This window comes from Massilia sp. BAP21 (assembly GCF_057801335.1).
In genome coordinates, this window is record NZ_CM173596.1 from 5,720,202 (window position 1) to 5,777,745 (window position 57,544).

Genomic DNA, 57,544 nt, shown 5'->3' on the forward strand with positions numbered 1-57,544 from the left:
ATGCTGCCGCCCACCGCGATGCGCGTGAAGTTGCCGGTGATGCCCTCGAACTTGTGGGCCTCCGAGACCTGCGCGATCACGTGCTTGACCTGGCCGCGCTCCATGCGGTCCTGCAAATCGGCGGTCGAGACCAGCATGGTGGTCGGCACCAGCACGGCGCCGAGCTTGATCCCGGCCAGCATGATTTCCCACAGCTCGACGCGGTTCGGCAGCATCAAGAGCACGCGGTCGCCACGCTTGACGCCGCAGTCTTCCAGGTATTGCGCCACCTGGCTCGAGCGCGCGGCCATGTCGGCGTAGGAGATCTTCTGCTCGCTGCCGTCTTCTTCCACCACCCACAGCGCGGGGGTCTGGTTATCTTTCGCTTCCTGGTCGAAGAAGTCGAGCGCCCAGTTGAAGTTGTCGAATTGGGGCACCTGGTAGCCGGCGTAGGCGGTGTCGTAGTCGGTACGGTGCTGTTGCAGGAAATCGCGCGCCTGCGCGAAACGCTGGTAAGGGGTCATCTTGTCTCCTGTACGCTGATGTCGATAAACGGGACGTGGCCCGGCGATGCGTTTTTATTGTCTGTTTGCGTACATTGTGCCACGGTTGCGCAGCCACCGCGCCGGGCTTATTGCGGGCCGCCGAAGGCTGCCATGCAGGTAAAGGAATACCGGGTCGCGCCCGGCGCCACCTTGCCGGTCATCGGGTCCATCCGGCCTTCCGTCACCAGGTACTGCATCTCCTTGCCCACCTTGCCCAGCACCACCCCCGGTATGCCGGCGTCGGGGTCCTTGTCGAGCGCGATGCCGGCGCCGGCCAGGGCCGCAGTGAAGTCGTCCAGCCGCTTGTTGCAGATGTCGCCCCCGATCATGGCGACCCCGAAGCCGCCTGCCACGGTGACATTGCGCAGGCATGCCTTGCCCAGCGTGACGGGGCCTGCGATGCGCTGGCCTTCGTCGCGCGCGAGCATTTCCGCAGTCCGGTTGAACCAGTCGACCGCCTCCTTGTACGCCTCTGGCGCCGGGTTTGGCATGTCGCAGGACAGGAAGCGCAGCCTGGCGTCATCTGGGGAAGCGGCTGCGATGCTGCAGGGTCCGGCCAGCAAGCAGGCCAGCAGCGAGCGGGAAAACCAGGCGCGTGCCAGCTTGGGATTTGTTTTCGTCATCGTGGCCGGACTCCTCCGTTTATTGGCTGGCGCAGGCATCGGCCGGCAGCGGGAGGCTGGCATCGACCAGGTTCAGTGCGCCCTTGCCGTCGCCGAGCGGAACCGGCATGAAGCGCTGGACCTCGAGCGACTCGTCGCCCGGGTCGGTAGCCCCGTACATGTTGTCGCCCATGGTGCAGACGAAGCCGTCAGGCCGCAGGGCCAGGATGCTGGAGTAGGAAGACAGGGAGGCGATGTTGGCAAGGCTGGGCTGCCGGCGCTCGCCGGGCGTGGGAAACAGCGCGCGGAACCAGGTCACGGCCAGGCCCTGCCGGGTCAGCGCGGACGGCGCGCGGCCGCCGCCCAGCGTCGTCGCCCCGGCCAGCGTGGCGATCCGGCGCGCGACGAAGGCATCCGGTTTGTTGTCGGGATTGTCGTCTTTCGGCGTCGTTGGGTCGCGGCTCCAGCTGCTGCCCCAGGCCCACACGCTGCCGTCGGCGCGCAAGGCATATGTGCTGTCGGCGAAGGCCGCGATGGCGATGGCGCCGCTGAAGAATGGCGTCGGTCCCGGGTTGTCGCAGAGCTGCGCCGAGCGCTCGGGCCGGTACGAAATCGCACCGCCGGACGCGCCACCCCAGCCAATGACGACGCCGTCATCGCGCAAGGCCACGCCGTGGAACTGGCCAAGCGCGATCGCCTTGATGCGCTCCAGGCCGGCAATTTTCGTCGGGAAGGCGCCCGGGCCCCAGCAGTACACGTCCCCGTCGCGGGTGACGATCGCGCTATGGGAATCGGTTGCCGCAACCGCTACCGCCGGCGGCAAGCCGGGAATGCGCATCGGACGCTCGACGAACATGCGTTCCTTGCGTGCGGCCTCGGCTTCGGCGCAGGGATTTTTTCCGTGCCCGCCGCTGAGGATGGCAGCGGCCACGCACGGCCCCAGTGTGGGCTGCAGCAGGTAGACCTGGCGCACGCGGTAGGGGCTGAAGCCCCACTCGTAGACGCTGCCGTCGCGCGTGATGGCGCTGCTGTGTTCCCAGCCCGCCGCTACCGCCACGGCGGGTGGCAGGCCTTCCACCTGGCGCGGGAAGACGGGCGACCCGCGCTTCGCGTGGCCGAACTCGGTACCCCACCAGAACACGCGGCCGTCGCTTGTCAGGCCGAGGTTGTGGTAGCGGCCGGCGGCGACGGCGGGCTGGGCGGCGGCAGGCAAGGCGTGGGAAACCAACGCCATGCAGGTGATGGCGCCCGCCAGCCGGCGCAGATGGGGAATCATGGTCACGCCTTTGCCTCCGTGCACTTGGCCGTGGTGGTAGCCTTGTCGTTATTTGTTGTCGATTATGCACATTGTGCCACGGCGCGGCAGCGGTGTGGTGTGCCGTGTGAAGACCGCAAAATCGAATAAGGCCAGGCAATCGACCGTCGGTGGGGTCATGGATGCCGGGGGCATCCATGACGTGCCCACGCGGAAGCGAGCGTGGTGTTGGCAAAATTCGGAGCCCCGCGTGCCGATCATCGTTGGCGTTTCGAATGATCATTCGAAAAGCTTCGACCCTCTCGCACTAGCTCATCGAACAGTGTCAACGCTAAGCGGCGTTCCGCGTGGGCACGGGGTGCCCACCGTACGGTCGCAGCTCCCGGATCCATTTGGCCACGTGGGACCTCACCGTCGGCGCGACGCTCTCAATTCGGCAGCACCGGCGTACGCCGCATCTGCACCGCGAACTCGCCTTCCGGCTGCATCATGTCGATCACGCGGCAGTCGCCGCACATCTTCAGGCGATCCAGCTTGCCGGCAAAGGCGCTGTGCTGCGACAGGCGCGACAGCATGTTCTCGACCATGTGCAGGGTGCCGAAAGGCTTGCTGCAGCGGATGCAGTGGAAAGGCTGGGATTCGTTCAGGACGACGGTCTTGCGGCGCGTCTCGCCGAAAGTCATGCGCGGCACCAGCGCGATCGCATCTTCGGGGCAGGTATTCGCGCACAGGCCGCACTGCACGCAGTTCTGCTCGACGAAGCGCAGCTGCGGGAAGTCGGGCTTGTCCATCACGGCCGACGCCGGGCAGACGCCGACACAGGCCATGCACAGGCTGCATTTTTTCGTATCGACCGCGATCGCCCCGAACGGCGCGCCGGTCGGCAGCGCCACATCGACCGGCTGGCGCGGCGCGTGGCGGTGCAAATGATCGAGCGCGTAGTCGAGCGTATTACGCTTGTCGGCAGCCAGGTTGAAGGTGGCGCGCCCGGCCGGGGCTTCGCCGCGCGGCGCATGGCCGAGGGCGAGGCCGAGTTCGCCGGGCGTGCTCACGCGCAGCAGCTGGAAGTGCGGGCCGGCATAGCCCAGGCCGTCGAGCACCGTGTGCGCGATGCCCATCTGGTGGTCGAGGGCGGCGGCGTACTGCGGTGCTTCTTCGCCGGTCATGAGCACCGTGAGGCCGGCCGCGCCATAGGCCAGCGCCGAGAACCAGACGTCGATGCCGGTCGATGCCGTGTGGTGCAGCGCCAGCGGAATCACGCGCCCGGGCAGGCTGCCCTCGGCCTGCACCGCTTCCAGCAGCGGCTGGCCGGCGTCGCTGTGCAGCAGCAGCACCGGGTCCTGGCCGCCGGCCTCGAAGTAGGCGTTCAGGGCGGCCTTGATGCGGCTGCCCGTGTGGGCGGCGCTCGGGAAGGCGTAGCTGATGGCGCCGGTCGGGCAGACCGTGGTGCAGGCGCCGCAGCCGGCGCACAAGTAGGGGTTGACGCGGATCTTGTCGCCGGCGCTGGCAATCGCCTGGGCCGAGCAGATCGTGACGCAGGCGTTGCAGCCCTGCTGGCCGTTGCGGCTGTGGGCGCAGATGCGCTCCTTGTAGCTGAAGTATTTCGGCTTGTCGAATTCGCCGGTCATCTCCATGATCTCGGCGGCGGCCGTGCGGCGCGCGGCCTCGTCCGGGCCCGGCGCATAGTAACCGTGCGGGTGCTGGTGGGTCGCGATCAGCGGGCTGGGGCAGAGGTCGAACACGAGGTCGAACTTGGCCGCCTGCTGCGGCTGGCCGGCCGCCTGCCAGCGCGCCTCGAAGGCGCCAAGCCAGCCGCCGACGCCCACGGCGCGCGCCGCGAACACCGGGTAGCCGCGCTCGACAGGCGTATCGTCGCCATCGAGCAGCAGCACCGTCACCGACAGGGCGCTGGCCAGGTGGTCGGCCCAGGGCAAGGCCTGGGCGGCGCTGCCGACGACCAGGGTACGGCCGCCCGAACGGTAGCTGACCGAGGAGATGGCCTCGACCGGGCCGATGGCATCCGCCGCCAGGATGGCAGCGGTTTTGGCGAGGGCATTGCGGCGTTCCTGCATCGGATCGCCGGCCTGCCCTTCTAGGAATCGGATGTTCATGCTTGTCCTTGCAGGGATTGCTGGTGTGCGGCTGGGGGTGTCGGCGCCGCTGCTATTGTTGTCGGGCCGACGCCTTGCACTTCGGTATCAGGCACATTATCCGCGCCGGCGGACGCAACGCCCACACGCTTGGCATCGGCACCGGCATCGCCGTCGGTGCCGATCACCGCATCGGGAGCGGCGCTGTCCTGCAGCGCGTGTTCGACGGCGGCCATCTCCGTTTCGGCAGCCGGCTTCTCCGCATCCGGATAGCGCAGCGCACTGCGCGCATGGTCGAGTGCGGCCAGCATCGCGGCCGACACCGGACTCGGCTTGTTGTAGTCGTCCATGTACATGTCGAGGCCATCCATCACGTGGAAGTGCGGATCGGCGAACAGCTTTTTCAGGGCCAGGCGCTGGACCGACTTGTCGACGTCCTTCGCCACGAAGCTGGAAAAGTCGGCGTCGGGAGTAAGGCGCGCCGCGTCCTCGAGCGTCGGCAAGGGCTTGTCCGGGGCCGGCGCGTCGGCATGGGCCGGAACGGGATGAGCTGCGGGGGACTGTGCTGGTGCGGGCGGCACGGGCGCGGCCGGCGCAGGACGTACCGGCGCTTCCGTTTCGCCGCCGGTCGCCTTCAGGCGCGACCAGCGCTTCAGGAATCCTTCTTCGGGCATCGGGTGTCCTGTCCCTGCGCTAGCCGTGCTGGCGCCCGCGGCGCGGCTTCGGCTGGTAGTTGTCGCGCAGGTAGCTGGCCAGCCAGGCGTAGATCTCGGCCGGCATGGTCACGCCGTCGGCCGATTCCCCGGAATCGAACATGCGCGTGCCTTCGACGTAGCTGACCGAGGCGCGCACCGGCATGGCCCGCCCCTCTTCCATGCGCCACAGCACGAACACCTTGGATTCCGGGGCCATCGCGTTTTCGTAATAACCCTCGTGCTCGTCGGTGTAGAGCTCGAGCTCGAGCCCCGACACCAGGTAGTAGTCGCGTTCCGGGCTTTCGCTCAGCACCTGCAGCGGCGGCAAATTGCCGCGGTCGGGCACGACCCCGACGGCTGCCCAGGCCTCGTCGGCCCAGATGTGCTGGACGGCGCGGCGCTGCATGATCACCGCAATCGGCATGCCGGCTTTTTTCATCGGTTCTTCACCGCGTCGGAATTGCCCCGGTCCACCGCCGGCGAGGCGCCCTGCGGCACCGACTGCGTCGGGCGCGTCTTGACGTCCTTGCTCGGCGCCGCCGTGCCCAGTTTTTCGCTCTTCACCGGCACGTTCGCCGATTGCAGGGCTTGCGGGCTGAGCGGTGCCGCACCATGGCCGGGCGCTGCCGCCGAGGTACCGGGCGCCGCGCCGGCCGGTGCCGGCGCCGCCACGCCGGCCTGCGGCGGCGTTACGCCGGACGAGGCCACGCCGGGCGCCCCGCCTGGCGCCGGCAGCGTTTGCGGCGGCTGGATGCCTGGCGCCGGCAGCGTTTGCGGCGGCTGGATGCCCGGCGCCGGCGCTTGCGCAATGGCGGTCGGGGGATTGATCTTCCAGCCCTTGGCCGGAGCCTGGGCGCGCCAGCGCGCGCTCACCGCGTCCATCGATGCGGCCAATTGTTCCTTCTCCTTGGCCGCCTTGGCGTCGGCCTCGGCCTTCTTGGCTGCGGCGGCCTGTTCCTGCTGCGGCGTCAGCTGCGGTTTCGGCAGCGCCGCCCAGGCGCCCTGGGCCAGCATTGCCGAGACCAGCAGCGCCAGCGGCGCGGTCTTCATGATCGTGCGTTTCATTGCTTGCCCTCCAGATGCTTGGGCGCCGGCCCCTGCGGCGCGGCATTGCTGGCCTCGCCCTTGTTCAGGTCCTGGGCCGACGGTCCGCCGGCCGGCGCATTGTCGCCGGTGGCGGTCTGGGTCGCGCCCATCTTGCCCGAGGGATCGGTCACGCCGGAAGTCGGGCCTTGCCCTGTTTCGCGCGTGGTGCCGCCGGTTTCGGCGCCCGAGGTATTCCCGCCCGCGCCGCCGGCAATGCCCGGCGTACCGCCGGCATAGGTGGCGTCGGTCACGGGTTTCGCCGTGCGCGCGATCACTTCGCCGCTGGTGCCGCCGCCGGACGTTACCTGGCCCGGGAATTTGGTCTGGATCACGCCGTTGCTGGCCGGCGCCGTGTGCTTGCTGCAGCCGGCGGCCAGCAGCAGGCTTGCCGCCAGCACGATGGGAGTCAGGTAAATCGTGTGCTTCATTGCATTCCTCGTTGTGCGCTCAATGTGCCGGGCCTGGCCGTGGCGACGGCGGCGCCGGTGCATGCGGAGCCGGCGGCGATGGCGGCGTCGGCGGCGGCGCGCCGCCCGGTGCGATGCCCTGCTTGGCCTGTTCGTACCAGAGCGAGTGGTGGGCCTTGGCCCAGGCTTCGTCGACGGTGCCGTGGCGCATGGCCTCGTAGGCGCCCGGCGTGCCCCAGGTGCCGATGTAGATGTGGCCCATCGCCGCGATGATGTAGAAGGTGGCGCCGATGATGTGCAGGTAGTTCGCCACCTGCAGGACGTAGCGGGTCTGGCCGAAGTTCACGAAGTTCAGCACCAGGCCGCTGATCGACATGACCAGGCCGAGCAGGGTCACGCCCAGCCAGAACCAGGCCTTTTCGCCGGCGTTGAAGTAGCCGGCCGGCGGGTGCTTGTGCGATACCAGCCCGCCGCCCTCCTTCACCCATTGCCAGTCGATGCGCTGCAGGAAGTTACGGCGCAGGAAGGTGAAGAACATCACGACCGAGCACAGCACGAACAGCGGCCCGATGAAGTTGTGCACGTACTTCAGGATGTAGGCCACCCAGGAATAGGCATCGTGTCCCATCCAGGGCAGCATGATCTTCTTGCCGAAGGTAAGGACCAGGCCGGAGATGGCGAGCGCGATGAAGCTGATGGCGGTGGCCCAGTGCACCTGCATGTCCCAGCGCGAGAAGCGCTGCAGCTTGCGCCCGGAACGCGGCTCTTCACGGGCTGGTCCTACCGTGTTGTAGAACAGGACGATCAAGAGCGGCACCACGATCAGCAGGGTGCCGGCGATCGCCGCCATCGGCCCGTTGCGCAAGTAGCGCCAGGTGTTGCCGCCGCGCTGGACAATGACGTTGCCCTCGCTGTCGCCGTACTGGCCCAGGTAATGGCGGTCCATGTGCACGTGGCCCGACTGCGACGACATCAAGCCGGGCGCGCCGCGCTGGGTGTCGGCCTCGACCTGGAGCATGGTCTGCTCTTCGGCATAGGCCGGCTGGGCCCGGTTGTTGGGCACCGCGGCAAAGGCCGACGGCAGCATCAGCGCGACCACCAAGGCCAGCATGGCGCGCAGGACAGACAGGTTCGCTCGCATGGTGCTTCCTTATGGGTTGGCGCGGTTGTACTCGTTCTGCTTCTGGTTGCGGTTCTGGATCGCCGCCGACCAGGCCAGGCGGTCGTTATGGAAATGGGTCTGCGGGTGGCGGTTGTCGGTCTTGCCCGCGTATTCACCACGAATCCATTCCGGGTGCTGGTCGACTTCCAGGCAACCGGTGAGCAACAGAGGCAGGGCCAGGATCAGGTAGATGGGCTTTTTCATTGCGGGAACCTTTCGCCGCCGTTCTGGGTATCGCCGATGTCCTGGTTCACGCGCGGCAAATCGCCCTTGGCCTGGATTTCGCCGCCGCGCTTCGGGCGGCCGTAGGCGATCTTCCAGCCCCACAGCTCCGGGCCGTAGCCGCGCGTTTCCACACGCTGGCGGTAGATGTCGGCAATCAGGTTGGCTTCGCCGCCGAGCAGCGCCTTGGTGCCGCACATTTCGGCGCAGGCCGGAAGCTTGCCTTCGGCGATGCGGTTGCGGCCGTACTTCTTGAATTCGGCTTCCGAGGTGTCCGGTTCCGGGCCGCCGGCGCAGAAGGTGCACTTGTCCATCTTGCCGCGGTGGTTGAACAAACCGGTGCCGGCGAACTGCGGCGCGCCGAAGGGGCAGGCGTAATAGCAGTAGCCGCAGCCGATGCACTGGTCCTTGCTGTGCAGGACGATGCCGTCCTCGGTGTGGTAGATGCAGTTGGTCGGGCACACGGCCAGGCAAGGCGCGTCGGTGCAGTGCATGCAGGCGATCGACACCGAGCGCTCGCCCGGCACGCCGTCGTTGATGGTCACCACGCGGCGCCGGTTCACGCCCCAGGGCGTTTCGTGTTCGTTCTTGCAGGCGGTAACGCAGCCGTTGCAGTCGATGCAACGCTCGGTATCGCAAATAAATTTCATCCTCGCGGCCATGTCAGCTCCTCTTTCTTATGCCCGTACCACGCGGCACATCGATACCTTGGTTTCCTGCATCATCGTCACGGCGTCGTAGCCGTAGGTCCAGCCGGTGTTCACGGCTTCGCCACGCACCGTCGGCGCGCCGTCTTCGGGGTAGTGTTTTTCCAGGTCTTCGCCCATCCACCAGCCGCCGAAGTGGAAAGGCATCCAGACCAGGCCGATCGGCACCCGTTCGGTGACCATCGCCATCATCTTCAGGCGGGCGCCGGTCGGGGTCTCGACCCAGACGAATTCGCCGATGCGCGCGCCGATCTGCACCGCATCCTTCGGGTTGATCTCGACGAACATGTTCTGCTGCAGCTCGGCCAGCCACGGGTTCGAGCGGGTTTCCTCGCCGCCGCCCTCGTACTCGACCAGGCGGCCCGAGGTCATGATCAGCGGGAAGTCCTTGCTGAAGTCCATCTGCTGCACCGACTTGTACAGCGTCGGCAGGCGCAGGAAATTGGCCTTGTCGTCGTAGGTCGGGTACTTGGCCACCAGATCGCGGCGCGGCGACAGCAGCGGCTCGCGGTGGGTCGGGATCGGGTCCGGGAAGTTCCACACGTTCGCGCGGGCGCGGGCATTGCCGAACGGTGCGCAGCCGTGGGAAATGACCACGCGGATGATGCCGCCCGAGAGGTCGGTCTTCCAGTTCTTGCCCTCGGCCATGGCCTGCTCGGCCGGCGTCAGTTCGTTCCACCAGCCCAGCTTTTTCAGGAACACATGGTCGAATTCCGGGTAGCCGGTGTCGAGCTGGCTGTCCTTGTTGGTCGAACCGTCGGCCGCGAGCAGGCTTTCGCCATTGTGCTCGACGCCCCAGTTGGCGCGGAACGGCAAACCGCCTTCGGCCACGCTCTTGTTCAGGTCATACAGGATGGGCGTGCCCGGGTGCTTCATTTCCGGCGTGCCCCAGCACGGCCACGGCAAGCCGTAGTAGTCGCCCTTGCAGGGCCCGTGGTCGGCGCGCAGCGTGGTCGGGTTGAAGGTGTGCTTGTTCTCCATGTGGAGCTTCAGGCGCTCGGGCGAGCAGCCGGTGTAGCCGATGGTCCAGCACGAGCGGTTGATCTCGCGCAGGATGTCTTCGACCACCGGTTCGTTGTGCACGACCTTGATGTTCTTGCAGAGTTCGTTGTGGAAGCCGAGCTTCTTGGCGAACAAATACATGATCTCGTGATCGGTCTTGCACTCGAACAGCGGCATGATCACGCGTTCGCGCCACTGGATGGAACGGTTCGAGGCCGTGCACGAGCCTTGCGTCTCGAACTGCGAGGCGGCCGGCAGCAGGTAGACGCCGTCGGTGCGGCCGTGCATCGAGGCCGTCATGCTCGGGTAAGGGTCGACCACCACCAGCATGTCGAGCTTTTGCATGGCCGCCTTCATGTCGGGCAGGCGGGTCTGGCTGTTCGGCGCGTGGCCCCAGTAGAACACGGCGCGCAAATTGCTCGGCTGGTCGATGTACTGATTCTGCTCGTTCACCGCGTCGAACCAGCGCGAGACGGTGATGCCGGGCTTCTCCATCAGTTCCTTGGAACCGAAGCGCGACTTGATCCACTCGTAATCCACGCCCCAGACATTCGCGAAGTGCTTCCAGGCGCCTTCGGCCAGGCCGTAGTAGCCGGGCAGCGAGTCGCCGTTCGGGCCGACGTCGGTGGCGCCCTGCACGTTGTCGTGGCCGCGGTAGATGTTGGCGCCGCCGCCGGGCTTGCCGATGTTGCCCAGCGCCAGCTGCAGGATGGACAATGCGCGCACGTTGGCGGTGCCGACGTGGTGCTGGGTGATGCCCATGCACCAGACCACCGACGAGGGCCGGTTCTTGGCCAGCATCTCGGCCGCCATGCGCACCGAGGCTTCGGGCACGCCGGTGATGTCCGAGACCTTGTCCGGCGTCCATTTCGCCACTTCCTTGCGCACGTCGTCCATGCCGTAGGTGCGGGCGGCGATGAATTCCTTGTCTTCCCAGCCGTTGTTGAAGATGTGCCAGAGGATGCCCCAGACCAGCGGAATGTCGGTGCCCGGACGCACGCGCACGTAGTGGTGGGCGAAGCGCGCGGTGCGGGTGAAGCGCGGGTCGATGACGATCATCTTCGCGCCCAGTTCCTTGGCGTGCAGGAAGTGCAGCATCGAGATCGGGTGGGCCTCGGCCGGGTTCGAGCCGATGAACAGCACCGCTTTACTATAGTGTAGGTCGTTGAACGAATTCGTCATCGCCCCGTAGCCGAAGGTCTGGGCCACGCCGGCGACCGTGGTCGAGTGGCAGATGCGGGCCTGGTGGTCGCAGTTGTTCGAGCCCCAGAAGGACATGAACTTGCGCAGCAAATAGGCCTGCTCGTTGTTGTGCTTCGAGCTGCCGATCAGCATCAGGGCGTCGGGGCCGGCCTTTTGCCGCAGTTCGAGCATCTTGTCGCCGATTTCGTTGATCGCCTGGTCCCAGGAGATGCGGGTGTACTTGCCGTTCACCAGCTTCATGGGGTAGCGCAGGCGGTGTTCGCCGAAGCCGTGCTCGCGCACCGAGGCGCCCTTGGCGCAGTGGGCGCCCATGTTGATCGGCGAATCGAAGGCGGCTTCCTGGCGCACCCAGACGCCGTTGGCCACCACGGCGTCGACCGAGCAGCCCACCGAGCAGTGGCTGCACACGGTGTGCTTGATTTCGGTCTTGACCGGGGCGTCGGCCACCGGATCGGCGGCCGAGGCCGGCTCGATCACGTTCAGGGGCAACTGGCGCGCCAGGGCGCCGGCGCCGGCCGCAACGCCTGCGCCGACCAGGAATTTGCGGCGCTTCAGGCCCTTGACTGCGGTACTCTTTGTTAACGACATGACTGGTCTCCGGGGCCGCTCACCAGTAGGCGGCGGTCTGGTAGTAACGGCGGATGTGCTCGGTTTCGTGATAGCCGCGTTTTACTTCCGGCTTGGCTGCTTCGGCGGGTTTGATCTCCGGCTTGGCTTCGGCGCCGCCGGCCACGGCCGCCAGCGCGCCCAGCGGCGCGGCTTTCAGGAAGCTGCGGCGTGCAGGATCGGGGGTAGCGGCGCCTTCCGCCGCTGCGGATACGGGTTCGCGGTCCATCGTGACATCCTTTCGATCAGTCATCGAAGCCCTCTTCCACCACAAAGGCGTCGGCTTCGATTTCCAGCAGCGCGCCGACAAAAGCGGCCACCAGGCAGTAATAGTTTGCGTCTTCAGCTTCGGCGATATCGTCCAGGCAGCGTTCGTACCAGGGCGCGATGCGCGCTTCGAAGAAGGCCTGCTGTTCGGCGTGGGAACGGCGCGCAATCATGTGGCCACCCGCGGCGCCGCCCGCGATCAGGACGCGCATGGTTTCGCACAGCGCGCCCAGGTGGTCCTCGAACTCGCCGACGCCGCGCATGCGCTTGATGCCGAAGCGCGCCAGGTCGCCGCGCAGCTCGGCCAGCGGGCTGTCGTTCATGAAGCCCGAGATGTACAGCGAGCCATAGGGATTGAGCTTGGGCGTGCCGTCGCTGACGAACAGGGCGTCGAATTCGGCGGCCACCGCATCGGCGTCCATCACGCTCGACGCCTGGACCAGCTTTTCCCAGGCCCGCTCCAGGGCCGGGTCGCCGCCTTCGGCCAGGATCGGGTCGGCCGCGCCCAGCTGGGCCAGCAATGCCGCGCCCGGAGGCGCCAGCAGCAGGCGCGCGGCCAGCGCATACAGGTCGGCCCGGGCCTGGTCTTCGCTCGACAGGGGAAGCGCCACGCCAACGGAGGAGGCGGCGCGGGCAGCGTCATTTACCTGATGGGATAGGTTTTCAGAGAATGCTGGCTGCATGGGCTGATGGTCTCCGTTATTAAATGTTCATCTAAAGTGTATTCCCTCAGCCCGCAAAGGTGCGCACGCTTGGAAATGCTTTGCATATGTCTGGACGCGCGCCACCTGCCAGGACATGCGTGTTCAGCGCATGCCGGCGGCATGCATGATGGCCCGGATCAGGGAAGCGACCAGGAACAGCGCCGCCACCCCGCCCGCCCACAGGGCCAGCATCCAGCCCAGGCGGCGCAGCCAGAGCGGCGCCGGTCGACCATGCAGGAATCGCAGGAAAGACAGGCCGCGCATCAGTGGTACCCCGCGTCGGCCTTGACCTTGCCGCGAAATACCCAGTACGACCAGACCGTGTACATCAGGATGATGGGCAGGATCAGCAGCGTGCCGACCAGCGCGAAGCCCTGGCTGGCCGGCGGCGAGGCGGCTTCCCAGATCGTGATGGTGGGCGGCACGATATGCGGCCAGATGCTGATTGCCATGCCGGTGTAGCCGAGGAAGACCAGGGCCAGCGCCGCGACGAAAGGCCAGCGGTGCGGCTTGCCCTTGAGCGAGCCGAGCAGCAGCGCGATCGACAGCAGCACCAGGATCGGCACCGGCGCCAGGAACAGGGTGTTCGGGAAGGTGAACCAGCGGTCCGCCACCGCCGGGTCGCGCAGCGGGGTCCAGATACTGACCACCACGATGGCCGCGAGCAGCATCAGGGCGAAGGGCCTGGCCACCTGCACCATGCGCGCATGCAGCTCGCCCTCGGTCTTCATGATCAGCCAGGTGCTGCCCAGCAGGGTATAGGCGATGATGACGCCGAAGCCGGCCAGGATGGGGAAAGGCGCGATCCAGTCGAGCACGCCGCCGGCATAGCTGCGGCCCGATACGGCGATGCCGTCGAGGAAGGCGCCGAGCGACACGCCCTGGAAGAAGGCGGCCGTGAACGAGCCGCCGATGAAGGCCTTGTCCCACAAGTGGCGGCGATTGTCCCTGGCCTTGAAGCGGAACTCGAAGGCCACGCCGCGGAACACCAGCCCGACCAGCATGAAGATCAGGGGCAGGTAAAGGCCCGAGAGGATGATCGAGTAGGCCACCGGGAAGGCCGCCAGCAAGCCCTCCCCGCCCAGCACCAGCCAGGTTTCGTTGCCGTCCCAGACCGGGGCCACGGTATTCATCATGGTGTCGCGCTCGCGCTTTCCCTTCACGAACGGGAACAGGATACCGATGCCGAGATCGAAACCGTCGAGCAGCACATACATGAAGACGGCGAAATAAATGATGACGGCCCAGATGACCGAGGTATCGATACCCATCCTTCAGCTCCTCTTTCCGTCGCCGCCCAGGTCCAGGCCGGCGCCGTCGCCGTCGCCGGTGCCGTCATCGTCGTTGCCGACGTCCGCCGCCGACATCGGCCGCATCGGCGTGCGGCCTTCGCCCGGCCCGCCCTCGGGCGTGCGCTGCAGCTCGAAGTGCTGCGGTCCCTTGCGCATCATGCGCAGCACGTAGATGGTGCCGGCGCCGAACACGAAGAAGTACGCCACCACGAAGATCCCCAGCGTCAGCGCCAACGCCGGCGCGCCGTGCGGCGACACCGCGTCGGCCGTGCGCAGCACGCCGTAGACCACCCAGGGCTGGCGTCCGACCTCGGTGGTGACCCAGCCGGCCAGGATGGCGACCAGGCCCGCCGGCCCCATGCACAAGGCGGCGCGCAGGAACAGCCGTTTCGTGAAGATTTGCCCTTCCCGCCGCAGCCACAGGCTCCAGGCGCCGAGCGCGATCATCAAGAGGCCCAGGCCCACCATTACGCGGAAGCTCCAGAACACGATCAGGGAGTTCGGCCGCTCGTCCTTCGGGAAATCCTTCAGGCCCGGGAACTGGCCTTCCCAGCTGTGGGTGAGGATCAGGCTGCCCAGGTGCGGCACCTCGACCGCGTAACGGGTGGTTTCGGCTTGCATGTCGGGTATGCCGAACAGCTTCAGGCCGACCGCTTCGCCCGGCGTGTTCTCCCAATGCCCCTCCATAGCCGCCAGCTTGGCCGGCTGGTGTTCAGCCGTGTTCAGGCCGTGGAAATCGCCGATCACGGCCTGGATCGGGGCCACGATCAGCAGCATCCACATCGCCATCGACAGCATCTTGCGCACCGCCGGATTGTCGCGCCGCCGCAAGAGCTGCCAGGCGCCGACCGCGCCGACGATCAGCGCCGTGGTGAGGTAGGCGGCGACCACCATGTGCATCAGGCGAAACGGGAACGAGGGATTGAAGATGATCGCCAGCCAGTCGACGGGCACCATGCGGTTGCCCTCGATGGCATAGCCCTGCGGCGTCTGCATCCAGCTGTTGGCGGCCAGGATCCAGGTGGCCGAGATCAGGGTGCCGACCGCGACCATGGCGGTGGCGACGAAATGCAGCTGCGGGCCGACGCGGTTCCAGCCGAACAGCATCACGCCGAGGAAACCGGCTTCCAGGAAAAAGGCGGTCAGCACCTCGTAGGCCAGCACCGGCCCCATGATGCTGCCGGCGAACTCGGACATGGTGCTCCAGTTGGTACCGATCTGGTAGGCCATGACGATGCCCGACACCACGCCCATGCCGAACATGACGGCGAAAATCTTCAGCCAGAAGTGGTACAGGTCGACATACACCTGGCGTTTGGTGCGCAGCCACGACAGTTCCAGCACGGCCAGGTAGCTGGCGAGACCGATGGTCACGGCCGGGAACAGGATGTGGAAGGACATCGTGAAAGCGAACTGGATGCGTGCCAGATCCAGGGCCGAAAAACCGAACATGAACGCTCCTGTGGGCTGTGGTGTTCCGAATCTAGCATGGCAGCGGGCGCGCACAATTGCCGTTTTTGCCACTTCACGCGCAAGTTGACCGCTGCATCAAGCCCCGTGTCGGCAGGCTTTTGCAGCGGTTCATCGACCCTTTCCGCAACGCAGCGTGAACCGAAAGGCTGGGTTGCAAAAGCGACCGGGACTATAATCCCGGTATTGACTGCCATCCCATTTTCCAGCCGATGACCCAGGACACCTCTTCCACCACCTCCGCCCCGATCAGCATCGGTGCGCTGAAGGCCAGCTGCAGCGCCTGCAGCATGCACCAGCTCTGCCTGCCGATGGGCCTGGAAAACGCGGACATCGACCGCCTCGACAAGATCATCGGGCGCCGCCGCAGGCTCGAAAAGGACGAGCGCCTGTATGCGATGGGCGAGCCTTTCCGCAGCCTGTACGCGGTGCGCTTCGGGCACTTCAAGACCTACCAGATCAACGCGGCCGGTGAACAGCAGATCACCGGCTTCCAGATGGCCGGCGAGCTGCTGGGCATGGATGCGATCAGCGGCGACCGTCACCATTGCGACGCGGTGGCGCTGGAAGACAGCGAGGTATGCGAGATTCCGTTCTCGCGCCTGGAAGAACTGTTCGGCGAAGTGCCGGCCCTGCTGCGCCACTTCCACCGCATCATGAGCCAGGAAATCACGCGCGAGCAGAACGTCATGCTCCTGCTGGGGAACATGCGCGCCGAGCAGCGCTTTGCCGTGTTCCTGGTGAACCTGTCGGCGCGCTATGCGGCGCGCGGCTATTCGTCGACCAGCTTTGCGCTGCGCATGTCGCGCGAGGACATCGGGAATTACCTGGGGCTGACCATCGAGAGCGTGAGCCGGCTGCTGTCGCGCTTCAAGAAGCAGGGCTGGATCGCGGTCGACAAGCGCGAGGTGACGCTGCTGGAACCGGCGCGCTTGCGGGCAATCGCGGCCGGGACCGAGCAGTGCACGCCGATGGCGTGAACTTGATTAGAACGTGACCTTCACCGACGGCGCGCTGCGTTTCGCTTCGCCGTGGAAGACGGCCTCGATGTTGTTGCCGTCGGGGTCGAGGACGAAGGCGCCGTAGTAGCCGGGGTGGTAGATGGCGCGTTCGCCGGGGGCGCCGTTGTCCTTGCCGCCGGCTTGTAACGCGGCCTGGTGGAAGGCGTCGACCATGGCGCGGCCGGCGGCCTGGAAGGCCAGGTGATGGCGGCCGGTGAGCTCGCCCTGCGCGGCGTCGCTGGTTTTCGTCGAGATGAAGAGCTCGTCGGCCCAGAAGTAATCAATGCCCTCGCCGCCCAGCGGGATGCCCAGCACCTCGAACACGGCGGTATAGAAGCGTTTCGACGCGGGCAGGTCGCGCACCACCAGTTGCAAGTGGTCGATCAGGCGTCCGCGGTGCAATTCCTGGGTTTCCATGGTGCGTCTCCTTGACAACGGTGGTGCAGGAATTATGCCGCAGTTTCGTAGGGTGGGCACTCGTGCCCACGCGGTGTCACCATGTGCGACCATGCGCCATTGTTTTATACGGCACGGATGATCAGCCGTCGTACAGCGTGGACACAGGTGCCTTGCGCGGCCCGGTCCACCCTACAAAAACCAGATAGCTACGTAGGGTGGTTCTCGAACCCACCCGACCGGACCTGAAGATTACGCCTTGGCTTTCTCCTTGGCGATCCACCCATCCACCAGCTGCCCCAGCACATCCAGCGGCACCGATCCGGCGCTCAGCACCATGTCGTGGAAGGCCGGCAGCGAGAACTTCGCGCCCAGCTCCGACTTCGCCTTGTCGCGCAGTTCGACGATGCGCAGCATGCCGATCATGTAGGCCGTGGCCTGGCCCGGCCACGCCACATAACGGTCGACCTCTTCGACATTGATGCCGTAGTCGACCGCCTGCTGGCGCGTCCAACCCTTGGTGTGCAGGCCGGTATCCACGACGAGGCGCCGTGCGCGGAACAGCTCCGAACCGAGTGCGCCGAGCAGCCCCGGCACGTCGCCCCGCTTTTCGTCTCCATACCAGCCCTGCTCCACCGCCAGCCGCTCGGTGTACAGCGCCCAGCCCTCGCTGTGCGCGCTGCCGCCGCTGAAGATGCGCTGGCTGCGGAATTTCGGGATGCCTTCCAGCTCCTGCTGGATCGCCAGCTGGAAGTGGTGGCCCGGCACCGCCTCGTGGTAGGACAGGCTGCGCATACGGATCATGTTGAAGGTCGGGCCGCGCAGCGGCACCCAGAACACGCCCGGACGGCTGCCGTCCGGCGCCGGCAGGCTGTAGTGGGCGGCGGCCGAGGCTTCGGTCAGCGGCGGTTCGCGGCGCACTTCCACCGGTGCGCGCGGCTTCAGGTTGAATAGCGACTCGCTGCGGCGCTCGGCGTCCTTCACCATCTCGGCATAGCTGGCCAGGATGGCCGGGCGCGGGTCGCCTTCGCCCTTCGGCTGGAAGGTGGCGTCGAGCGCCTTCATGCGCGCCTCGATGCTGCCCTCGTTGAAGCCGAGCGCGCGCAGGTGCTTGTCCATCTCGGCTTCGATGCGCGCCACTTCGCGCAGGCCGATGGCGTGGATCTGTTCTGCCGTCAGCTTGGTGCTGGTGTAGTTCTCGATCGCGCGGTTGTAGGCGGCCAGGCCGTTCGGCAGGCGCGAAATGCCGGCCGTGTCGTTCGTCTTCGGATGCAGCTCCGCCATGAAGGCCTGCACGCGGGCGTAGGCCGGGCGAATTTTGTCTTCGACGATCTTCGTCGCACGCGCGATCGCTGCTGTACGTGCTTCCGGACTCAGGTCCTTCAGGGCCGCGCTGCGTTGTTCCAGCGAGGTGACCAGCACGTTCTGGGCGGCAGCCGGCTTCAGGAAGGTGTCGACCTGGTACTGGGCGCGCTCCAGGATGAAGCGCGGCGGGATCATCTTCTTCGCCGTGGCGTTGTTGGCGCGGGCCAAAGCTTCGTTCATGCGCGTGCCCACCTGTTCCAGGCGCGCCAGGTAGCTGTCGACATCCGACGCGCGGCGCATCGGGTGGGTTTGCGTCATGAAGTTGACCAGGCTGACCTGGGCGCCGCTGAACTGCTGGAACACGAAGCCGTGGTCCTCGAAGGGCTCGTTGGCGACCGTGTTCGACAGCGACCAGCGCATCACCGCGGCCGAGATACGCTGGGTCTCGTCGAGCGGGCCGGCCATCCATTTGTCCAGGCGCGCGATGCCCTGCCTGGCCAGCGCGATCATCTTCTGGCGCTGGGCCGGGGTTTGCGGGGTCAATTGGCGGTCCAGCGCATCCTGCTCGGCGCCGCTGAAGTACTGGGTCGAGGTGGCGAACTGCGGGTTCTGGCGCACCCAGTCCTGGGCGAAGCCGTCGGCCCATTTGTCGAAGGCGGCGTTCGGTTTCACGGCAGCCGTGGCGGTGGCCGGGGCAGCGAGGGCCTGTTGCGGCAGCACGGCGGCGGCGATGGCGAGCGGGACGAACAGCGAGGCGATGGCGGTGCGCAGGATGCGGCGGGAGGATGCGGGCATGGATGTCTCTTCTAATTGGTCGTGCGGCGGGTTGCCGTTACGAAAATCTAACATGGAAGAGATGGCAGGGACAGTCTTTACAGTTGCGGTACGGGGTGCGGGGTGCGTAGGGTGGGCACTTGTGCCCACGCGGTCCCATCGACGGAATGACGGCGGCGTAACTCAACGGTGCTATACCGCGTGGGCACAAGTGCCTTGCGCTGCGCGGCCTACCCTACGGGGCGTCGGCGACGATGTTCAGCGCCGGCTGCTTCGCCGGACTCCAGCTGCGCGCCAGCCGCCATTCCCTGCCCTCGCCTTCGACCACCACCTGCCAGTGCGTCGGCTCCAGCCCTGTCGCATGCACGGTGAAATTGCCGTAGTCGTCGGGCCTTACCTCCAGCGTCACGTCCTTCTGCGGCTGGGTCGGATGCGCCAGGTGGATGCGAAACGGCGCCAGCATCGGCCGCCCGAAACCCAGCAAACGGCCGGACAGCGTGCCGGCCTGCGCGTCGAAACGGGCATCGAGCGCCAGTTGCAGTGCCGTCGCCGCGCGGTCGCGGCGCAGGTCCTGGTTGATGGCCTTGCCCTGCTTGTAGTAGTCGTCGACCACCATCGCGTCGGGCTGCTGCACGGCCAGCCAGACGGTGACCGCCGTGGCGATCATGACCGCCGCCGGCCCGAGCATGATGAACCAGGGCCAGCGGTGCCTGTACCAGGGCTTCACAAGCGGCTTCTTGACAGCGTGTTGCATCATTCACTCCTTCAGCGCGGCACGATAAAGGCCGCTTCTTCGCGCACAGACACCGACGAATCGTCCAGCGCCGTGACGGTGAACGCGATCCGGTGCGAACCGCCCGCGCCCGCCTCGGCGCGCACCCGCACCGGCACCGCACGCGCGCTGGCGCCGTCGAGCGCCACCACGCCGGCGCCGACGATGCGCGCACCGGGCATGCCGTCGACCGCCAGGCGATAGCTGCGCGCGTCTTCGCTTGTATTCATCAGCTGCAAGCGGTACACGTTCTCGATCTGCCCATCCTCGACTTCGCGCCCCATCGAGCCGCGGTCGCGGATCACGTCCACCTTCAGCGGCGTGCGCAGCGCCAGCGAGGTGCTCATGGCCAGGATCAGCAGGCCCAGCACCGCTGTGTAGCCCAGCACCTTCGGACGCAGCAGGCGCCGCTTCACCTCCCGCGCACCCCAGCCACGCGCCAGCGCGTTCTCGGTCGCGTAGCGGATCAGGCCGCGCGGCTTGTCCACCTTGTCCATCACGCCGTTGCAGGCGTCCACGCAGGCGGCGCAGCCGATGCATTCGTATTGCAGGCCCTGGCGGATGTCGATGCCGGTCGGGCAGACCTGCACGCACATGGTGCAGTCGATGCAGTCCCCCAGCTTGTCGCCAGCCGTGCGCGCGCCCGGACGGCGCGGTTCGCCGCGCTTGCGGTCGTAGGTGACGACCAGGGTGTCGCGGTCGAACATCGAGCTCTGGAAGCGCGCATACGGGCACATGTACTTGCATACCTGCTCGCGCATCCAGCCGGCGTTGCCGTAGGTGGCGAAGCCGTAGAACAGGACCCAGAAGCCTTCCCAGGCGCCCAGGCTGAAGTTGGCCACTTCATGTATCAGCGTGTGCACCGGCGTGAAGTAGCCGACAAAGGTAAAGCCGGTCCACAGGGCGACGGCCAGCCAGGCCGCGTGCTTGGCGCCCTTCTTCCAGATCTTCTCGAACGTCCACGGCTGGCGATCCAGGCGGATGCGGGCGCTGCGCGCGCCTTCGATTTTCCTTTCGATCCAGAGGAAGAGTTCCGTGTACACCGTCTGCGGGCAGGCGAAGCCGCACCATACCCGCCCCGCCACCGCGGTGACCAAAAACAGTCCGTAGGCGCAGATGATCAGCAGGCCCGCCAGGTAGATGAAGTCCTGCGGCCACAGCACCAGGCCGAACAGGTGGAACTTGCGCGCGCCCAGGTCGAACAGCACCGCCTGGCGCCCGTTCCACTGTAGCCAGGGCAGCCCGTAGAACACGATCTGGGTCAGCCAGACGCCGGCCCAGCGCAGGCGCGCATAGCGGCCCTTGATCTCGCGTGGGTAGATCTCCTCGCGCGCGGCGTACATCTTGACCACCGCTTCCTTCGGCACATTCATTTTGCCGCTACCTTGTCGTCGATGGGTTTCACAGGCTGCGGATTCGACAGGCTCCACACATAGGCCGCCAGCACATGCACCTTGGCTTCGCCCAGGAAGTCGCCAAAGGCGGGCATGGTGTTGGTGCGGCCCTTGCGGATGGTTTCCATAATGGTGTCGGCGCTGCCGCCGTACAGCCAGGTTTTATCGGCCAGGTTCGGCGCGCCCAGCATCGGATTGCCCTTGCCCTCGGCGCCATGGCAGGCCGCGCAGGCGCCGAACTTGGCCTTGCCGAAGGCGACCTTCACCGGGTCGGCGGTCAGGCCGGACAAATTGCGCACGTAATGGGCCACGCCTTCGATGTCCTTGTCCGAGCCGAGCGCCGCGCCCATCGCCGGCATCTGGCCGATGCGGCCGGCCATGATGGTCTGCTTGATGGTCTGGGGCTCGCCGCCATGCAGCCAGTCGGCGTCCGTCAGGTTCGGATAGCCCTTGTTGCCGCGCGCATCCGACCCGTGGCACTGGGCACAGTAGTTCAGGAACATGCGCTCGCCGATGGCGTGGGCCTGCGGGTCGGCCGCCACGGCCTTGATGTCCTGGCTGGCGTAGCGCGCGAACAGCGGGCCGAAGTCGGTATCCGCCTGTTTCAGCTCGGCCTGGTAGGCGCCGGTCGAATTCCAGCCAAGCTTGCCGCCATAGCTGCCCAGGCCCGGGAACAGCACCAGGTAGACGATGCCGAACACGATGGTGAGATAGAACAGGCCCATCCACCAGCGCGGCATCGGCGTATTCAGTTCGGTGAGGTCCTCGTCCCAGACGTGGCCGGTGGTCCTGGCGGGCTGGCCGTCGGCATCGAGTTTGACCTTGTAGCGTGACTGCGACCACAGCAAAATCGCACAGCCGGCGATCGAAGCGATGGTGATCAGCGCGACGTACCAGTTCCAGAAGCCGCTGGTGAAGTCAGACATGGTCCTTCTCCTCGTCCAGGAAGGGCAGCGCGGCCGCCTCGTCGAAGTCGCGGCTGCGGTGCAGCAGGAAGGTCCAGAGCAAAATGCCCATGAAGGTGGCGAACGAGACCACCGTCATCACGCTGCTTGCGCTGTCAAAGATGTGTGCGAGTTCCATGTCGGTTCCTCAGTTCCTAGTCTTGATTTGCGTGCCCAGGCCTTGCAGGTAGGCGATCAGGGCGTCTTGTTCGGTCTTGTTCGCCAGCTCGGCCGGCGCGTTCCTGATCTCGTCTTCGCCATAAGGCACGGCGAGCACCTGCATCGCACGCATCTTCGGCACGATCTCGGCGGGCACGAGCTTGGTCTTCGCCAGCCACGGGTAGCCGGGCATGTTCGATTCCGGCACCACGTCGCGCGGGTTGTCGAGGTGGGTGCGGTGCCATTCGTCGCTGTAGCGGCCGCCGACGCGCGCCAGGTCCGGTCCGGTGCGCTTGCTGCCCCACTGGAAGGGATGGTCATAGACGAATTCGCCGGCCACCGAATAATGGCCATAGCGTTCGGTCTCGGCGCGGAAGGGCCGGATCATCTGCGAGTGGCAGTTGTAGCAGCCTTCGCGGATGTAGATGTCGCGGCCGGCCAGGCGCAGCGGCGAATACGGCTTCAGGCCCGCCACCGGCTCGGTGGTCGACTTCTGGAAGAACAGCGGCACGATCTCGACCAGGCCGCCGAAGGAGATCACCAGGATCACCAGGCCGATCAGGAGCCAGGGATTCTTTTCGATCCATTCATGGGTAAATTTTTTCATTGTTCCGACTCCGGTTTCAGGCGTGCGTAGGCACGTGCGAGTTGGGGACGTTTGAACCGGCGGCGCAGGCCTCTGCGTGGGCATCGTGCGGCTTGTGCGGCTGCGGGATCGGCGCATCGACGTTCACCGTGCCGGCCAGGGTCTTCCAGGTGTTAAAGGCCATCATCAGCATGCCCGACAGGTAGAGCAAGCCACCTAGGAAGCGCACCGCGTAGTAGGGATAGGTCGCCTTCACGCTTTCGGCAAAGGTGTAAGTCAGCGTGCCGTCCGGGTTCACCGCGCGCCACATCAGGCCCTGCATCACGCCGGCGATCCACATTGCGGCGATGTAGAGGACGATGCCGATGGTGGCGACCCAGAAGTGGGCCTCGACCAGCTGCATGCTGAACATCTGCTTCTTGCCAGCCAGGCGCGGGATCAGGTAATAGATCGAGCCCATGGTGATGAAGCCGACCCAGCCCAGGGCGCCGGCGTGCACGTGGGCGACGGTCCAGTCGGTGTAGTGCGACAGCGAGTTGATGGTTTTAATGGACATCATCGGCCCCTCGAAGGTGGCCATGCCGTAGAACGAGAGCGAGACGATCAGGAACTTCAGGATCGGGTCCGAGCGCAGCTTGTGCCAGGCGCCGGACAGGGTCATCACGCCGTTGATCATGCCGCCCCAGGATGGCGCCAGCAGGATCAGCGAAAACACCATGCCCAGCGACTGGGTCCAGTCGGGCAGCGCTGTGTAGTGCAGGTGGTGCGGGCCGGCCCACATGTAGGTGAAGATCAGGGCCCAGAAGTGGACGATCGATAGCCGGTAGGAATACACCGGGCGTTCGGCCTGCTTCGGGATGAAGTAGTAGACCATGCCGAGATAGCCGGCGGTGAGGATGAAGCCGACCGCGTTATGGCCGTACCACCACTGGATCATGGCGTCCTGCACGCCGGCGTACACCGAGTAGGACTTGAAGGCGGACACGGGAACGACCGCGCCGTTCACGATGTGCAGCACGGCCACCGCGATGATGTAGGCGCCGAAGAACCAGTTGGCCACGTAGATGTGCTGGACCTTGCGCTTGACGATGGTGCCGAAGAAGACCACGGCGTAGGCGACCCAGACGATGGCGATCAGGATGGCGATCGGCCATTCCAGCTCGGCATACTCCTTGCCGCGCGTAAAGCCCATCGGCAGCGTGATCGCGGCCGACACCAGCACGGCTTGCCAGCCCCAGAAGGTGAAGCTGGCCAGCCTGTCGGAAAACAGGCGGACCTGGCAGGTACGCTGCACCACGTAGTAGGAAGTGGCGAACAGGCCGCAGATGCCGAAGGCGAAGATCACCGCGTTCGTGTGCAGCGGACGCAGGCGGCCGTAGGACAGCCAGGCGATGTCGAAGTTGAGCGCGGGCCAGGCCAGCTGGGCCGCGATGAAGACGCCGGCGGCCATGCCGATGACGCCCCACACGACCGTGGCGATGGCAAACTGGCGCACGATCTTGTAGTTATAGTTGAGACTGCTTTCCAAGTTACGCTCCCGAGTGGATTGACTGCGATCACAGCGGGGAGAGTAGTTTTCTGGACTTTAAAAATCCTTGATGTGAATCAAAATTCGTATGGTGGGCACCCCGTGCCCACGCGGAACGATGCGTTGAGTTAGCTCAACAAAATGCACCGCGTTATCTCTGTACAGTGGGGCAAATGATGCCGGGGCATCATTTGTGTGCCCACGCGAAAGCCTGATCTGCGTTGGCTATGTTCCTTCTGCAAACGCAGCATCCTAGAGCGCGCCGAAAAGCGCCATGCTGGCGTAACCTTATGTCGAAACGCCGCGGAGCGAATCATCGCGCGCGCCGGCCACCGGAAAGGCACGTACCCGCGTGGGCACTTCGGCTTAGAGGCCCCCGGCCTCTAAGCCCCCACCGTACGGGTGCCGCCAGCTCAATTCAAACATCTCGACAAGGAAAACCCACATGCCCATCTCGCAATCCCTCCACGAAGAAATCGCCAAACGCCTGCAGCAAGCCCGCGAGGAAGCGCTCGCCACGGTCCGCACCCGCACCGACGCCGACCCTGAGGGCAACGAACCGCCGGTGATTTCGCCGCGCGCCCACCTGGTGCAGAACGACGACGCCCCGACCGCCGAAATGATCGCCCACGACGAAGAGCACTTCGCCGAGCACGAAACGAATATCCTGCACGAGATCGACGCCGCCATCGGCCGCCTGGAGTCCGGCGGCTATGGCGTGTGCGTGTCCTGCGGCTGCGACATCCCGGAAGAACGCCTGCTGGCCACGCCCACGGTGCAGACCTGCATCCCCTGCCAGGAACGCATCGAGCAGGAAGAAGGCACGGGCCGCGGCCCGACCATGTAAACCCTAGTGCTGCCAGCGCACCTTCACCGCCTGGCACGGCGGCGGCTGCGGCCGCTTGCCGACAAAGGCGTCGATGCCCCGCTCCACGCAGGGGCTGGCGGTCCATAGCGCGAAGTGGGCGCCGTCCGCGATCGTGAAGACCTCGACCGGACCGCCTGCGCGCAGCGCGGCCACGTGCCGCAGCGCGGCGTCGTACGGCGTCTTCGCGTCGCGTTCGCCCTGGATCACCAGGGTGCGCGGCAGGCGCGGCGGCAGTGCCGCGAACATCGCGTCGCGCGGGTACAGCGGCAGGCCGGGCTCGACCAGCAGTCCCGGCAGCGGACTCGAAAACAGCAGCCCCTGCTCTTCCCGGACCACGGCGTCGCGCCCGCGGCCCGGCTGCAAATTGTTTTCCGAGCCGCTGATGATGGACACCAGCGCAATCGAAGGCGGCGACTGCGGAAAGGCGCCGAGCACCACGGCTTCGCGCTCAATTTCCCGCGTCATCTCCGCGATGCCCTCGGTCTTGCCCTCTTCCAGATCCTTGAGCAGGTAGGGAATGCGGGTGGCGGCCTCGGGCACGTCGAGGCTGGCGCCGAAGAAGCGCTTCAGGTTCTTGCCGGGCACCGCGGCCTGCAGCGCCGGGTCGGCGTCGAAGCGCGCCAGCACCCGCCGGTACACCGCCTCGGCCGGCTCGCCCAGCTGGGCATGGCAATAGTCGTAGCCATCGCACCACGCCAGCAGCTTGCGCCCGGCGGCGTCGGTGGTGAGCGAGCGCCGGCTCAGGTCCGAACTGGCGTCGTCCTGCAGGGGCACCAGCGAATCGAGCACCACGCCGTCGATGTTCGCGGCGCCCAGCGCCAGCGTGCGCAGCACCAGCTGGGTGCCGTAGGACACGCCATAGACCCAAGTCTGGCCCTTGCCCTGATGGCTGGCGATCAGGCGTTTCAGGTCGTGCGCCGCGTTCGTTTGCGAGAACTGGCGCGCGTAGGCCGGGTTCTCGTTCAGGCGCCGGAAGCAGCTGGCCCACTCGGCGCCGGCCAGTGCGGCGCCGCCGGGCGAGGCCGCCGATTCTTCGTCCGGGCACAGACGCGTGGAGAATCCCGTGCCGCGGTGGTCCGGAACCAGCAGGTCGAAGCCGGCAAAGGCCTTGCGCAGCACCGGCAACAGGCCATAGAACGAGGCGCCCGATTCGCCGGGACCGCCGGCGACCAGCCATACCTGCCCACGCGCCTGGCCGGTGGCCGGGAACTTGCGCACGAACAGCTGGACTTCGCCTGCCGGCGCGCCGGAAAGGCCCGAAGGATCGGCGGCGACGCGTTCGACGGCGCACAAACTGCCGGCCAGCGCCGGCTTGCTGGCGGCATCAATGCAGGGTGCGAAGTCGGCCGCGTGGGCGGCGCCCGTGGCAGCCAGGGATAGCCCCAGGGACAAGGTTGCCGCGCTCAGGCGGCGTTTCAGCTTGTTCATCGCGTCTCGTTTCTTGTCAAAAAACTTAGAGTAACCGCGAGGAAACTTATTGTCGAGAAAGAATGAATCTGTATGTCGTGCTAAAGGTCAGCCGGCGGGCCGGTCGTCGTCGCGCAGCAGGCGCAGGGCCGGGCCTTCGAGGTCGTCGAACTGGCCGCTGTCGGCGGCGCCGAAGAAAATCCAGAGCGCCAGCGCCACCAGCACCAGGCTCAGGGGAATCAAAAGGTACAGCGCTTCCATCTGGTCTTCCTTCCTCAGCTTATTTTCTCAACCTGAGCGCGTTCAGCACCACCAGCGCCGAACTGGCGGCCATGCCGGCCCCGGCCAGCCAGGGACTCAGCAGCCCGGTTGCCGCCAGCGGGATCGCAGCCAGGTTGTAGACGCTGGCCCAGGCCAGGTTCTGGCGGATGATGCGCAGCGTGCGGCGCGCGGTGTCGAGGGCCTCGACCAGGGGCAGCAGGCCGTCGCCGAGCAGCACACAGTCGGCGTGCAGCTGGGCCAGCGCGGCGCCGCCGCCCATCGCGAACGAGACGTCGGCGCCGCGCAGCACGGCGGCGTCGTTGATGCCGTCGCCGACCATCGCCACCGTGGCGCCCTGCGCCTGCAGTTCGCGCACGAAGTCCAGCTTCTGCTGCGGCAGCTGGTCGCCGGCCGCCAGGCGGATGCCCAGCTGTGCAGCCACCTGCTGGGCCGCGCGCGACTCGTCGCCGGAGAGCAGGACCACGGTCTTGCCGGCGGCCTCGACACGGCGCACGACCGCGAGCGCCTCGGGGCGCAGGCCGTCGGCGATGTCGAAGCGCGCCAGCCAAGCGCCCTGTTTGCCGAGCCAGACCGCGCTGCCCTGCGCGTCGGGCGCCGCCGGCATGCGGCGGCCGGCCAGCGCCGCCACGAAGGCCGCGCTGCCGAGCCGGTAGCGCACGCCATCGACCTCGCCCTCGATCCCCTGCCCGACCGTGTGCACGACGTCGCGTGCCTGGCTGGCCGCGTCGGCCGGTTCGGCTGGGTCGGCGGTGTCGGCGGCGGTATCGGCAGCTTCAGCCGCGGCGGCGCGGATCGCCTTCGCCAGCGGATGCGCGCTGCCGGCTTCGAGGGCGGCGGCAATCGCCAGCGCCTGCGGCCCGCGCTCGCGCGGGGCGCCGAAGCTGCGGGCCTCGCGCACCACGGTCCGGCCCAGGGTCAGGGTGCCGGTCTTGTCGAACACGACGTGGGTGGCGCGCTCCAGCGTTTCCAGTGCGTGCGGCTGCACGGCCAATACGCCGCGCCGCAGCAGGCGGTCGGTGGCCGCGGCCAGCGCGGTCGGCGTGGCCAGCGACAGCGCGCACGGGCAGGTCACGACCAGCACCGCGATCGCCGCCGGCCAGGCGCGGGATGGGTCGATCAGTTGCCAGGCCAGGAACACGGCTGCGGTCAGCACCAGCAGCGCCGCCACCGACCAGGCGGCAACGCGGTCAGCCCACAGGGCCAGCGCCGGCTTGCCCTGCCCGGCCTTGTCGACCAGGCGCACCAGCAGCGCCAGGGTGCTGTCGCGCGCCGCCGCCTGCACCCGCAGCAGCACGGCCTGGGTCACGTTGACGGCGCCGCCGGGCAGCATGTCGCCCGGCCCCATGCGCCGCGCCCGGCTTTCGCCGGTCAGCAGCGACAGGTCGGCCTCGGTCTCGCCCTCGACGATCGTGCCGTCGGCCGGCGCCGCCGCGCCGGGCGCGACCAGCACCACGTCGCCCGGCTGCAGGCTGGCCGCCGCCACCAGCTCGGTGGCGCGCTCCAGCGGATAGCCTGGCATGCGCTGGCTTGAAGCCGGCATGCCGTCCTGCAGCGCCTCCAGCGCGCGGGTGGCGCGGCGGCGGGCGCCCAGCTCCAGGTAGCGGCTGGCCAGCAGCAGGAAGATGAACATCGTGATCGAGTCGAACCAGACCTCGCCCCGCCCCTGGACCAGGGCCACGGTGCTGCCGGTGAAGGCAGCGCCGATGCCGAGCGCCACCGGCACGTCCATGCCCGGCAGGCCGCGGCGCAGGTCGCGCCAGGCGCCGCCAAAGAAAGGCAGGGCCGAATACAGCAGGGCCGGCAGGGTCAGCACAAAGGAGGCCCAGCCCATCAGCGCCGTCATGTCGGCATCCATGGTGCCATCGTCCGCCAGGTAGACCGGCACCGCGTACATCATCACCTGCATCATCGCCAGCCCGGCCACGAACAGCTGGCGGAACAGCTTGCGGCGCGCGCGCTCGAGCTGCTCGCCGTGGCGCTCCCTGTCGTAGGGATAGGCGGTATAGCCGATGGCGCGCAGCGCGCGCAGGATGTCGCTCACCTTGCAGATGGCCGGGTCCCAGCGCACCTGCAGGCGCTCGGTACTGACGTTCAGCAGGCTTTCCTGTACGCCGGGCAGCGCATTCACGCGGCGTTCGATCAGCCAGACGCAGGCGGCGCAGCGGATGCCCTCGACCGTGAAGCTGCCTTCGCCGGTGTTGTCCGCCGCGTCGAACAGCGCCAGCCCGGGCGCGGCGTTGCCGTCGACGGTGGCGCCGTAGCCGTCGCGGGTGTCGTAGTAATCGCCGCAGCCGGCGTCGACGATGGTTTGCGCCGCCGCCGCGCAGCCCGGGCAGCACATGGCGCGTTCGACGCCGCCGACCGCGGCGCGCCAGGGGCTGTTTTCAGGCAGCGGCAGGCCGCAGTGGAAGCAGCCGCCGGCGCGGTCGTCGGATGGGGATCGGCTCACTGCACTGACGTCGCCCTCCACTGCCCTGCCCTCGCTGCGGTCCTTCATGGCGCAAGGCACACGAGGTGCAGCCAGCTCGGCGGCAATCCGCCCGCCGCACGCAGCAGGCCGGTTACGCCAAAGCCCAGCACCAGCAAGCCGCAGGCGATGCGCACCGCCGGCAGGCGCAGCCAGCCGCGCAGGCGGGCGCCCAGCAGGCCGAGCGCCAGCATCATCGGCAGCGTGCCCAGGCCGAAGGCAAGCATGGTCAGCGCGCCCGAGACGACCGAGCCGCTCAGCATCGCCGTGACCAGCACGCTGTAGACCATGGCGCAGGGCAGCCAGCCCCACAGGGCGCCGGCCGCGAACATGCGGCCCGGCGTGTCGGGCGGGCCGATGCGGGCCAGTTGCGGGCGCAGGCGGCGCCACACCAGCTGCCCCGCCCGTTCGATGTGGGCGATGCCGCTCCAGGCGTTCATCAGGTGCAGGCCAAGCGCGACCAGCATCGCATTCGCCAGCCAGTAGGCGCCGGCCTGCAGCTGCGGCAGCGCGGACAGGGTGCCTGCGCCCTGGGCCACGCCGCCGGCCACGGCGCCGGCCGTCATGTAGCTGGCGATGCGCCCGGCGTTGTAGGCGGCGACGTGCAGGCTGGCGCGGTCGGCGACGGCCGGGCGCAGCGCCATCACCGCCACGCCTGCGCGCGTACGGGGCGGCGTCAAGGACAATGCACCGACGATCCCGCCGCACATGGCGCCGCAGTGGACGCTGCCGAGCAGGCCCACCACGAACACCGGGAACAGGCTGAGGCTCATCTCGTCAGACAGTCCGCGAGTAGCGCGGCACGGCCGGCTGCAGTGCAGACGGCGCCGCCAGGTAGCGGTCGAACACCATGCAGACGTTGCGGATCAAAAGGCGCCCGCGCGCCGTCACCGAGATCCAGTCGCCCTCGATGCTCACCAGGCCGTCGTATTCGAGCTGGCGCAGGGCCACCAGTTCCTCTGCAAAATACTGGCCAAAGGCGATCGGGAAGGCCAGCTCGATGGCCGACATCGACAGCTCGAACTGGCACATCAGCTTGCCGATCACGGTGCGGCGCAGCAGGTCGTCCATGCCGAGGGCGATGCCGCGCACCACCGGCAATTCGTTGTTGTCGAGCGCCTCGTAATAGTCTTCCAGGGTCTTGGCGTTCTGGCTGTAGGTGGCGCCGACCGCGCTGATGGCCGACACGCCGCAGGAAATCAGGTCGGTGTCGGCATGGGTCGAGTAACCCTGGAAGTTGCGGTGCAGGCGGCCCTGGCGCTGGGCGATGGCGAGGTCGTCGCCGGGTTTCGCGAAGTGGTCCATGCCGATGTAGACGTAGCCGGCCCCAGTCAGGCGCTCGATGCACAGGGCCAGCATGGCCAGCTTCTCGGTGGACGACGGCATGTCGGCCTCGAGGATGCGCCGCTGCGGCTTGAACACGTGCGGCAGGTGGGCATAGTGGTAGATCGAGATGCGGTCCGGGCTGGCGGCGATCACCTTTTCGATGGTGGCGGTCATGGTCGCCAGGTTCTGTTTCGGCAGGCCGTAGATCAGATCGATGCTGATCGAACGGAAGCCGGCCTCGCGCGCGGCGGCGATGATGGCGCGCGTCTCGCTTTCGGGCTGGACGCGGTTGACCGCCTTTTGCACCGCCGGATGGAAGTCCTGCACGCCCAGGCTGATGCGGTTGAAGCCCTGGCGGCGCAGGCCGTGCACGCGCTCGCTGGTAACGGTGCGCGGGTCGACTTCGATCGAATATTCGCCGACGTCGTCGGGCGCGAAGCGGAAGCTGCGGCGCAGGTGGGCCATCAGTTCGCCCATCTGCCCGTCGCTCAGGTAGGTCGGCGTGCCGCCGCCGAAGTGCAGCTGCTCGACTTCGTTGATGCCGGCGAAAAGCGCGGCCTGCATCGCGATCTCGCGCTTCAGGTAGCCGAGGTAGGTGGCGGCCTTCTCGCGGTGTTTGGTGACGATCTTGTTGCAGGCGCAGTAGTAGCAGACCGTGTCGCAGAACGGGATGTGCAGGTAGAGCGAGAGCGGGCGCGCGCCGCCGCGGGTGCGCACCGAGGCCACCGCGTGCAGGTAGTCGCGGTAGGCGAAGCCCTCGCCGAAGCGGTCGGCGGTCGGGTAGGATGTGTAGCGCGGACCGTTCTTGCCGAGGCGCCCGACCAGTTCGGGGTCGAAGTCGACGGTCCGGGCCACGGGGGGCGCAGCGCGGCGCAGCGCGCTGACGGGGATGTGCTGGTGAAGCATGGGGAGACTCCTGCTGCCTGCCGGCCGCGGGCTGCGGCTCGGCTCGATTAGGGGAGTCTATTGATTAACCTCAGCTAAATCCTTGACGCACATCAAGTAGACCACATTGCTGTGGACGGTCACGCGGCTCGCCCGGCGCCCAGCCTGAACACCGACAAAGCCTGTCCCAGCTGCGCCGCTTCTTCCGCCACGCTTGCCGAGGCGCTGGCCGATTCTTCCACCAGCGCCGCGTTCTGGCGCGTGATCGCGTCGAGCGCGGCCATGGCGGCGCTCACCTCGGCGATGCCGCCGCCCTGGGCCCGGCTGGCGAGCGTGATGTCGTGCATGATGGCCGCCGCCTGCTGGACCGAAGCGACAACGTCGCGCATGGTCCGGCTGGCTTCGCCCACCAGCGCGTCGCCTTGCCCGACCTTGTGTACCGAATCGTCGATCAGCGCCTTGATTTCCTTGGCGGCGCCGGCCGAGCGCTGGGCCAGGCTGCGCACTTCGCCGGCAACGACGGCGAAGCCGCGCCCCTGCTCGCCGGCGCGCGCCGCTTCCACCGCCGCGTTCAGGGCCAGGATATTGGTCTGGAAGGCGATGCCGTCGATCAGGCCGATGATATCGACGATGCGCGTGGCCGAGGTGCTGATCTGGCCCATGGTGCCGCCGACCCGCTCGACGGCCGCGCCGCCGTCCCCGGCCACGCCGGCCGCCGCGCCGACCAGGGCGTCGGCGCGCTGGGCGCTGTCGGCGTTGCGGGTGGCGGCGGCGGCGATCTGGCCGAGGCTGGCGGCGGTCGCTTCCAGGCTGGCGGCCTGGGCCTCGGTGCGGCCGGCCAGGTCGCCGTTACCGGTGGCGATGGCGCGCGTGGCGCGTTCGATCGACCCGACGTTGCTGCGCACGTCGCCGACGATCGCGCGCAGGTTGATGTTCATCTGGCGCAGCGCCAGCAGCAAATGCCCGAGCTCGTCGTCGGCGCCGGCCTGGCAGGGCTGCGACAGGTCGCCGCCGGCCAGTGCGTGCACGGCGCGGGTGGCCGCGCGCAGCGGCGCGACCAGGCTGCGCTGCAGCTGGACCCAGGCGGCCAGGGTGCCCAGCACGCCGAGACCGGCCGCCACGCGCAGGGCTCCGCCGTCGGCGGCGGCGCCCAGCACGGCCAGCAGCAGGGCCTGCGCGCCCATGACCAGGCCGAGCCGGCGTCCCAGCGTGAGCCGGCGCAGCGCGCCCAGGCGCGCCGGCAAGCCGGTCTTCACGGCGCGCCCGCCGCGGATCGCCAGCCTACCCGGCGTGCCGGAGCGCAAGCGCGCATACAGGGCCTCGGCGGCGGCGGCCTGTTCGGGCGTGGGCGCGGTGCGCACCGACATGTAGCCCGACACGGCGCCGTTCTCGCGCACCGGCACCACGTTCGCGACCACCCAATAGAAATCGCCGTTCTTGCGGCGGTTCTTGACCATCCCGGTCCAGGGCCGGCCGGCCTGCAAGGTCTGCCACAAGTCGGCAAACGCCTCGGGCGGCATGTCGGGGTGGCGTACGATGTTGTGGGCCTTGCCGAGCAGCTCGGCTTCGGAAAAGCCGCTCACCTCGACGAAGCTCGGGTTCACATAGGTAATCCGGCCCTTGGTGTCGGTCGTGGACACGATCGACTGGCCTGCCTGCATGTGGTATTCGATGCCGGTAATGGGCAGGTTGGTACGCATGATGCTCCTTTGTTGCCTTGGTGCAATATAAAACGGCGATTGTACGATACCTGCGCCGGGGTCCGGCCGAAACTTGCCGCTTTAGCCAGAAGAAACCGTTGCGCCGTGACACTTGCGCGACGCCATGGCGCGGATGTTAATATTGCCTGATGGACAATCTCACCCACTCCCTGGCCGGCCTCGCCCTCGGCGAACTGACCCACCGCCTGCTGCCCGTCGAACCTGATCCACAGCGCGCCAGTACGCGGCGGCGCCTGTTGCTGGTCAGCGCGGCAGTGGCCAGCAACTTCCCCGACCTCGACCTGGTCCTGACCGGGCTGGCGCCGGAACCGCTGGGCTACCTGCTGCACCACCGCGGCCACACGCACACGCTGCTTTACGCCCTGCCCCAGGCGCTGCTGATGCTGGCCGCGATCTGGCTGCTGTGGCCGGCGGCGCGCCATCTGCTGCGCACGAACGGGGCGGCGCGGCTCGGCTTGGCCGCCACCACCGTGCTCGGCCTGCTGCTGCACCTGGGCATGGACGCGATGAACGTGTATGGCGTGCATCCGTTCGCGCCCTTCGATCCGCGCTGGTTCTATGGCGACATGGTCTTCATCGTCGAGCCGGTGTTCTGGCTGGCGCTCGGCACGCCGCTGGCGGCCCACGTGGCGCGGCCCTGGCTGCGCCGGACTTTCCTGGCGCTGCTGCTGGCCGTGCCGCTGCTGTTCACCCTGGCCGGCTTCCTGCAGTGGGGTTCGCTCGCCGGCCTGGCCGCCATCTGGCTGCTGGCCCTGGTGCTGACGCGGCGCCGCAGCGAGCGTACGGCGCTGGTGGCGGGCGTGGCGACCGTGCTCGGCTTCGTGCTGGTCCAGGCCTGGAGCGCCGGCCTGGCGCGCGAGCAGGTGGCGGCCAGCCTGCGCCGCGGCGATCCCTCGGTGCGCATCTTCGACACCGCCCTGTCGGCGTTTCCCGCCAATCCGCTGTGCTGGACGGTGGTGAGCGTGTCGGGCGACGGTGGCGGCGACGGCTACCGGGTCCGGCGCGGCGTGCTGAGCCTGGCGCCCGGCGTCACGCCGGTGGCGGCCTGTCCGTTCAAGATCCATGGCGAATACGTGGCCAGGGACGGGGACCAGACTGCCAGCGGCCTGGCCTGGGCCTGGGAAGAAAGCGGCTCGCGCGCGCGCCTGCGGGCGCTGCGGGCCGCCGATTGCCGCGTCGACGCCTGGCTGCGCTTTGCGCGCACGCCCTCCTTGGCCGACGGCCATGCCACCGACGTGCGCTACGGCCCGCACGGCAGCCACAACTTCTCGACCCTGCCGTATGACAAGCAGGCGCAGGCAGGGCTGCCCTGCCCGTCGCCGCTGCCGCGCTGGGGCTATCCGCGTGCCGACCTGCTCGGACTGCAATAGAAAACGGCGCCGGTCAAGTCCGTATATTGTTGAGTTGCTAACGCAGCACGCATAATTCAATTGTCACCAGTACAACTAGATGAATGCGGTATCCTTGGATCTGGAACATGCCAATATCAAAATGACATGTGCCGGCGCCCGCATCGACGCGGGGCCGGCAGACCGGATTTCAGGAGAATGGATGACGCCGAAACGATTGCTTTGCATTGCCCCTGACAGCCCTGATGCAGCCGCCATGCTGCGCGAAGCCATGCCCGACTGGGAAATTTGCAGCGTCGGCAGCCTGGACGAAGCCAGGGCCGAACTGCGCCAGGAAGCGTATCTCGTCGGTCTGCTGATGCACGTGATCGGATCGAAACCGCACCTGGAAATCGACCGTTTCCTGCGCCAGCACAGCGCGGTGCAGTGGGTGGGCGTGTTCCGCGCCGAAACGCTGGCGGCGCCCGCCTGCCGCGACCTGGTGGCCGACTACCTGTGCGACTACCACACGGCGCCGGTCGACCTGCAGCGCCTGGCCTACACGCTCGGCCACGTGCACGGGCATGCCCAGCTGCGCCGCCCGCGTCCCCGCCCTGCCAGCCCGGCATCGAGCCTGATCGGCAGTTGCGACGCCATGCAGCGCCTGCGCGGCCAGGTCGAGCGCGTGGCCAAGGTCGATGCGCCGGTGCTGATCTGGGGCGAAAGCGGCAGCGGCAAGGAACTCACGGCCCAGGCCATCCACCGCCAGTCGCTGCGCAGCACCGGCCCGCTGGTGCCGATCAACTGCGGGGCGATCGCGCCCAACCTGATCCACTCGGAACTGTTCGGCTACGAGCGCGGCGCATTCACCGGTGCCGCGCGCGACAAGGTCGGCCTGATCGAATCGGCCAACGGCGGCACCCTGTTCCTGGACGAGATCGGCGACCTGCCGAAGGATTTGCAGGCCAATTTCCTGCGCTTCTTGCAGGAAAAAACCATTATCCGGCTCGGCGCCACGCGCGCCATTCCTGTCGACGTGCGCGTGATCTCGGCCTCGCACGTGAACCTGCAGCAGGCGGTAGCGCGCGGCGACTTCCGCGAGGATTTGTATTACCGACTCTCGGTGCTGCCGGTGACGGTACCGCCGCTGCGCGAACGGCGCGACGACCTGGTGGAACTGGCCGAACACTTCTTCCACCAGCACGCGGCCGACAAGGCGCCCGGCCTGAAAGGCTTCAGCAGCCGCGCGCTGAGCGCGATCGCGGCACATCACTGGCCGGGCAACGTGCGCGAGCTGATCAACCGCGTGCGGCGCGCGATGGTGATGGCCGACGGCAAGTGGATCGAACCCGACGACCTCGACCTGGCAATGCCGTCGCCACCCATCGAAGCCGTGCTCGACGATGCGCGCTGCAGCTCGGAGCGCCTGGCGATCCGCGCCTGCCTCGACCGCAGCGGCCAGAACGTGAGCCGCGCCGCGCGCGACCTCGGCATCTCGCGGACCACGATGTACCGGCTGCTGGCCAAGCACAATATGCGGCCCTGAACCCGTCCGTACCGCCCACCCGGGGCGCTGAAACGTTGTTTCTTATCTGAATGCCGGCCCTTGCCGGCATCCGTTTTCTGGTCCTACCTCCGGCCTGTCATTCCCCCTTCGGCACCGCTTCGGTGCATGCCCAGCCGTATCCCGCCTGCTTGCCAGCCTGCCTCCAATGTCGACGTAGGAATGCATGAAGGGTCGCCGTCGGAGCGAACTGTCACAGTTTCTATGCAGCATGGGTGAACACTCTGTCGCAGGAGTGTCCACTGCTAACTCGACAAAAAGACACACAACTGTGCCATTTCTGATACACCCACCTTGCATTAAATTCCTAACAACAATGCCTATGCGCAATTTAAGCATTTCCTAGTGGAATTATGCTGCGATTTCAATAACTTGAGCATGTTTCAACTACGCTGGCATGGCGCTTGCATAAGCGAGGGTACTGGTACGACTGCCAGTCGGAACTCAACCACACACCCTAGGGGAATTTAAGCATGAACAAGACCTTGCTCGTTACCGCCCTGTCGCTCGCCTTCGGCCTGAATGCCCAAGCCCAGACGACGGACCCATCCACCAACTCGTCGACCAACGTCGCGCAGGATGGTAGCGGACTGAACGCCAACGATGGCGGCACCTCGACCTGGACCGATAGCTCGACGGTGACCAACACCGCCGACAACTCGAACTCGTCGACCAACACCTCGACCAACACTTCCGACAGCTCGAATTCGTCGACCAACACGGCGACGAACACGACGACCAACACGTCGACCAACACTTCCGACAGCTCGAACCAGGGCAACAACTCGTCGACCAACACCTCGACGAACACCTCGACCAACACGGCCGACAACTCGAACCAGGGCAACGACAATTCGACCGCGTCGAACACCCAGACCACCAACACCTCGACCACGACCGACCGTTCGAACCAGGGCAACGATAACTCGACCGCGTCGAACACCCAGACCACGACCAACAGCGCCGACAACTCGAACCAGGGCAACGACAACTCGTCGCGCGACAATTCGAACCAGGGCAACAACTCGTCGACCAACACCAACACGGCCGACAGCTCGGGCTCGAACAACGACTCCTCGACCCGCAACAGCTCGGGCCAGAACCGCAGCAGCGGCTCGTCGACCGCCTCGGGCCTGGGCGCCGCTTCCGCCAACAATGGCGGCATGGCTACCTCGAGCGTCGACAACTCGTTCAACACCTCGAGCGCTACCGCTACCAGCTCGCTGAGCGGCACGGTCTCGGGCAACAACATCCAGAACATCGGTAACGTCGCCACCAATGCAGGCGGCGCGAACGGCGCCAACGCCACCGGCGGCGCAGGCGCCGGTGCATGGGGCGGCGCAGCCAACGGCGACGGCGGCAACGGCGCCAGCGGCTCGGGCGGCCAGGCAGCTTCGGGCTCGACCGGCGGCAACGCCGTCACGGGCAGCGCCGGCAATGCCGACGCGATGGCTGGCGGCGCCACCGGCGGCAACGGCGGCAACGGCGGCACCACCGGCTCGGCAACGAGCGGCTCGGGTGCAGCGGGCGGCATGGGCGGCCTCGGCGGCGCAGGCGGCAACAACGGTAACGTCGCTGGCGGCAACGGCGGCGCGGCTGGCGCCAGCGGCGCCGGCACCGGCGGCGCAGGCGGCTCGGGCACGACCGGCAACGGCGGCAACGGCGGCGGCGTGGGCAGCGCACTGGCAGGCGCCGGCGGCGCAGGCGGCGAAGCCGGCGCGGCAACGGGCGGCAACGGCGGCAACGGCGCCGAAGGCGCACTGGGCGGCAGCGGCGCGGCCGGCGGCTCGGTCATGATCGGCGACGCATCGGCCAACGGCGACACCTCGGGTGCCGGCGCTTCGAACGGCGGCAACATGGCGTCGAGCGGCTCGGGTTCGGGCACCCCTGACAGCACCGGCGGCGCCAGCGGCGCGGCCGACGGCGGCTCGTCGACCGGCACCGGCGGCACCAACACCGGCGCCTCGAACACCGCTTCGGCCGGCACCGGCACGGGCGGCGCAGGCGGCGCGGGCGCGGCCGGCGGCAACGGCGGCACCGCAGGTGCGGGCGCTACCGCTTCGACCTCGAGCGGCTCGGGCGCAGCTGGCGGCACCGCCACCGGCGGCACCGGCGGCGCGGGCGCAGCCCTGTCGAGCACCGGCGGCGCAGCAGGCACCGGCACCAGCGGCGACGGCGGTGCGGGCGGCGCGGGTTCGGGCGGCAGCTCGACCGCAGGCAGCGGCGCAGCGGGCGGCGCGGGCGGCTCGGGCGGCAGCACTGGCCTGGCCTCGAACACCGCGGGTTCCGGCGAAGCCGGCGGCTCGGCCACCACCGGTTCGGCTACCGGCGGCTCCTCGACCTCGGGCGCGGCAACTGCCGGTAACGGCGGCGCAGGCGGCACCGGCGGTGCAGGCACCGGCGGCATGGGCGGCGCAAGCGGCACCAACACCGCAGGCACCGCTACCGGCGGCAACGGCGGCTCGGCAACGGCCGGCAACGGCGGCACCGTGGCCGTCAACGCAGGCAGCTTCGACATGTCGAACGCCATGTCGAGCGTCGGCCAGTCGGCTGCAGGCGTGATGGTGATCAGCCAGAACAACGGCTTCTCCTCGCTGATCCAGCAAAGCGTCAACGTCCAGTCGAACCTGGCCGTCGGCCCGTAAGCTGGAAATGAGCTGACACCGGAAAGCATCCCGGTGTCCTGGCGACAGACTGCCGCGCCCCTCCCCGGCGCGGCAGTCTTCAAGGATCAGGAGAAGCGATGAAAACGATTTTTGCAATTGGCGGCATGCGCCGTGCCTGCGCCCTTGTTGTGGCAGGCTCGCTGGCAGCTGCCCTGGGCGCCCCTGCGCTGGCCGCCGAACCGGCCCTGCTCGATGCCCAGGAACTGGGAAGCCTGCCGGAACTGGAGCAGCTGTCGCAGTCCCTGGCCAGCGTGCCGGCCGACCTGCGCGAAACACCGACCATCGGCGGCGAAACCGTGGCCACCGTCGACCTCGAACGCCTCGACCACGAGCGCGGCAAGGCCGATACCGTCTTGAACGACACCAAACTCAACGGCGACGTCGCCAACAACAACGCCGTCAACGTGAATACCGGGTCGAACACGATCGATGCCGGCTCCTTTGCCAACATGTCGGGCATTCCCGTCGTGATCCAGAACAGCGGTGCCAACGTCCTGATCCAGAACGCCACCGTCATCAACCTGCAGTTCCAATGAATGCCCGTACCATCGTTTCCGGCCTGGCCATGGGCCTGATGCTCGGTTCCACGGCCGCGGGCGCGGCCGAGATGTCCCTGCCGAGCGGCATGCGCGTCGGCATGCCAGTGAAAAGCATGAAGGACCTGCGCTTCCAGGCCACCCTGCGCCAGCAGTACGACTTCAGCTGCGGCTCGGCCGCGCTGGCCACGCTGCTGACCCACCACTACGGCGTCCCGACCTCCGAGCAGGACGCCTTCAAATACATGTTCCTGAGCGGCGACCAGGACAAGATCCGCCGCGAAGGCTTCTCGCTGCTCGACATGCAGCGCTTCCTGAAAAGCCGCGGCTACACCGCCGACGGTTTCCAGCTGCCGCTCGACAAACTCATCGAAGCAAAACTGCCCGCCATCGTGCTCATTTCCGACAAGGGCTACCACCATTTCGTCGTGGTCAAGGGCGCCGAGGACGGCCGCATCCTGCTGGGCGACCCCTCGCGCGGCACGCGCACCATCCCGCGCGAGCGCTTCGAGGAGATGTGGTCGAACCGCATCCTGTTCGTGATCCACCAGGGCCCCAACAAGCCGGCGTTCAACCAGGCCGCCGACTGGCGGGTCGCGCCGCGCGCGCCGCTGGGCAACGGCATCGGCCCCGTCATCGATACCACTTACAGCCTGCCGAAATTCGGTCCCGGCGATTTTTGAGGAACAACACCATGCGGTTTCCCTTCGTCCTGTCTCTCCTGCTGCTGCCTGCGGCGGCGCCGGCGCTGGCCGATCCGATGGACCTGTTCACCGCGGAGAACGCGGTCGACAGCAGCCGCCTGGAAGATGCGCGCGGCGGCTTCCTGGTGGCCGACGGCCTGCTCGTCACCCTCGGCATCGAGCGCATGGTCAGCATCAACGGCAACGTGGTCGAACGCAGCGAAATCCAGCTGGGCGACATCGGCAAACTGGCGGGCGGCAATGGCCTGGTGTCGACCGAAGCGCTGGGCCAATTGCGCCTGATCCAGAACGGCGCGGTCAGCGCCGTGCGCGGCGACGCCTATGCCTCGCTGCTGGGCGGCACCATCATCCAGAACTCGCTGAACGACCAGACCATCAATGCCCAGACCACGCTGAACGCCACGGCGAACACCGCTGGAATGTTACGTGCGCTCAATTTTGCCGAAGGATTGAATAATGCTTTGTCAACAGCCATCGCACCCCGCTGATGGTGTTTCAAACATGGAGCAAGTAATGCACAAATTTCCGGCACTTTGTGTCGGCGCGCTCGTCGTGAGCGCAGCCTTCGGCGCTTCTTCGGCACTGGCGCAGTCCGCTTTGCAGCCCGCCGTGCAGGCCGGCGCGCAGACGGGCGCGCAGTCCGTCGACCTGCTGGTCGAGCAACTCAAGGCCATGCGCCAGCAGCTCGACGCCCAGCGCGCGCGCATCGACGAGCTCGAGCGCGGCGTGCGCAGCGCGCGCCAGGCCGGACAGCCTGCCGAACCCGTCATCGACCTGGCGCCGGGCGCACTCGCGGCCGGGTTGCCAGCCACGGCCTCGGAACTCGACATGCTGCGCGGCACCGGCGGCGACCAGACCGCCGCCCAGCAAAATGCCCAGGCCCAGCTGGCCCAGCCGCCGCAGCAGCAGCCCCAGCAACAACAAATGCTGCAACAGCAGCAACAGCAACAACAGCAGCAGGCGCAACAGGCACAGCAGCGCCAACAGCAGCAGCAACAACGCAACGCCCAGCAGAACGCACCGTTGAACCCGCAGAACGTGCCCACGAATCAACAGGCGACCACGCAACAGCCGACCGCCCAGCGGCCGGCTGTCCCGCAGCCGGCCGCGCCGGCAGCGCCGGTCGGCGGCCCGGCCAGCGCCCCGGCTGCCGGCGTCAACACGGCCGCCGTCGGCCGCGCACCGGCAGCCCAGGCCCGCAGCGCCGAGGTGGCGCCGATCTTCGAGCAGCCCGGCGTGCTGACCCCGCGCGGCAAGTACGTGTTCGAGCCGGCCGTCCAGTACGGCTACTCGTCGAGCAGCCGCGTGGCCCTGGTCGGCTACACGGTGATCCCGGCCCTGCTGATCGGCCTGATCGACGTGCGCGAAGTGAAACGCAACACCACCACCGCCAGCGTCACCCTGCGCCGCGGCCTCACCAACCGCTTCGAGGTCGAGGCCAAGCTGCCCTACGTCTACCGTTCGGACGCCACCGTCAGCCGCGAAGTGTTCACCGGCACCTCGGTCGAGCGCGCCTTCCAGACCAGCGGCAAGGACCTGGGCGACATCGAACTGGCGGCGCGCTACCAGCTCAACGACGGCGGCGTCGACAAGCCCTTCTTCATCGGCGGCCTGCGCTTCAAGTCGCGCACCGGCAAGGATCCGTTCGAAGTCGTTACCGATTGCACCACGCGCTGCATCGGCGAAAACGTCACCGGCAGCGGCCTGCCGCTGGAACTGCCGACCGGCTCCGGCTTCTATTCGCTGCAGCCGAGCCTGACCTGGCTGTTCCCGTCGGACCCGGCGGTGTTCTTCGGCAGCTTCAGCTACCTGCACAACTTCAAGCGCGACAACATCGAGCGCACCGTGCTGAACGGCGTCAAGGAACCGCTGGGCGAAGTGGCCCCGGGCGGCGTGTTCGGCTTCAACTTCGGCATGGGCCTGGCGCTCAACGACAAGGCCTCGTTCAGCCTCGGCTACGACCACAACTCCGTCGGCCGCACCAAGCAGAACGGCCGCGCCGTGCCGGGTTCGGTGCGCATGCAGCTCGGTACCCTGCTGGTCGGCTATTCCTACCGCCTAAGCGACAAGAAAACCCTGAGCGTGGCGGTCGGCGCGGGCGTGACGCGCGATACGCCGGACGTGACCCTGATGGTGCGCGTACCGATGTCGTTCTGATCAACGCGTTCTGACCCGGCCGTGTGTGGCGGTACGGGTGTCGGCGAACGGCGCGGGCGCATATGCCTGCGCCGTTTTTTTATGGCCGGGCGCTGCGGGCAAAGCGGAGCGCACAGTTAACATTGTGCTAGCGCATCATCGGAGGCATGTACCACCTTCACACTTGACAGGTTTTGACACCAGGACAGCACCGCCGCATGGACATGTTGCCCTGTGTCTATTTTGATTGTCGAAGGTGGAGCCTGTGCATGCGCTTTTACAATAACGGTAGCCTGGCTGCCGCACATCGCCCTATCCGGCTGAGACTGGCGATGGAAGACGGCATCCTGGAAGACTTGCTAATCGTCAGCCGGATCAGCGGTTGCGAAGCGGTATGCGGCGGCATCAACTATGTGCTGTCCTGCGTGTCCGCCCAGGCCGGCATGCCGCTCAAGCAATTCATCGCCAATCCGGCCGAGGTGCAGCTGGTCACCGACCGCGGCGGGCTGCGCCGCGTGTGCGGCATCGTTGCCGGCGCCAGCGAAGGGCAAGGCGATGACGGCCTGGCCACCTACCAATTGCTGGTGCACGACGCGCTCGCATTGCTCGACAAGACGTGCAACACGCGCATTTTCCGCAATGCCAGCGAAGTCGACATCACCCACATCCTGCTGAAGGAATGGCGCGCCGCCAATCCGATCGCGGCGCGTGCCTTCGATTACGACCTGAGCAAGCTGAAGCATTATCCGGCGCGCGAATTCACGATGCAGTACAACGAGTCGACGGCGGCGTTCCTGCGCAGGCTGTGGAAACGGCGCGGCATCGGCTGGTTCTTCCGGCCCATCGTTCCCGGCCGGGCCGACGACACGCCGGCGCACATGCTGGTCCTGTTCGACGACGCCATGTCCCTGCAGGAAAACGCGGCCGGCACGGTGCGCTTCCACCGCGACGGCGCCACCGAGCAGCGCGATACCGTCACCGCCCTGCACGCGCTGCGCACGCTGACGCCCGGCAGCGTTGCGCGCAGCAGCTGGGACTACCGCCAGGCGCGCGCGGCGACGGGTGAATACCCGGGCCTGCACGACCAGGGCACGCTCGGCAAGCGTTTCGCGGCCAGCCTGGACGACTACCTGGTCGAGGCGCCGCACACCGGCGACAACGCCGACGACTACCACAGGCTGGGCGAGGCCCGCATCCAGCGCCACGAATACGAGGCCAAGTCCTTCCATGGTGAAGGCAGCGTGCGCGAGCTGTGCGTGGGCCAGTGGAACACGATCGCCGGCCATCCTGAAATCGACCTGCATCCACCGTCGGAGCGCGACTTCGTCATCACCGAACTGCGGGTCGAGGCCAGCAACAACCTGCCGGCCACCTTCGACGAACGGGCGCGGCGCCTGTTCGCGGCCAACCGCTGGCATGCCGGCGACGACAGCCTGGAAGCAGCCAGCGCCGAGCGCGGCATGCGCTACACCAACCGCTTTACCTGCGTGCGGCGCGGCGTGGCCATCGTCCCGGCCTACGATCCGCGCATCGACTTGCCGCGCACCGACCTGCAATATGTCACCGTGGTCGGTCCGGTGAAGGAAGAAATCCATTGCGACGCCTTCGGCCGCGTGAAGATCCGGTTTCCCGGCTGCCGCGAAGAAGACCACGAGCACGCTGGTGGCGCCGGCGCATCCGGCACCGACCGCGATTCCGCCTGGGTGCAGGTGGCCAGTCCCTGGGCAGGCGAGCAGTACGGCGCGATTTCGCTGCCGCGCGTGGGCCACCAGGTGCTGTGCGCATTCGTGGGCGGCGATCCGGACAAACCACTGATCATCGGCCGCGCCCATGGCGGCCATACGCCGCCGCCCTCGTTCAGCCGCAGCAGCCGCCTGCCGGGCGACAAATACCTGTCGGGCATCGTCAGCAAGGAAGGCGGCGCCACCCGCTACAACCAGCTACGACTGGACGATACGCCCGGCCAGATCAGCGCCCAGCTGGAAAGCGCGCACGGCCACAGCCAGCTGAACCTCGGCTACCTGACGCATCCGCGTTGCGACGGCGTAGCCGAGCCGCGTGGCGAAGGCTTTGAACTGGCGACGAACGACAGTGGCGCCATTCGCACCGCGAAGTCGCTCCTGGTTTCGGCCTGGAAGCGGCTCGATGCCTGCGGCCCCCAACTCGGCAGCGAGGAACACCTGGCCCTGATGCAGGATTGCCTGGATTTGTTCAAGTCGCTCGGCGAATATGCCGCCGCGCAGCAGGGCCTGCCGGCCGACGCCGGCGCCCAGGCCGCGCTGAAGGCGGACCTGGAAGCGGCCAGCGCCGGCAGCAACGGCGCCCCCGGCGGCGGCGGCAAGCCCACCGTGAGTGTGACGGCGCCGGCCGGCATCGCGTTCAGCACACCGAAGACCATGGTCAGCTATGCCGGCGTGAATCTCGACACGGTGGCGCAGCAGCACATGCAGCTGGCCAGCGGACAACGCTTCAACCTGAATGCCGGCAAGGGCATTTCGCTGTTCTCCCATGCCGACGGCATCACGCAGATTGCCCACCAGGGCCGCTTCCTCATGCAGAGCCAGCATGGCGGCATGCAGGTCGATGCCGCCCAGGACCTGAAGGCGACCGCCGGCGGGCGCATGGTGTTCATGGCGCAGGAAGAAGTGACCTTCATCGTCAGCGGCGGCGCCTACCTCACCTTGAAGGGCGGTGATGTGGAAATCGGCGGGCCGGGCGCGATCACCATCCGTACCGCTGGCCACCACTGGGACGGGCCGGCCAGCGGCAAGACCGAACTGCCGACTTTCGGCAAGGACGACTTCAGCCGCATCCCGCGCCTCCTGCGCGCCAGCGACGGCAAGCCAGTCGAGGGCATGCAGCTGGAGGTCACGCGGTCCGGGGACGCACCGGTGTCCGGCAAGAGCAACGGCGCGGGTGAAGGCGAGCCGATCACGGCGGACCATCTGCAGCAGCTGACGGCGCGCTTCTTCAAGCCGCTCAAGTAATGGCATCAGGGAATTTACTTATGAACGATACCTTTGCTCCGCCTGCCGGTCCATCCAGCGACCGCCTGTGCAGTCCCCTGGACGATCCCGGCACTATCCTGCTGGGCGAAAGCTGCGGCACGGTCTTTCTCACGCCGAAGCACCTCGACGTGATCATGCAGATGCCCCTGCCCGGCGTGGTCATCTTCGTCCACGGCGTGAATTCGGACGGCGAGTGGTTTGCGCAAACCGAACGGGGCCTGTGCCGGGGCCTGAACGACCGCCTGAAGCGGCGCGACGAGCACATGGCGTATCCGACACCGGAGGGTGGGCAGTTGCGGCCTGTGCAGTATTTGCCCGATTTAACGCCTGATGGGTTCATCAATCCGAAAAAGACGTCGGACAAGTTCATTGCGGCCGATGATCACTTTTCTCCGGTCATCCATTTTCGCTGGGGTTATAAAGCCAGCAGCGACGAGCTGCAGCAGTTCGGCAATGCTATCTATTTGAACGAGCAGAATTACTGGGGTGGCGGTCCATTCGCCAACGGCTGCACCGCCCTTCCCGATTTATGGGGAAATGGCTTGTCGGACCAGTTGTTCCTGTGGCTGCATGTGCAGCACATGAACCCAACCAATGACCGCAAGGTGTATGCCTGTCCGCCCCGCCCCTATTACGTGCTGGCCGCGCTGCGCCTGGCGAAGCTGGTGGAGTCGATTCGCAGCAAGCAGGCCGACGTGCCGATCACCCTTGTCTGCCACAGCCAGGGAAACATGATCGGCCTTGCTGCCGCATTCCTAGGCGACCGCCTGAAGCCCGCAACGGACCCGGCCGGCAAGAGCGGCCGCTGCGTGGCCGATAACTATGTCTTGTGTAATGCGCCGTTCAGCCTGGTCAAGGCGAATATAGCGCAAGGCTTTACGGAACTCAGCCTGAAGGATGCACAGGGGAATGGCGGGCGCCAATCCTGGAATGCGCGCATTGCCACCTTACGCGCATTCTTCGACATCGTGCGCCAGCAGGCGGCCACTGCGCAGTCGGCAGCGCTCATCGACGAGGCGATGGCAAACGAAGCGCACGGCTTCGATGCGGCGTCGGATCGCAGCAAATACGGATATGGTCCGACACCTGCGACGGTCGGGCGCGTCACGCTCTACTTCAATCCACACGACCAGGTGATTTCGGCCACCACCATCCAGGGCATCGGATGGCGCGGACTGAATCAGCAGGAGATCGATGCGGCTAATGGCGCCGGCGTATTTTGCCAGCGCGTGTTCTCGCAAGGTTATACGGTAGGCCGCAAAGGCAGTTACGACTTCTGGGCGGACCAGCACAACAATCCCACGCGCGGCAGTCACGAGTTCTGGTATCCGCCCTCGCCGGTGGCACGCTATTCGTTGGCCAAGGGTTTGAAGTCGAACGGCAACTTTGCCGGCAAGGTGATGACCTTCGCAGCGGCGCCGGTGATGCTTGCGGTTACCGGACTGGCTGGTATTCGTATTAACGCGCTCCCACCGGCAGACTGGAAAACGCCCCTCACTGCACCGGATTTGCCGGAAACATTCGAACCGGAAGCCGTGCGGTTCGGGACAGCCAACAAGCAGTTCGACCAGGGCATGGACGCACCTGGCGAGTACCGCGCCAAGGGCAAGGAAAAAGAAAGCGCTGACCCATATGCAGGCGACCGGGCCATGCCGAAGCACGCAACAGCCGAAGCAAAGCGCAAGGGAAGCGATGCCCCCGAAGGCGACGCCGAAACGGAAGCGGCCCTGCGCTACGAACATCACGCGATGCTGCGCATGGAAGCGAAGCGGGAGGGCATAGACAAGAACAACGCATCGGTGCCGCAGGAGGATAGGCTCAAAACGGCGAGCAACGAATACATCGCCTGGCGTACTAGGAAAATCAAGGAAACGCTCGCGGAGACGATCGACACCCATGCCACCGATCACTCAACCATCATGACAAATGCAATGCACGCACAGAAGGCTCTGGCTTACGACGTGGCCGTGGGTGTTTGTCGAATCAAGAAAGAGGATTTTTTGATACTGCGACAGATTGCTGATTGGCGCTTTCTAGAGAACATAAATAAGAACCATTCACATGCCGCCTTTTTCGAGTATTTCTCCGAAGGAAAATATAAAAAGTCATCAGTTTCAGACTGGGTAAAACAAGACGATTGCGAAGGAAAAATGCCTTTGAAAATCATGGATCAGCGTGAGGTATTCCCCCTAAAGTCTAGAGAAAATTCATGACCACTTTAAAAAACAATCGTATGCGATGCGCAGGATGGACAGCATGCGCGTTTATTTTCACTTTAGCTTTTTCACTCTGGTCAGTCTGGCAGATAGAAGCAACTTCCAATCAACTACTTTCTGATGGAGAACTCATGGTTCGCTTGTTGGCTTTCCCTGCATTATCTGCAGTATTCGTACTAGCAATCACAAGCACACTGTATTCTACGGATACGATAGCGGCCCCAACTTCTCCCACGGAGCTCACGTCAAAAGAGACGGCACCTTTCATGGCCCAAGTCGTTGGTTTGCAATGGCTCAATCCTCTGCAACGCATGGATTATCCAACTGAATGGCAACTTTTATGGACGCTTGGACTAGCGAAACATAATGAAAATGACGACATGGTTCGAGAAGATCCACAGACTTTCGGCAAGGTGCAGGCGATAGCATCCATTGCGGCCGGAAATAATGGTACAGAAACCTTCGACGGTTATCATTACAAATACTTGAGAAAACTAACCAACTTATACCGCGACATTTATTTTAGCGATTCCAAATATTTCTACAACGCCCATTCCCTTGATGACAAATCTACATGGCGCGAACTAGCAGGGATTCACGTAGAATACGCCCTGCCAAGCGGAAAGCTTGACCCTGTCGCGGAAACTAAGACAGCTCAAGAATTGATCGTGAGCGCTTTTGATATTGGAAACACGAGTTTCCCGAACGCCTGGACCCGCAGCACCCCGCCCGACGTCCGCATTACGATGGGCGGCCCCAACGCCGGTTTCACTTCCCTGGCAGCAGGCCTCGACTACCTCAAAGCCCATCCAACGGAAACCGTCTGGGTCATGAACTGGGACGCTCCCAGCCGCCCCAAGGATCGGCAGATCAACGAGAACATGGTCCAGCTGATACTTGCCGGCCCAGACTACAAGACCGAACGCGCCCCGCTCGCCTGGCTGGCTTACCCGGCATCGAGCAAGATCACTGATTTCGAATCGCAGCCCGGTTCGCCGTCGCGAACGCTGCAAGCCTGGAAAGCAGTACTGAACAAGGCCTCCTTGAATGCCGGCAAGCAGACCGCCGATATCGGCTTCACGATCCACGACGCCGGCAATACCCACCCCGCCGCATCCGACCGCCTGGCCACCCTGGCCCGGACCCTGACGGAAGAAATACCGGAACTCGATTTCCTGAAGCAGACCTTCAACACCTCGGTCCTTCTGGGCGACATGGGTGCTGGGAGCGCATTGACCAACGTCGCCCTCGGCATCGCCTACGCCAACCACATCGGCCAGACCGTGCTGGTGGCGGGAACGACGGACGAGGCCCAGCCCATCGCTACCATCGTGGTTCCACCCAAGGTCGTGCGCCCGATCGATCCATCGAAGAAGTGGTTCCGGGCACGCGGCGGTAACCACGTGTATTTGCCCTGGTGGGGACTACGGTACGAAGACAACGTCGATATCCCCGGCTTCTCGCGCTAACCGGACGACGAGAGGACATGCCATGCGTCGCGTGATTCGCCTGAACGATCCAACCAGCCATGGCGGCAAGGTCATCTCTGCCGCACCAAACACGACCGTACTGGGCCTTGCCGTTGCCCGCCAGGGCGACCGTTGCCTTTGCCCTTTGAAGGGTCACGAGACCTGCGTCATCGCCGAGGGCGATCCCGAGGTGCTGATCGACGGCGTGCCGGTGGCATTCGAAGGCCATGCCACCAGTTGCGGCGCCACCCTGATCTCGACCGTGGGAAATAGCGGCCGCACCTGAGCAGCCCAGGAGCGCGCTCCGGCCTGCAGGTCCTTGCACAGCAAGCGGCAGGATCAGCCCACCGTGCGGCTACAGCCAGGGCGCCAGCACCGCCTGCCGCCGCGGAACCGCCGGCCGGCGGACGCCTCCCTGGCAGCGCCGCCTGGCGAGTTCTCCCGTGGCTCTGTCCCGGAAATGACGCAAGCACATCGTATTTACACGGTTTTACATGGCGCACCCGAGCTTGCCCATCCAGGGCGCCGTCCCGCAGCGCTAGACTCGACAGCATCCTTCCTGCATCGATGGTCGAGAGCCGCCCATGCAAACCCCTGCAACAGTCGTCAAGCTGATCGAACACGCGAGCCTGGCCGTCGAGCTGGCCGGCCTGCCGCTGGCACAGCTGTACTTCGAGCGCCACCTGAACCCGCCGGCGATACTGGCGGCCTACGCCAACTTCACCCGCCCCCACCCGCGCTACAAGGTTTTCCGCAACAAGGCGATGGGGATTGCCCTGGTCGACATCGCCGGCTTCGGGAATGCCGCTTCCTACCTCGACACCGTGCGCCAGCACGGCCACGCCGGCCCGCAAAGCCGCAAGGCGCTGGCGCGCGGCTACCGGCTGCGCCGCATCGACCGCAATGCCCACCTCGACGAGATCCACGCCATCCATACCTCCTGCGACCAGCGCCAGGGCCGCCCGATCGACGGCGCCTACCTGCGCATGCACCCGTATCCCGAGCAGCCGCACTGCGCCTGCTACGGCGCATTCGACGCCGGCGGCCGGCTGGCTGCGTATTGCAACGTGGCCCGCTTCGGCAATTTCTCCGCCACCGACCAATTGATGGGCTACAAGAACGGCGACGGCGCCATGTACCTGTTGCTGGCGCATATCATCTGCGAGCTGATCGAGGAGCGCCGGGTCGCCTGGTTCATGTACGACAGCTACCTCGGCGCCCTGCCCGGCCTGCGCGACTTCAAGCGCCGGCTCGGCTTTCGCCCCTACCGCGCCCGCTATTCGCTTGTCTAGACAGGATACTGTCCTCCCGGCATCGTTTATTAGCAACCAGACATCGACTGTCGCGTCCAGCCCTCGTTTCCAGATAATTAAGGAGCAGGGGCTGTTTCCGTGTTGCATGTACTGCTAGACTGCACAACATTAGCGCCGTAATGAGTGTTGCATAAAACACAGGCCGCTGATGCCGGTGCCCTGCACCGCGCACAACAAGATTCGATCCAAAAAATTAGGGGAATGCATGTCCAACCGTCAGGTTCGTTCGAACCTTACGCTGCTGGCTGCCGCCGCATCGGGTTTGCTCCCGTTCGGCGCGGCTGCGCAAGAAGCGCCCGCCGTCGCCGATGGCCAGATCCAGGAAGTCCTCGTTACCGCGCAGCGCCGTGTCGCGCCGGAATCGAAGACGCCTGTCGCCATGTCCGTCATCAGCGGCGCCCAGCTCGCTAAAGCCGGCCTCGACCGCCCGTCCGACCTCGCCGCGCGCCTGCCCGGCGTGTACCTGAACGGCGCCGCCGACGGCCTGCGCATCACTATCCGCGGCGTCAGCAATGCCGACGCCACCGACAAGGGCGAGCCCTCGGCCGCCTTCATGCTCGACGGCGTGTACGTCGCCCGTCCGCACAGCCAGAACGGCGACTTCCTCGACGTCGACCGGGTCGAAGTCCTGCGCGGCCCGCAGGGCACCCTGTACGGCCGCAACACCACCGCCGGCGTGGTCAACGTGATCTCGAACGCGCCGGGCAAGACGCTCGAAGGCGCGGTCGGCGCGGAAGCCGGCACCCATGGCGCGCGCAAGGCCGACGGCATGCTCAACGTGCCGGTGAACGATGCGCTGGCGCTGCGCGCGGCGGTGTCCGTGAAGCGCCGCGACAGCCTGCTGCGCAATGCCCAGGGCACCCCGCACGAACTCGGCCTGGACCGCGACGACCGCTCGGCGCGCCTGTCGGCCAAATTCGACTTCAACGCCGACGCTTCGCTGCTGTTGCGCTACGACCGCACGGTCCAGCGCGACAACAACGACGTCATCGTCCCCGACACGAATTTCTACTCAAGCATCGAGACCGGCAACCCGGCCTGGCGCGGCGCCTCCACGACCGAACACCTGACGAATGGCTTCGTGCCGCCGAACGCGGTGCCGGAACAGGGCCACAGCCGGCGCGATGCGCAGGGCCTGGCGGCCGAGCTGACCTGGAACCTGGGCCCGGCCACCCTGCACTACCTGGGTTCGCGGCGCCAGTTCGACCACGATTTCCTGGTCAACTATTACTACCGCATCGTGCCCGGCTTCGCGCTCGGCGTGCGCCAGTTTTTCGACGGCGCCTACGACCAGGATTCGCACGAACTGCGCATCGCCACCAGGGACACCGGCCGCATCTCGGCCCAGGCCGGTGTCTACTGGTTCCGCGAAGACATGACCCAGCTTGCCACCTTCCGCGACCTGGAGCCGATCGGCCTGCCCCCGTACTACGTGTTCCCGACCGGCCCGGTGGTCTCGAAGAGCCGCGCCGTGTTCGGGCAAGCCACCTGGCGCGTGCTGGACGCGCTGCGCCTGACGGCCGGCGCCCGCTACACGCAGGACGACAAGTCGCGCGTCGGCGCCACCAACCTGCAGTTCGGCCCGGTGTTCAACCCGGCCACCGACCTGGCGCTGCCGAATGCGGCCCACCTGGAAACGAGCAAGACCACCTGGCGCCTGGGCATCGACGCCGACCTGAACCCGTCCACCCTGGTGTACGGCGTGCTGGCCACCGGCTACAAATCCGGCGGCTTCAACGACGGCTGCCTGGCCGATTCGGGCGCGCTCGGCGTCGCCTGCCCGGCGCCGGTGGCGGAATCGGCCCTGGTGTATCGCCCCGAAACCCTGAAGTCGGTCGAACTGGGCTTCAAGAGCCGCTTCTGGGCCAACCGCGCCAGCCTGAACCTGGCCGCCTACCGCTACGACTACGGCAATCTGCAACTGTCGGGCGTGGAGATGGAAAATGGCGTGCCGCGCTACGTGACCCGGAATGCCGGCGTGGCCAGCGTGAAGGGCCTGGAAGTCGAGGCGGCGGTCAAGCCCGTGGCCAGCGCCCGCTTCAGCTCCACCCTGGCCTTCACCGACGCCCACTACGTCGACTACACGCCGGACGGCCTGCATTCCTGGGCCGGCTACAAGCTCGACCGCGCCCCGAGCGCGACCCTGACCCTGGGTTACGAGCAGGGCTTCGGCATCGGCGGCGGCACCCTGACGGCGGGTGTGTTCTCGCGCACCTCGCGCGACTACACCATCGGCATCCCGAGCAAGCTGCTGCGCTACCGCGTCCCGGGCCGCACCGAGACCGACCTGAGCCTGGGCTACCAGCCGCTGGGCGCTCCCTGGAGCCTGCTGCTGCGCGTGCGCAACCTGCAGGACAAGGTCGAGCCGGTGAACATCGACAGCTTCGGCATGACCGTGCCGAGCGAGCCGCGCACCGTTTCACTGCGCATGGATTATCGCTTCTGATAACAACAAACTGACCAGCCAGGACGAGGAACCACCATGCAGCGCCATCTCCCCCGCATCACCTTCATCCTGCTTGCCCTGTTCCTCGTCGTGCTGCTCACGCGCGGCCTGGGCGAGACCACGCGCATGCTGATCGTCGGCTCGCTGGCGATGTTCGCCTGCTGCTGGGCCAGCGCGATCCACCTGCTGGGCGCGCGCGCGGCGCTGCATTTCGTGCTGATCGCGGTCAGCCTCGGCTGGTTCGCCGAGCAGATGGGGTCGACCTACGGCTGGTTCTTCGGCCACTACACCTATACCGAGGTGCTGGGCTGGCGCCTCGGCGACGTGCCGATGGTGATCCCGCTGATGTGGTTCGCCCTGACCTACATCGCCTACGTGATCGCCAACCTGATGGTCTGGCAGACCCCGGTCGACGGTGCCGCGCCGCTGGGCCAGAGCATCGTCCAGTCCTTCCTGGCCGCGATGATCGTCACCGCCTACGACCTCGGCGCCGACCCGTACATGGTCTTCACGCTCAAGGCCTGGATCATGCACAAGACCGACGGCTGGTGGTTCGGAGAGACCCTGCAGGGCTTCGTTGGCTGGATGGCGGTCTCCTTTGTCATCATCTTCCTGTTCCGCCTCACGCTGCGCCGCCGTCCGCCGGTGGCTGCCGCGGGCGTCTCGCGCGCGCATACGCTCGTGCCGCTCGCCATCTATGGCGGCAACATGCTGTTCCAGGCCTGCCTCGGCACCCCGGTCGAGACCCGCACCATCGCCCTGTTCGCAATGGGCATCCCGCTGCTGGCTGCCCTGTGCGGCTGGAGCCGCTGGCAGGCGCCGCGCATCGCCGCCGTGCCCGACGCCGCGGCCAGCCCGGTGGTGGCCGCCGCCCGCATGGCCGCCGTCGCACGGGAGGCATGATGGGGACCATGCACGAGCCGGTCGTCAGCGCCGATCCGCGCTACCGCGCCGACCCGCCGGCCGACGACACGGTCGCGCGCATCCTCGCCGGCCTCGATGGCGAGGCGCGCTACGACGCGATCGCGGCCGTCAACCGCGAGATCGCCGCCTGGACCACCAACGGCGTGCTGGATGGCTGGCGCGCCAGCCCCGCCACGCCGCCGCACATCGCCGCGGCGCTGGAGGCGTTCGTGCACGCCGCGCGCGTGCTGCCCGACTGGGCCGACCCGGCGCGCATCGGCGCGGCGGAGGCGGTGTTCGTCGAGATGAGCATGCTGTCCTGCACCCTGCTGTTCTGCGCCAGCCTGCCCGAGTGCTACGTGCCGGTCGACCTGGCCAGCGTGCTGCACACGGCCGGCCAGCTCGAACAGCACACCGATTACCGCGTGCGCTCGACCGCCGCCATGATCTTCCCGGTGATGCTGCGCGGCGGCTTAACTACCCCTGACGGCGGCGGCGTCGCCCAGGTGCTGAAGGTGCGCCTGATCCACGCCACCATCCGCCACCTGATCATGCGCGGCAATCCGGCCGAGGTGATGGCCGGCGGCGAGACCGGCGCCACCCTGGCCGAGCTGGCGCCCGAAGGCCCCGGCCTGCACCGCGCCCTGTATGCGCGCGGCTGGAACGTGCCGCAGCACGGCCTGCCGATCAACCAGGAAGAACTGGCCTACACCCTGCTGACCTTCCACTACGTCTTCCTGCGCAGCCTGCGCCGCCTCGGCCTGGGCCTCACTGCGGCCGAGGAAGGCGCCTACCTGCACGGCTGGAACGTGGTCGGCCACCTGCTCGGCATCGAGCCGGCGCTGCTGGTACGCGACATGGACGCCGCCGAACAGCTGTTCGCACGGCTGCAGGCGCGCGGACGCGACGCCGCAAACGCCGGCGCCCTGCCCTACGGCGCGCCCGACCCGCGCCCGGCGCTGGCGAACGCGCTGATGGGGGCAATGCAGGACGAGATTCCGCTGCGCCTCCTGAAACCCTTTCCGACCCTGCTCACGCGCTACCTGTGCGGGCGCACGAACGCGCGCGAACTCGGCCTCGACGGCCGGGTGTCGCTCGTCTCGCGTGCAGTGTTCGCGCTGTGCATGGGCGCAGTGCGCGGCATCGACTGGCTGGTGCGCCGCGTCGTGCCGGGCTTCTCGATCTCGCGCCTGGTGTCGCGCGTCCTCGGCTACCGCCTGACGGTGAAGCTGCTGATGGACCAGACCCGGCCCCTGAAGCTGCCCGCGGCCCTGCTGGACGGGGTCGGCGAGGCCGTGCAGGCCTGGCACCACGACCCGAAGGCGCCGGCCTGGATGAACCGGCTGGAACTGCGCCTGCGCCCCGACTCCTCTTCCATTTCCCGCCAACAACGATGATCATGCGCCCACTGCCCGGCTGGTCCTTCCTGCGCGCGGCATGCGCACTCCTGCTGCTGGCCATGCTGCTGGCGCCGCCGGCACACTCGGCGCAGGCAAGCGCGCCGCTGTCCCTCGACGACCACACCGGCTCGGTCGAAGCCTGGCCCGCCGTCACCACCCTGGACGACCCGGACGGCACGCTCGACATCGGCGAGGTCCTGGCCGCTGCTGACCGGTTCGCGCCGCCGCAGACGGCCTACGCCACCATGGGCATGCACCGCGGCGTGCTGTGGCTGCGCATCCCGGCGTCGGTGCCGGCGCACAGCACCGGGCGCTGGATCCTGGATATCGACTACGCGGTGCTGAACCGCGTGGAGATGTTCGTGGTCGTCGATGGCCACGTGCGCCAGCACGGCCTGGCCGGCAACCTGCAGCCGGCGAACGGCGCGGCGCGCAGCCCGCGCACGCCGGCATTGATCCTCGATCTCGCACCCGGCACGCGGCACGACATCTACCTGCGAGTCGAGAACGCCGGCCCGAAAATCCTGCCGATCCGCCTGTCGCAGGCCTCGGTCTACCACCACGATGCCCTCGGCGAGCAGATGCTGCAAGGCCTGCTCGCCGGCCTGGCCCTGTGCCTGGTGCTGTACGGCCTGGCGCAGTGGGTCAACCTGCGCGAGCCGCTGTTCGCCAAGTTCGCGCTGATGATCACCGGGACCGCGCTGTTCTCGGCCGAGTTCGCGGGCCTGGGCAGCCAGTACGTCTGGGGCAGCGACGCCTGGACCAACATCCACGCCGGCGGCCTGTTCGCGCTGATGTCGTCCTGCGGCGCCTACCTGTTCGTGGAACAGGCCCTGGCCCGGCCCGGCATGGACCGCACCTTCAGCCGCCTGATGAAGACCGGCGCCGTCCTGTGCGTGGTTGCGGCCCTGGCCTATGCCGCGGGCATCATCAGCGTCGACGGCCTGGTGGCCATCGTCAGCACCCTCGGCATCATGCCGATGCTGCTCGGGATGCCGGGCGCCTTCATGCGCGCGCGCCGCGGCGACCTCGTCGGCGTGTACTTCCTGGTCGGCTGGTCGATCAGCTTCACCAGTTCGCTGGTACTGAGCCTGGTGATCAACGGCGCCCTGCCCGCCACCTTCTGGACCATGCACGCGCTGCAGTTCGGGAATGCGATCGACATGCTGGTCTTCATGCGCATCCTCGGCCTGCGCACCAAGGCGATCCAGAACGCCATGCTGCGCGCCGAAGCGGCCACCCGCATGAAGTCGGACTTCCTCGCCAACATGAGCCACGAAATCCGCACCCCGATGAACGCCATCATCGGCATGAGCCGCCTGGCCCTGAAAAGCGACCCGGACCCGAAGCTGCGCAACTACCTCGGCAAGATCCTCGGCGCCGGCGAGCACCTGCTCGGCATCGTCAACGACATCCTCGATTTTTCCAAGATCGAGGCCGGCAAGATGACGCTCGAGCGCGTGCCGTTCGACCTCAACGAATTGCTGGAACACCTGTCCAGCCTGACCGCGGTGAAGACCGACGCGCGCCGCGTGGAACTCGTGTTCCGGGTCGGGCGTGGGGTGCCGGCACGCCTGGTGGGCGACCCGCTGCGCCTGGGCCAGATCCTGATCAACCTTACCAACAACGCGGTGAAGTTCACCGAGCGCGGCGAGATCGTGGTGGCGGTCGAGCTGGAAGCGCGCGGGCCTGAGGGCGTGACGCTGGCGTTCACCGTCAGCGACACCGGCATCGGCATGAACGAGGACCAGCTGGCCCACCTGTTCCAATCCTTCAGCCAGGCCGACGGCTCGATCACCCGCAAGTACGGCGGCACCGGCCTCGGCCTCACTATCTCGAAGCAGCTGGTCGAGCTGATGGGCGGCGCCATCGGCGTCACCAGCACCCCGGGCGTGGGCAGCTGCTTCCGCTTCACCGTGAAACTCGATGCCGGCGCCGACGCCGACGCGGCCGGCTCGAACATTCTGGCTGCACCGGCCGCAGCGCTGCACGACGTGCGCGTGCTGGTGGTGGACGACTGCGAGACCGCGCGCGACGCCCTGGTCGAGATGCTCGATTCGCTCGGCGTGGCGGCGCATGCCGTCGATTCGGGAGAACGTTCGCTGGCCCTGCTGCGCGATGCGGGCGAGCGCGGCGCGCCCTACCAGATCGTGCTGATGGATTACCTGATGCCGGGCTGGGACGGCGTCGAGACCATCCGCCGCATCCATGCCCAGGCCGACCTGGCGGCGCCGCCGGCGATCCTGATGGTGAGCGTCTGCACGCGCGAGACGGTGCAGCAGCAGGAAGGCGCGCTGCCGCTGCACGGATTCCTCACCAAGCCGATCGGTCCGGCCCTGCTGTACCACAGCCTGCTGCAGGCGCTGAGTCCGGAGACGGCGCCCCAGGCCCCGGCGCGTATCGACACCGGCACGCGCGAACTGGCGCGGCTGCGCGGCGCGCGCATCCTGCTGGTCGAGGACAATACCAACAACCGCGAAGTGGCGCTCGACTTCCTGGCCGCCGCGCCGGTGCAGGTGGACGTTGCCGTGCACGGCCAGGAAGCGCTGGAGATGGTGCAGCGCCAGGACTACGACCTGGTGCTGATGGATATCCAGATGCGCGAGATGGACGGCCTCACGGCGACACGCCGCATGCGCGCCATCGAGGGCCTGCGCGCGCTGCCGATCGTGGCCATGACCGCGCACGCCATGGCCGGCGACCGCGAGAAGAGCCTGGCGGCCGGCATGAACGACCACATCACCAA

General features: G+C 67.0%; 49 protein-coding genes (2 of these 49 only partly in view). 18 read left to right on the forward strand and 31 right to left on the reverse strand.

What is annotated here, in order from left to right; all coding sequences use genetic code 11:
- From ACWYRN_RS24905 to ACWYRN_RS24985, 17 genes are all read right to left on the reverse strand, one after another.
- A protein-coding gene (locus tag ACWYRN_RS24905; RefSeq protein WP_488690463.1) for an AMP-binding protein crosses the window boundary here: on the reverse strand, positions 1 to 503 show its start. Its footprint begins 1,171 nt before the window's first position; the window shows 503 of its 1,674 coding nt (coding positions 1–503); it begins with the start codon at positions 501 to 503; the stop codon falls past the left edge of the window.
- 107 nt (positions 504 to 610) lie between these two features.
- Positions 611 to 1,147 (reverse strand): hypothetical protein, encoded by a 537-nt coding sequence (locus ACWYRN_RS24910; protein WP_488690464.1) that lies wholly within the window; start codon positions 1,145 to 1,147, stop codon positions 611 to 613.
- 19 nt (positions 1,148 to 1,166) lie between these two features.
- Positions 1,167 to 2,402 carry an RCC1 domain-containing protein gene (locus ACWYRN_RS24915; RefSeq protein ID WP_488690465.1) on the reverse strand — a complete coding sequence of 412 codons (1,236 nt, stop codon included), beginning with the start codon at positions 2,400 to 2,402 and terminating at the stop codon, positions 1,167 to 1,169.
- 407 nt (positions 2,403 to 2,809) lie between these two features.
- Positions 2,810 to 4,492, reverse strand: a complete 1,683-nt coding sequence (locus ACWYRN_RS24920) for a 4Fe-4S binding protein (RefSeq protein WP_488690466.1) — start codon at positions 4,490 to 4,492, stop codon at positions 2,810 to 2,812.
- A complete protein-coding gene (locus ACWYRN_RS24925; RefSeq protein ID WP_488690467.1) occupies positions 4,489 to 5,145 on the reverse strand; it encodes a DUF3306 domain-containing protein in 657 nt (218 codons plus the stop codon). The genes ACWYRN_RS24920 and ACWYRN_RS24925 overlap by 4 nt, the downstream gene beginning before the upstream one ends.
- A 19-nt stretch (positions 5,146 to 5,164) precedes the next feature.
- Positions 5,165 to 5,605 carry a DUF3305 domain-containing protein gene (locus ACWYRN_RS24930; protein ID WP_229436780.1) on the reverse strand — a complete coding sequence of 147 codons (441 nt, stop codon included), beginning with the start codon at positions 5,603 to 5,605 and terminating at the stop codon, positions 5,165 to 5,167.
- Positions 5,602 to 6,231, reverse strand: coding sequence for a hypothetical protein (locus ACWYRN_RS24935; RefSeq protein WP_488690468.1), 630 nt, complete (start codon positions 6,229 to 6,231; stop codon positions 5,602 to 5,604). The genes ACWYRN_RS24930 and ACWYRN_RS24935 overlap by 4 nt, the downstream gene beginning before the upstream one ends.
- Positions 6,228 to 6,680 (reverse strand): hypothetical protein, encoded by a 453-nt coding sequence (locus tag ACWYRN_RS24940; RefSeq protein ID WP_488690469.1) that lies wholly within the window; start codon positions 6,678 to 6,680, stop codon positions 6,228 to 6,230. The genes ACWYRN_RS24935 and ACWYRN_RS24940 overlap by 4 nt, the downstream gene beginning before the upstream one ends.
- A 19-nt stretch (positions 6,681 to 6,699) precedes the next feature.
- The gene (locus ACWYRN_RS24945) at positions 6,700 to 7,800 is read right to left on the reverse strand and encodes a formate dehydrogenase subunit gamma (protein ID WP_488690470.1); all 1,101 of its coding nucleotides are present in this window, start codon (positions 7,798 to 7,800) and stop codon (positions 6,700 to 6,702) included.
- 9 nt (positions 7,801 to 7,809) lie between these two features.
- Positions 7,810 to 8,025: a hypothetical protein gene (locus ACWYRN_RS24950; RefSeq protein ID WP_229436784.1), complete on the reverse strand. Its 216-nt coding sequence runs from the start codon at positions 8,023 to 8,025 to the stop codon at positions 7,810 to 7,812.
- A complete protein-coding gene (gene fdh3B, locus ACWYRN_RS24955) occupies positions 8,022 to 8,705 on the reverse strand; it encodes a formate dehydrogenase FDH3 subunit beta (protein WP_488690471.1) in 684 nt (227 codons plus the stop codon). Before fdh3B ends, ACWYRN_RS24950 begins: the two co-directional genes overlap by 4 nt.
- A gap of 15 nt (positions 8,706 to 8,720) precedes the next feature.
- Complete coding sequence (locus ACWYRN_RS24960; RefSeq protein ID WP_488690472.1) at positions 8,721 to 11,543, reverse strand: formate dehydrogenase subunit alpha; 2,823 nt, start codon at positions 11,541 to 11,543, stop codon at positions 8,721 to 8,723.
- A 19-nt stretch (positions 11,544 to 11,562) separates the two neighbouring features.
- On the reverse strand, positions 11,563 to 11,814 hold the full coding sequence (locus ACWYRN_RS24965; RefSeq protein ID WP_488690473.1) for a twin-arginine translocation signal domain-containing protein: 252 nt from the start codon (positions 11,812 to 11,814) through the stop codon (positions 11,563 to 11,565).
- Positions 11,807 to 12,511: a TorD/DmsD family molecular chaperone gene (locus tag ACWYRN_RS24970; protein WP_488690474.1), complete on the reverse strand. Its 705-nt coding sequence runs from the start codon at positions 12,509 to 12,511 to the stop codon at positions 11,807 to 11,809. The genes ACWYRN_RS24965 and ACWYRN_RS24970 overlap by 8 nt, the downstream gene beginning before the upstream one ends.
- Positions 12,512 to 12,634: 123 nt before the next feature.
- Positions 12,635 to 12,796 (reverse strand): DUF2474 domain-containing protein, encoded by a 162-nt coding sequence (locus ACWYRN_RS24975; RefSeq protein WP_488690475.1) that lies wholly within the window; start codon positions 12,794 to 12,796, stop codon positions 12,635 to 12,637.
- Complete coding sequence (gene cydB, locus ACWYRN_RS24980; protein WP_488690476.1) at positions 12,796 to 13,803, reverse strand: cytochrome d ubiquinol oxidase subunit II; 1,008 nt, start codon at positions 13,801 to 13,803, stop codon at positions 12,796 to 12,798. Before cydB ends, ACWYRN_RS24975 begins: the two co-directional genes overlap by 1 nt.
- 3 nt (positions 13,804 to 13,806) lie before the next feature.
- Positions 13,807 to 15,276 (reverse strand): cytochrome ubiquinol oxidase subunit I, encoded by a 1,470-nt coding sequence (locus tag ACWYRN_RS24985; RefSeq protein ID WP_488690477.1) that lies wholly within the window; start codon positions 15,274 to 15,276, stop codon positions 13,807 to 13,809.
- 230 nt (positions 15,277 to 15,506) lie between these two features.
- On the opposite strand from ACWYRN_RS24985, the gene fnr reads away from it, so the two are divergent.
- Complete coding sequence (fnr, locus tag ACWYRN_RS24990) at positions 15,507 to 16,274, forward strand: fumarate/nitrate reduction transcriptional regulator Fnr (RefSeq protein ID WP_488690478.1); 768 nt, start codon at positions 15,507 to 15,509, stop codon at positions 16,272 to 16,274.
- 6 nt (positions 16,275 to 16,280) lie between these two features.
- Here fnr and ACWYRN_RS24995 read toward each other — a convergent pair whose 3' ends face one another.
- The 8 genes from ACWYRN_RS24995 to ccoN form a co-directional block, all read right to left on the reverse strand.
- Positions 16,281 to 16,712, reverse strand: coding sequence for a VOC family protein (locus tag ACWYRN_RS24995; RefSeq protein ID WP_488690479.1), 432 nt, complete (start codon positions 16,710 to 16,712; stop codon positions 16,281 to 16,283).
- 231 nt (positions 16,713 to 16,943) lie between these two features.
- On the reverse strand, positions 16,944 to 18,791 hold the full coding sequence (locus ACWYRN_RS25000) for a DUF885 domain-containing protein (RefSeq protein WP_488690480.1): 1,848 nt from the start codon (positions 18,789 to 18,791) through the stop codon (positions 16,944 to 16,946).
- Positions 18,792 to 19,005: 214 nt separating this feature from the next.
- Positions 19,006 to 19,527 (reverse strand): FixH family protein, encoded by a 522-nt coding sequence (locus tag ACWYRN_RS25005; RefSeq protein WP_488690481.1) that lies wholly within the window; start codon positions 19,525 to 19,527, stop codon positions 19,006 to 19,008.
- An 8-nt stretch (positions 19,528 to 19,535) separates the two neighbouring features.
- Positions 19,536 to 20,915 carry a cytochrome c oxidase accessory protein CcoG gene (gene ccoG, locus ACWYRN_RS25010; RefSeq protein ID WP_488690482.1) on the reverse strand — a complete coding sequence of 460 codons (1,380 nt, stop codon included), beginning with the start codon at positions 20,913 to 20,915 and terminating at the stop codon, positions 19,536 to 19,538.
- A complete protein-coding gene (gene ccoP, locus ACWYRN_RS25015; protein WP_488690483.1) occupies positions 20,912 to 21,862 on the reverse strand; it encodes a cytochrome-c oxidase, cbb3-type subunit III in 951 nt (316 codons plus the stop codon). Before ccoP ends, ccoG begins: the two co-directional genes overlap by 4 nt.
- A complete protein-coding gene (locus ACWYRN_RS25020; RefSeq protein ID WP_229436799.1) occupies positions 21,855 to 22,019 on the reverse strand; it encodes a cbb3-type cytochrome oxidase subunit 3 in 165 nt (54 codons plus the stop codon). The genes ccoP and ACWYRN_RS25020 overlap by 8 nt, the downstream gene beginning before the upstream one ends.
- Positions 22,020 to 22,028: 9 nt before the next feature.
- On the reverse strand, positions 22,029 to 22,646 hold the full coding sequence (gene ccoO, locus ACWYRN_RS25025; RefSeq protein ID WP_488690484.1) for a cytochrome-c oxidase, cbb3-type subunit II: 618 nt from the start codon (positions 22,644 to 22,646) through the stop codon (positions 22,029 to 22,031).
- Positions 22,647 to 22,662: 16 nt separating this feature from the next.
- Positions 22,663 to 24,153, reverse strand: a complete 1,491-nt coding sequence (gene ccoN / locus ACWYRN_RS25030; RefSeq protein WP_488690485.1) for a cytochrome-c oxidase, cbb3-type subunit I — start codon at positions 24,151 to 24,153, stop codon at positions 22,663 to 22,665.
- A 445-nt stretch (positions 24,154 to 24,598) separates the two neighbouring features.
- Here ccoN and ACWYRN_RS25035 point away from each other — a divergent pair, with 445 nt between their 5' ends.
- On the forward strand, positions 24,599 to 25,000 hold the full coding sequence (locus ACWYRN_RS25035) for a TraR/DksA family transcriptional regulator (RefSeq protein WP_488690486.1): 402 nt from the start codon (positions 24,599 to 24,601) through the stop codon (positions 24,998 to 25,000).
- 3 nt (positions 25,001 to 25,003) lie between these two features.
- On the opposite strand, the gene ACWYRN_RS25040 is transcribed toward ACWYRN_RS25035, so the two are convergent.
- From ACWYRN_RS25040 to ACWYRN_RS25065, 6 genes are all read right to left on the reverse strand, one after another.
- Positions 25,004 to 26,449, reverse strand: coding sequence for an alpha/beta fold hydrolase (locus ACWYRN_RS25040; protein WP_488690487.1), 1,446 nt, complete (start codon positions 26,447 to 26,449; stop codon positions 25,004 to 25,006).
- Between the two features lie 87 nt (positions 26,450 to 26,536).
- Positions 26,537 to 26,689, reverse strand: a complete 153-nt coding sequence (gene ccoS / locus ACWYRN_RS25045) for a cbb3-type cytochrome oxidase assembly protein CcoS (RefSeq protein ID WP_229436804.1) — start codon at positions 26,687 to 26,689, stop codon at positions 26,537 to 26,539.
- A gap of 19 nt (positions 26,690 to 26,708) precedes the next feature.
- Entirely contained in the window at positions 26,709 to 29,207 is a 2,499-nt protein-coding gene (locus tag ACWYRN_RS25050) for a heavy metal translocating P-type ATPase (protein ID WP_488690488.1), read from the reverse strand.
- Positions 29,204 to 29,950, reverse strand: a complete 747-nt coding sequence (locus tag ACWYRN_RS25055; protein WP_488690489.1) for a sulfite exporter TauE/SafE family protein — start codon at positions 29,948 to 29,950, stop codon at positions 29,204 to 29,206. Before ACWYRN_RS25055 ends, ACWYRN_RS25050 begins: the two co-directional genes overlap by 4 nt.
- A 4-nt stretch (positions 29,951 to 29,954) precedes the next feature.
- A complete protein-coding gene (gene hemN / locus ACWYRN_RS25060; protein WP_488690490.1) occupies positions 29,955 to 31,409 on the reverse strand; it encodes an oxygen-independent coproporphyrinogen III oxidase in 1,455 nt (484 codons plus the stop codon).
- Between the two features lie 119 nt (positions 31,410 to 31,528).
- A complete protein-coding gene (locus ACWYRN_RS25065; protein ID WP_488690491.1) occupies positions 31,529 to 33,088 on the reverse strand; it encodes a methyl-accepting chemotaxis protein in 1,560 nt (519 codons plus the stop codon).
- Between the two features lie 149 nt (positions 33,089 to 33,237).
- On the opposite strand from ACWYRN_RS25065, the gene ACWYRN_RS25070 reads away from it, so the two are divergent.
- From ACWYRN_RS25070 to ACWYRN_RS25145, 16 genes are all read left to right on the forward strand, one after another.
- The gene (locus ACWYRN_RS25070) at positions 33,238 to 34,479 is read left to right on the forward strand and encodes a metal-dependent hydrolase (protein WP_488690492.1); all 1,242 of its coding nucleotides are present in this window, start codon (positions 33,238 to 33,240) and stop codon (positions 34,477 to 34,479) included.
- A 235-nt stretch (positions 34,480 to 34,714) separates the two neighbouring features.
- Complete coding sequence (locus ACWYRN_RS25075; protein WP_488690493.1) at positions 34,715 to 35,983, forward strand: sigma-54 dependent transcriptional regulator; 1,269 nt, start codon at positions 34,715 to 34,717, stop codon at positions 35,981 to 35,983.
- A gap of 491 nt (positions 35,984 to 36,474) precedes the next feature.
- Positions 36,475 to 38,646 carry a hypothetical protein gene (locus ACWYRN_RS25080; protein WP_488690494.1) on the forward strand — a complete coding sequence of 724 codons (2,172 nt, stop codon included), beginning with the start codon at positions 36,475 to 36,477 and terminating at the stop codon, positions 38,644 to 38,646.
- A 98-nt stretch (positions 38,647 to 38,744) separates the two neighbouring features.
- On the forward strand, positions 38,745 to 39,203 hold the full coding sequence (locus ACWYRN_RS25085) for a hypothetical protein (RefSeq protein WP_488690495.1): 459 nt from the start codon (positions 38,745 to 38,747) through the stop codon (positions 39,201 to 39,203).
- On the forward strand, positions 39,200 to 39,886 hold the full coding sequence (locus ACWYRN_RS25090) for a C39 family peptidase (protein ID WP_488690496.1): 687 nt from the start codon (positions 39,200 to 39,202) through the stop codon (positions 39,884 to 39,886). Before ACWYRN_RS25085 ends, ACWYRN_RS25090 begins: the two co-directional genes overlap by 4 nt.
- 11 nt (positions 39,887 to 39,897) lie before the next feature.
- Positions 39,898 to 40,395, forward strand: a complete 498-nt coding sequence (locus ACWYRN_RS25095) for a hypothetical protein (RefSeq protein WP_488690497.1) — start codon at positions 39,898 to 39,900, stop codon at positions 40,393 to 40,395.
- A 25-nt stretch (positions 40,396 to 40,420) separates the two neighbouring features.
- Entirely contained in the window at positions 40,421 to 42,064 is a 1,644-nt protein-coding gene (locus ACWYRN_RS25100; protein WP_488690498.1) for an acetate kinase, read from the forward strand.
- Between the two features lie 248 nt (positions 42,065 to 42,312).
- A complete protein-coding gene (locus tag ACWYRN_RS25105) occupies positions 42,313 to 45,030 on the forward strand; it encodes a type VI secretion system Vgr family protein (RefSeq protein WP_488690499.1) in 2,718 nt (905 codons plus the stop codon).
- A gap of 20 nt (positions 45,031 to 45,050) precedes the next feature.
- A complete protein-coding gene (locus ACWYRN_RS25110; RefSeq protein WP_488690500.1) occupies positions 45,051 to 47,264 on the forward strand; it encodes a T6SS effector phospholipase Tle3 domain-containing protein in 2,214 nt (737 codons plus the stop codon).
- 269 nt (positions 47,265 to 47,533) lie between these two features.
- Complete coding sequence (locus ACWYRN_RS25115; protein WP_488690501.1) at positions 47,534 to 48,736, forward strand: hypothetical protein; 1,203 nt, start codon at positions 47,534 to 47,536, stop codon at positions 48,734 to 48,736.
- A 22-nt stretch (positions 48,737 to 48,758) separates the two neighbouring features.
- Positions 48,759 to 49,022 (forward strand): PAAR domain-containing protein, encoded by a 264-nt coding sequence (locus ACWYRN_RS25120; RefSeq protein WP_488690502.1) that lies wholly within the window; start codon positions 48,759 to 48,761, stop codon positions 49,020 to 49,022.
- Positions 49,023 to 49,320: 298 nt separating this feature from the next.
- The gene (locus tag ACWYRN_RS25125; protein WP_488690503.1) at positions 49,321 to 50,028 is read left to right on the forward strand and encodes a hypothetical protein; all 708 of its coding nucleotides are present in this window, start codon (positions 49,321 to 49,323) and stop codon (positions 50,026 to 50,028) included.
- A gap of 226 nt (positions 50,029 to 50,254) precedes the next feature.
- Positions 50,255 to 52,495: a TonB-dependent receptor gene (locus ACWYRN_RS25130; protein WP_488690504.1), complete on the forward strand. Its 2,241-nt coding sequence runs from the start codon at positions 50,255 to 50,257 to the stop codon at positions 52,493 to 52,495.
- Positions 52,496 to 52,531: 36 nt separating this feature from the next.
- A complete protein-coding gene (locus tag ACWYRN_RS25135; RefSeq protein ID WP_488690505.1) occupies positions 52,532 to 53,398 on the forward strand; it encodes a carotenoid biosynthesis protein in 867 nt (288 codons plus the stop codon).
- Positions 53,399 to 53,406: 8 nt separating this feature from the next.
- Positions 53,407 to 54,795, forward strand: a complete 1,389-nt coding sequence (locus tag ACWYRN_RS25140) for an oxygenase MpaB family protein (protein ID WP_488690506.1) — start codon at positions 53,407 to 53,409, stop codon at positions 54,793 to 54,795.
- A gap of 2 nt (positions 54,796 to 54,797) precedes the next feature.
- On the forward strand, positions 54,798 to 57,544 hold the 5' portion of the coding sequence (locus ACWYRN_RS25145) for a hybrid sensor histidine kinase/response regulator (protein WP_488690507.1). Its footprint extends 757 nt past the window's final position; the window shows 2,747 of its 3,504 coding nt (coding positions 1–2,747); it begins with the start codon at positions 54,798 to 54,800; its stop codon lies off the right edge, out of view.

Coding starts and splice junctions, on each gene's coding strand:
- ACWYRN_RS24910 (WP_488690464.1), bottom strand. CDS start 1,147: ATGACGAAAACAAATCCCAAGCTGGCACGCGCCTGGTTTTCCCGCTCG.
- ACWYRN_RS24915 (WP_488690465.1), bottom strand. CDS start 2,402: ATGATTCCCCATCTGCGCCGGCTGGCGGGCGCCATCACCTGCATGGCG.
- ACWYRN_RS24920 (WP_488690466.1), bottom strand. CDS start 4,492: ATGAACATCCGATTCCTAGAAGGGCAGGCCGGCGATCCGATGCAGGAA.
- ACWYRN_RS24925 (WP_488690467.1), bottom strand. CDS start 5,145: ATGCCCGAAGAAGGATTCCTGAAGCGCTGGTCGCGCCTGAAGGCGACC.
- ACWYRN_RS24930 (WP_229436780.1), bottom strand. CDS start 5,605: ATGAAAAAAGCCGGCATGCCGATTGCGGTGATCATGCAGCGCCGCGCC.
- ACWYRN_RS24935 (WP_488690468.1), bottom strand. CDS start 6,231: ATGAAACGCACGATCATGAAGACCGCGCCGCTGGCGCTGCTGGTCTCG.
- ACWYRN_RS24940 (WP_488690469.1), bottom strand. CDS start 6,680: ATGAAGCACACGATTTACCTGACTCCCATCGTGCTGGCGGCAAGCCTG.
- ACWYRN_RS24945 (WP_488690470.1), bottom strand. CDS start 7,800: ATGCGAGCGAACCTGTCTGTCCTGCGCGCCATGCTGGCCTTGGTGGTC.
- ACWYRN_RS24950 (WP_229436784.1), bottom strand. CDS start 8,025: ATGAAAAAGCCCATCTACCTGATCCTGGCCCTGCCTCTGTTGCTCACC.
- fdh3B (WP_488690471.1), bottom strand. CDS start 8,705: ATGGCCGCGAGGATGAAATTTATTTGCGATACCGAGCGTTGCATCGAC.
- ACWYRN_RS24960 (WP_488690472.1), bottom strand. CDS start 11,543: ATGTCGTTAACAAAGAGTACCGCAGTCAAGGGCCTGAAGCGCCGCAAA.
- ACWYRN_RS24965 (WP_488690473.1), bottom strand. CDS start 11,814: ATGACTGATCGAAAGGATGTCACGATGGACCGCGAACCCGTATCCGCA.
- ACWYRN_RS24970 (WP_488690474.1), bottom strand. CDS start 12,511: ATGCAGCCAGCATTCTCTGAAAACCTATCCCATCAGGTAAATGACGCT.
- ACWYRN_RS24975 (WP_488690475.1), bottom strand. CDS start 12,796: ATGCGCGGCCTGTCTTTCCTGCGATTCCTGCATGGTCGACCGGCGCCG.
- cydB (WP_488690476.1), bottom strand. CDS start 13,803: ATGGGTATCGATACCTCGGTCATCTGGGCCGTCATCATTTATTTCGCC.
- ACWYRN_RS24985 (WP_488690477.1), bottom strand. CDS start 15,276: ATGTTCGGTTTTTCGGCCCTGGATCTGGCACGCATCCAGTTCGCTTTC.
- fnr (WP_488690478.1), top strand. CDS start 15,507: ATGACCCAGGACACCTCTTCCACCACCTCCGCCCCGATCAGCATCGGT.
- ACWYRN_RS24995 (WP_488690479.1), bottom strand. CDS start 16,712: ATGGAAACCCAGGAATTGCACCGCGGACGCCTGATCGACCACTTGCAA.
- ACWYRN_RS25000 (WP_488690480.1), bottom strand. CDS start 18,791: ATGCCCGCATCCTCCCGCCGCATCCTGCGCACCGCCATCGCCTCGCTG.
- ACWYRN_RS25005 (WP_488690481.1), bottom strand. CDS start 19,527: ATGATGCAACACGCTGTCAAGAAGCCGCTTGTGAAGCCCTGGTACAGG.
- ccoG (WP_488690482.1), bottom strand. CDS start 20,915: ATGAATGTGCCGAAGGAAGCGGTGGTCAAGATGTACGCCGCGCGCGAG.
- ccoP (WP_488690483.1), bottom strand. CDS start 21,862: ATGTCTGACTTCACCAGCGGCTTCTGGAACTGGTACGTCGCGCTGATC.
- ACWYRN_RS25020 (WP_229436799.1), bottom strand. CDS start 22,019: ATGGAACTCGCACACATCTTTGACAGCGCAAGCAGCGTGATGACGGTG.
- ccoO (WP_488690484.1), bottom strand. CDS start 22,646: ATGAAAAAATTTACCCATGAATGGATCGAAAAGAATCCCTGGCTCCTG.
- ACWYRN_RS25035 (WP_488690486.1), top strand. CDS start 24,599: ATGCCCATCTCGCAATCCCTCCACGAAGAAATCGCCAAACGCCTGCAG.
- ACWYRN_RS25040 (WP_488690487.1), bottom strand. CDS start 26,449: ATGAACAAGCTGAAACGCCGCCTGAGCGCGGCAACCTTGTCCCTGGGG.
- ccoS (WP_229436804.1), bottom strand. CDS start 26,689: ATGGAAGCGCTGTACCTTTTGATTCCCCTGAGCCTGGTGCTGGTGGCG.
- ACWYRN_RS25050 (WP_488690488.1), bottom strand. CDS start 29,207: ATGAAGGACCGCAGCGAGGGCAGGGCAGTGGAGGGCGACGTCAGTGCA.
- ACWYRN_RS25055 (WP_488690489.1), bottom strand. CDS start 29,950: ATGAGCCTCAGCCTGTTCCCGGTGTTCGTGGTGGGCCTGCTCGGCAGC.
- hemN (WP_488690490.1), bottom strand. CDS start 31,409: ATGCTTCACCAGCACATCCCCGTCAGCGCGCTGCGCCGCGCTGCGCCC.
- ACWYRN_RS25065 (WP_488690491.1), bottom strand. CDS start 33,088: ATGCGTACCAACCTGCCCATTACCGGCATCGAATACCACATGCAGGCA.
- ACWYRN_RS25070 (WP_488690492.1), top strand. CDS start 33,238: ATGGACAATCTCACCCACTCCCTGGCCGGCCTCGCCCTCGGCGAACTG.
- ACWYRN_RS25075 (WP_488690493.1), top strand. CDS start 34,715: ATGCTGCGCGAAGCCATGCCCGACTGGGAAATTTGCAGCGTCGGCAGC.
- ACWYRN_RS25080 (WP_488690494.1), top strand. CDS start 36,475: ATGAACAAGACCTTGCTCGTTACCGCCCTGTCGCTCGCCTTCGGCCTG.
- ACWYRN_RS25085 (WP_488690495.1), top strand. CDS start 38,745: ATGAAAACGATTTTTGCAATTGGCGGCATGCGCCGTGCCTGCGCCCTT.
- ACWYRN_RS25090 (WP_488690496.1), top strand. CDS start 39,200: ATGAATGCCCGTACCATCGTTTCCGGCCTGGCCATGGGCCTGATGCTC.
- ACWYRN_RS25095 (WP_488690497.1), top strand. CDS start 39,898: ATGCGGTTTCCCTTCGTCCTGTCTCTCCTGCTGCTGCCTGCGGCGGCG.
- ACWYRN_RS25100 (WP_488690498.1), top strand. CDS start 40,421: ATGCACAAATTTCCGGCACTTTGTGTCGGCGCGCTCGTCGTGAGCGCA.
- ACWYRN_RS25105 (WP_488690499.1), top strand. CDS start 42,313: ATGCGCTTTTACAATAACGGTAGCCTGGCTGCCGCACATCGCCCTATC.
- ACWYRN_RS25110 (WP_488690500.1), top strand. CDS start 45,051: ATGAACGATACCTTTGCTCCGCCTGCCGGTCCATCCAGCGACCGCCTG.
- ACWYRN_RS25115 (WP_488690501.1), top strand. CDS start 47,534: ATGGCCCAAGTCGTTGGTTTGCAATGGCTCAATCCTCTGCAACGCATG.
- ACWYRN_RS25120 (WP_488690502.1), top strand. CDS start 48,759: ATGCGTCGCGTGATTCGCCTGAACGATCCAACCAGCCATGGCGGCAAG.
- ACWYRN_RS25125 (WP_488690503.1), top strand. CDS start 49,321: ATGCAAACCCCTGCAACAGTCGTCAAGCTGATCGAACACGCGAGCCTG.
- ACWYRN_RS25130 (WP_488690504.1), top strand. CDS start 50,255: ATGTCCAACCGTCAGGTTCGTTCGAACCTTACGCTGCTGGCTGCCGCC.
- ACWYRN_RS25135 (WP_488690505.1), top strand. CDS start 52,532: ATGCAGCGCCATCTCCCCCGCATCACCTTCATCCTGCTTGCCCTGTTC.
- ACWYRN_RS25140 (WP_488690506.1), top strand. CDS start 53,407: ATGCACGAGCCGGTCGTCAGCGCCGATCCGCGCTACCGCGCCGACCCG.